The 45,178-nt window shown below is 43.4% G+C and carries 37 protein-coding genes and 4 pseudogenes; 16 read left to right on the forward strand and 25 right to left on the reverse strand.

Annotated features, from left to right (window positions below):
* Positions 1–346 precede the first annotated feature (346 nt).
* Positions 347–646: a helix-turn-helix domain-containing protein gene (locus Xentx_RS14935; protein WP_074021111.1), complete on the forward strand. Its 300-nt coding sequence runs from the start codon at positions 347–349 to the stop codon at positions 644–646.
* On the opposite strand, the gene Xentx_RS14940 is transcribed toward Xentx_RS14935, so the two are convergent.
* The 11 genes from Xentx_RS14940 to Xentx_RS14990 form a co-directional block, all read right to left on the reverse strand.
* Positions 641–904, reverse strand: coding sequence for a type II toxin-antitoxin system RelB/DinJ family antitoxin (locus Xentx_RS14940; protein ID WP_074021113.1), 264 nt, complete (start codon positions 902–904; stop codon positions 641–643). The two genes, Xentx_RS14935 and Xentx_RS14940, sit on opposite strands and share 6 nt — an antisense overlap.
* A gap of 18 nt (positions 905–922) precedes the next feature.
* Positions 923–1,549 (reverse strand): TetR/AcrR family transcriptional regulator, encoded by a 627-nt coding sequence (locus tag Xentx_RS14945; RefSeq protein ID WP_074021115.1) that lies wholly within the window; start codon positions 1,547–1,549, stop codon positions 923–925.
* Positions 1,550–1,681: 132 nt separating this feature from the next.
* Positions 1,682–2,152, reverse strand: coding sequence for a MarR family winged helix-turn-helix transcriptional regulator (locus tag Xentx_RS14950; RefSeq protein WP_074021170.1), 471 nt, complete (start codon positions 2,150–2,152; stop codon positions 1,682–1,684).
* Positions 2,153–2,178: 26 nt separating this feature from the next.
* A complete protein-coding gene (locus Xentx_RS14955; protein WP_074021117.1) occupies positions 2,179–2,934 on the reverse strand; it encodes a maleate cis-trans isomerase family protein in 756 nt (251 codons plus the stop codon).
* Positions 2,931–3,920: a carbon-nitrogen hydrolase family protein gene (locus tag Xentx_RS14960; protein ID WP_074021118.1), complete on the reverse strand. Its 990-nt coding sequence runs from the start codon at positions 3,918–3,920 to the stop codon at positions 2,931–2,933. Before Xentx_RS14960 ends, Xentx_RS14955 begins: the two co-directional genes overlap by 4 nt.
* 18 nt (positions 3,921–3,938) lie before the next feature.
* The gene (locus tag Xentx_RS14965; RefSeq protein WP_074021120.1) at positions 3,939–4,850 is read right to left on the reverse strand and encodes a fumarylacetoacetate hydrolase family protein; all 912 of its coding nucleotides are present in this window, start codon (positions 4,848–4,850) and stop codon (positions 3,939–3,941) included.
* 3 nt (positions 4,851–4,853) lie between these two features.
* Complete coding sequence (locus tag Xentx_RS14970) at positions 4,854–5,993, reverse strand: cupin domain-containing protein (RefSeq protein WP_074021122.1); 1,140 nt, start codon at positions 5,991–5,993, stop codon at positions 4,854–4,856.
* 9 nt (positions 5,994–6,002) lie between these two features.
* Entirely contained in the window at positions 6,003–8,363 is a 2,361-nt protein-coding gene (locus tag Xentx_RS14975; RefSeq protein WP_074021124.1) for a bifunctional salicylyl-CoA 5-hydroxylase/oxidoreductase, read from the reverse strand.
* A 46-nt stretch (positions 8,364–8,409) separates the two neighbouring features.
* The gene (locus tag Xentx_RS14980; protein ID WP_074021126.1) at positions 8,410–8,829 is read right to left on the reverse strand and encodes an acyl-CoA thioesterase; all 420 of its coding nucleotides are present in this window, start codon (positions 8,827–8,829) and stop codon (positions 8,410–8,412) included.
* An 18-nt stretch (positions 8,830–8,847) separates the two neighbouring features.
* Entirely contained in the window at positions 8,848–10,386 is a 1,539-nt protein-coding gene (locus Xentx_RS14985; RefSeq protein ID WP_074021128.1) for an indolepyruvate oxidoreductase subunit beta family protein, read from the reverse strand.
* A 16-nt stretch (positions 10,387–10,402) separates the two neighbouring features.
* Positions 10,403–12,562: a thiamine pyrophosphate-dependent enzyme gene (locus Xentx_RS14990; protein ID WP_074021130.1), complete on the reverse strand. Its 2,160-nt coding sequence runs from the start codon at positions 12,560–12,562 to the stop codon at positions 10,403–10,405.
* A 279-nt stretch (positions 12,563–12,841) separates the two neighbouring features.
* Here Xentx_RS14990 and Xentx_RS14995 point away from each other — a divergent pair, with 279 nt between their 5' ends.
* The 3 genes from Xentx_RS14995 to Xentx_RS15005 all read left to right on the forward strand — a co-directional run bounded on the left by Xentx_RS14995 (position 12,842) and on the right by Xentx_RS15005 (position 14,679).
* Positions 12,842–13,954 (forward strand): AraC family transcriptional regulator, encoded by a 1,113-nt coding sequence (locus Xentx_RS14995; RefSeq protein ID WP_139292506.1) that lies wholly within the window; start codon positions 12,842–12,844, stop codon positions 13,952–13,954.
* Between the two features lie 78 nt (positions 13,955–14,032).
* On the forward strand, positions 14,033–14,278 hold the full coding sequence (locus Xentx_RS15000) for a type II toxin-antitoxin system Phd/YefM family antitoxin (protein WP_074021133.1): 246 nt from the start codon (positions 14,033–14,035) through the stop codon (positions 14,276–14,278).
* Positions 14,278–14,679, forward strand: a complete 402-nt coding sequence (locus Xentx_RS15005; protein WP_074021134.1) for a type II toxin-antitoxin system VapC family toxin — start codon at positions 14,278–14,280, stop codon at positions 14,677–14,679. The genes Xentx_RS15000 and Xentx_RS15005 overlap by 1 nt, the downstream gene beginning before the upstream one ends.
* A gap of 106 nt (positions 14,680–14,785) precedes the next feature.
* Here Xentx_RS15005 and Xentx_RS15010 read toward each other — a convergent pair whose 3' ends face one another.
* From Xentx_RS15010 to Xentx_RS15045, 8 genes and pseudogenes are all read right to left on the reverse strand, one after another.
* On the reverse strand, positions 14,786–16,519 hold the full coding sequence (locus Xentx_RS15010) for an ABC-F family ATP-binding cassette domain-containing protein (protein ID WP_074021136.1): 1,734 nt from the start codon (positions 16,517–16,519) through the stop codon (positions 14,786–14,788).
* A 259-nt stretch (positions 16,520–16,778) separates the two neighbouring features.
* Complete coding sequence (locus Xentx_RS15015; protein ID WP_083601009.1) at positions 16,779–17,684, reverse strand: SphA family protein; 906 nt, start codon at positions 17,682–17,684, stop codon at positions 16,779–16,781.
* Positions 17,685–17,743: 59 nt separating this feature from the next.
* Complete coding sequence (locus tag Xentx_RS15020) at positions 17,744–19,345, reverse strand: phytoene desaturase family protein (RefSeq protein ID WP_074021138.1); 1,602 nt, start codon at positions 19,343–19,345, stop codon at positions 17,744–17,746.
* A complete protein-coding gene (locus Xentx_RS15025; protein WP_074021139.1) occupies positions 19,342–20,142 on the reverse strand; it encodes a cyclase family protein in 801 nt (266 codons plus the stop codon). The genes Xentx_RS15020 and Xentx_RS15025 overlap by 4 nt, the downstream gene beginning before the upstream one ends.
* Positions 20,143–20,175: 33 nt before the next feature.
* On the reverse strand, positions 20,176–20,730 hold the full coding sequence (locus tag Xentx_RS15030) for a flavin reductase family protein (RefSeq protein ID WP_074021141.1): 555 nt from the start codon (positions 20,728–20,730) through the stop codon (positions 20,176–20,178).
* A 13-nt stretch (positions 20,731–20,743) separates the two neighbouring features.
* Complete coding sequence (locus tag Xentx_RS15035; RefSeq protein WP_074021142.1) at positions 20,744–21,988, reverse strand: styrene monooxygenase/indole monooxygenase family protein; 1,245 nt, start codon at positions 21,986–21,988, stop codon at positions 20,744–20,746.
* A 38-nt stretch (positions 21,989–22,026) separates the two neighbouring features.
* Positions 22,027–22,815, reverse strand: a complete 789-nt coding sequence (locus Xentx_RS15040; RefSeq protein ID WP_074021144.1) for an SDR family oxidoreductase — start codon at positions 22,813–22,815, stop codon at positions 22,027–22,029.
* 188 nt (positions 22,816–23,003) lie between these two features.
* Positions 23,004–23,808: pseudogene (locus tag Xentx_RS15045) on the reverse strand (Rpn family recombination-promoting nuclease/putative transposase); the annotation flags it as partial.
* Positions 23,809–24,318: 510 nt separating this feature from the next.
* Here Xentx_RS15045 and Xentx_RS15050 point away from each other — a divergent pair.
* The 5 genes from Xentx_RS15050 (at position 24,319) to Xentx_RS15070 (ending at position 29,135) form a co-directional block, all read left to right on the forward strand.
* Entirely contained in the window at positions 24,319–25,068 is a 750-nt protein-coding gene (locus Xentx_RS15050) for a Thoeris anti-defense Tad2 family protein (protein ID WP_074021146.1), read from the forward strand.
* Between the two features lie 464 nt (positions 25,069–25,532).
* A complete protein-coding gene (locus Xentx_RS15055; protein WP_074021147.1) occupies positions 25,533–25,865 on the forward strand; it encodes a Thoeris anti-defense Tad2 family protein in 333 nt (110 codons plus the stop codon).
* 19 nt (positions 25,866–25,884) lie between these two features.
* The gene (locus tag Xentx_RS15060; RefSeq protein WP_074021149.1) at positions 25,885–26,148 is read left to right on the forward strand and encodes a DUF7823 domain-containing protein; all 264 of its coding nucleotides are present in this window, start codon (positions 25,885–25,887) and stop codon (positions 26,146–26,148) included.
* A gap of 463 nt (positions 26,149–26,611) precedes the next feature.
* Entirely contained in the window at positions 26,612–27,499 is an 888-nt protein-coding gene (locus Xentx_RS15065; RefSeq protein ID WP_074021150.1) for a Thoeris anti-defense Tad2 family protein, read from the forward strand.
* A gap of 355 nt (positions 27,500–27,854) precedes the next feature.
* Positions 27,855–29,135 carry a bifunctional O-acetylhomoserine aminocarboxypropyltransferase/cysteine synthase gene (locus tag Xentx_RS15070; RefSeq protein WP_074021152.1) on the forward strand — a complete coding sequence of 427 codons (1,281 nt, stop codon included), beginning with the start codon at positions 27,855–27,857 and terminating at the stop codon, positions 29,133–29,135.
* 85 nt (positions 29,136–29,220) lie between these two features.
* On the opposite strand, the gene Xentx_RS15075 is transcribed toward Xentx_RS15070, so the two are convergent.
* Both Xentx_RS15075 and Xentx_RS15080 read right to left on the reverse strand, forming a co-directional pair.
* Positions 29,221–29,523 (reverse strand): XRE family transcriptional regulator, encoded by a 303-nt coding sequence (locus tag Xentx_RS15075; protein ID WP_074021154.1) that lies wholly within the window; start codon positions 29,521–29,523, stop codon positions 29,221–29,223.
* Positions 29,524–29,529: 6 nt separating this feature from the next.
* Positions 29,530–29,880, reverse strand: a complete 351-nt coding sequence (locus Xentx_RS15080; RefSeq protein ID WP_074021155.1) for a type II toxin-antitoxin system RelE/ParE family toxin — start codon at positions 29,878–29,880, stop codon at positions 29,530–29,532.
* Between the two features lie 81 nt (positions 29,881–29,961).
* Between Xentx_RS15080 and Xentx_RS15085 the strand changes: the two are divergent.
* Positions 29,962–30,093 (forward strand): annotated as a pseudogene (locus Xentx_RS15085) (PLP-dependent transferase); the annotation flags it as partial.
* A 105-nt stretch (positions 30,094–30,198) separates the two neighbouring features.
* Here the strand turns inward: Xentx_RS15085 and Xentx_RS15090 are convergent.
* The 3 genes and pseudogenes from Xentx_RS15090 to Xentx_RS19625 all read right to left on the reverse strand — a co-directional run.
* Positions 30,199–33,243, reverse strand: coding sequence for an inverse autotransporter beta domain-containing protein (locus Xentx_RS15090; protein WP_167366764.1), 3,045 nt, complete (start codon positions 33,241–33,243; stop codon positions 30,199–30,201).
* Positions 33,244–33,598: 355 nt separating this feature from the next.
* A pseudogene (locus Xentx_RS15095) lies at positions 33,599–33,697 on the reverse strand (helix-turn-helix transcriptional regulator); the annotation flags it as partial.
* Positions 33,697–33,828, reverse strand: a pseudogene (locus Xentx_RS19625) (type II toxin-antitoxin system RelE/ParE family toxin); the annotation flags it as partial. The pseudogenes Xentx_RS19625 and Xentx_RS15095, both read right to left, overlap by 1 nt.
* 309 nt (positions 33,829–34,137) lie before the next feature.
* Between Xentx_RS19625 and Xentx_RS15105 the strand changes: the two are divergent.
* Positions 34,138–35,289 carry a porin gene (locus tag Xentx_RS15105; protein WP_074021161.1) on the forward strand — a complete coding sequence of 384 codons (1,152 nt, stop codon included), beginning with the start codon at positions 34,138–34,140 and terminating at the stop codon, positions 35,287–35,289.
* A 49-nt stretch (positions 35,290–35,338) separates the two neighbouring features.
* On the opposite strand, the gene rdgC is transcribed toward Xentx_RS15105, so the two are convergent.
* Positions 35,339–36,250, reverse strand: coding sequence for a recombination-associated protein RdgC (gene rdgC, locus Xentx_RS15110; protein WP_074021162.1), 912 nt, complete (start codon positions 36,248–36,250; stop codon positions 35,339–35,341).
* 170 nt (positions 36,251–36,420) lie between these two features.
* On the opposite strand from rdgC, the gene mak reads away from it, so the two are divergent.
* The 5 genes from mak (at position 36,421) to Xentx_RS15135 (ending at position 44,950) form a co-directional block, all read left to right on the forward strand.
* On the forward strand, positions 36,421–37,329 hold the full coding sequence (gene mak, locus Xentx_RS15115) for a fructokinase (RefSeq protein WP_074021164.1): 909 nt from the start codon (positions 36,421–36,423) through the stop codon (positions 37,327–37,329).
* A gap of 749 nt (positions 37,330–38,078) precedes the next feature.
* Complete coding sequence (locus Xentx_RS15120; protein ID WP_074021166.1) at positions 38,079–39,287, forward strand: porin; 1,209 nt, start codon at positions 38,079–38,081, stop codon at positions 39,285–39,287.
* A 64-nt stretch (positions 39,288–39,351) separates the two neighbouring features.
* The gene (locus Xentx_RS15125; RefSeq protein ID WP_208607594.1) at positions 39,352–41,316 is read left to right on the forward strand and encodes a bifunctional 2',3'-cyclic-nucleotide 2'-phosphodiesterase/3'-nucleotidase; all 1,965 of its coding nucleotides are present in this window, start codon (positions 39,352–39,354) and stop codon (positions 41,314–41,316) included.
* A gap of 91 nt (positions 41,317–41,407) precedes the next feature.
* Positions 41,408–43,045: a bifunctional metallophosphatase/5'-nucleotidase gene (locus tag Xentx_RS15130; RefSeq protein ID WP_074021168.1), complete on the forward strand. Its 1,638-nt coding sequence runs from the start codon at positions 41,408–41,410 to the stop codon at positions 43,043–43,045.
* Positions 43,046–43,315: 270 nt separating this feature from the next.
* Complete coding sequence (locus tag Xentx_RS15135) at positions 43,316–44,950, forward strand: ABC transporter substrate-binding protein (protein WP_244149878.1); 1,635 nt, start codon at positions 43,316–43,318, stop codon at positions 44,948–44,950.
* The last annotated feature ends 228 nt before the right edge of the window (positions 44,951–45,178 follow it).

Consider the following 45,178-nt stretch of genomic DNA (forward strand, 5'->3'; position numbering starts at 1 on the left):
GGGGCGGAGCAAAAGCGATCAGGAGGCAAAAAAGATGTTCAGTTGATGAGTTGTTTACAGAGCATATTGAATATGTCAGGTTATGTTGATTCTGCTATAGCCTTAGATTCAGCGGATAGATATTGATTATCTTGTTAGATTTTTAGGCAGAGCGCGAGCATACTTTTTTAGCGTCTCTTGTATGAAGGCAAATGACATGATCTAATGAGAGTTATTTTCCTTCTTATTGCTTACTTTTATGTGCCGGCAATAAAATAGGGGTAAATGAAAAACGGTTCTACAAGGAAATGATCCAACAAGCCGATTTTGAGTACCGCCTTCACTTGGAAAGACTGGAGAAATAATTATGGCTACTTACAGAGAATTGTTAGCGCAAGAAAGCCCGGAAATGCAGGCGCGTGTTGAAGAACGAATTGAACAAGCGAGCATCAAATTGGCTCTTAGTCAGCTACGTGATGAACTGGATATGTCACAGACAGAACTTGCGGCTGTTATGGGTGTTCAACAGCCTGCTATTGCCCGAATAGAAAATTCCGACCATGATCCGCGCCTCTCAACGCTCAAGCGCTATGTGGCAGCTTTGGGAGGGGAACTAAGTATTGATGTGACACTTCCAACCGGTAAGCGTGTGGCATTTCATCTATGATTTGTAATTTATAGTTGCGCTTGGACTAGCACGTGTATTCAGGCGCGTCCCGTCCGCATTGAGATCACGGAACAGTGTTTCGAGGTCAGCGGCTTTCGTCACGTTACCAATGCGCGCTTCACGCATGGCTGCAATCGTCGTTTCGTTTGGAACCAATAGCTCGAACGGCAACGCCTTTTCCTGTGTTACCCGAGTAAGCATTAGACGGACGGCATCGAATATTATTGATAAATAAAAGGCTGAGAAATTATTTCTCAGCCTTGATTATAATAAATATTATCCACACTCAAGCACAGTCATCGCTGCGGTAATACGGGGTGTAATATCTGTTTCTGGCAATGGTGGAAGAATGTCCAATGCCATTTGCCTGAGCGGCTCTGCAATTACCATTGAAATAACAAGTTCACTGATAATAGGAAAATCCATTTTTTTCAGTAATCCTTGCTGATATTGGCGTTCAAGCCAATTCGCTAATATATTTCTGACTCTTTCAATTCCACTTTGCTGATATTTATCTAATAATATTTCACGATAAGGAAAATCAGATTGTAATAATTTAAATAATCCTACCGCTTCCATAGATAAGGATTTCTCTGCTATTTCAGTTAGAAATATTTTCAATAATTCTATCAATTGCTGAAAATTATTGGCGTCTTTTTTAAAGGTGGGAATAAAATTTTCTTCCCAACCCATAACAATTTGTTCAAGTAAATCTTCTCGATTTTTGACAAACCGATAGAGCGTTTTTTTGGCAATACCGGCTTTTTTGGCAACCACATCCATGGTTGTTTTGTTATAGCCTTGATTAATAAGCAGTAGAAAGGTGACGTCGTGAATTTTTTGGCGTATTGCTTGCTCTGGAATTGTCGGGCGGCCTCGTGGACGTGGATGATTTTCTGCCATTTTAGCACCTTATAAGTTGTGAATATTTGTACCGCACTGGCGTGATCCCATTAATAAACAGAACAGACTGATACACAACTCGCAGGTGCTTGTCAACTCTATCAAAGCATGATTATCCGTTCATGAAATAAATTACTTACCAAACTCCCCCAATACTCCACGTATTGGTGTATGCCGTTTAATTAGCTCCTGCAAAACCTCTTTCAGTAGCTGGCTTTTTCTATCACCCAGCGGCTCCAATACACTTTTTTCGTGAGATTCAGCCTCGGTCAGCAATCCTTCTACCACTTTTTGTCCTGTTTCAGTCAAACTTACCAATGTAACACGGCGATCACTGCTACCATTGGAAAAACGAACTATATACCCCTGTAGTTCCAGGCGCTGCAAAACACGGGTAATGGTCGGCTGTTTACTGACCGTTTTCTGTGCCAGAAGGCTGATGCCAATCGGGCCACTTCCTGCCAACGCTGATAACACCCGCCACTCCAGCACTGACAGCCCTCGCGCTTCAACGATATCATGGAATTCAGAAGAGACTAGCATCCATGCCTGCCCAAGCAAGGCAGGCAAGTAATTGTCAACAAACACTTTTGAATTTGGCATAAGTTGAACAACCTTTTGTATCTCAATCAATATTTTCCTGATAACAGTGAGCCAAATCGCGGAACGTATGTATCCAGCCCAAGCTGTTTCAATATCATGTAGGTTGTCGCCACCGATGAAGAAATAACAGGCAATCCCACCCGATCTTCGATCAGTGGTACTGACGCCAAAGAAGGCATTTGTACACAAGCGGAAGCAACGATAACATCCACATTGCTATTCAACCGTTTGGTAATCTCCACTGGTGTGAGAGGATCTTGTCGCCCGACAGCAAGGTTGTCGGGGATCTCCAACGAAATGCTGTCGATAACTTCAATACCCTCATTTTCGATGTAATCAATCACTAACTGAGTTAATGGCTTCATATAGGGTGTCAGTATGGAGATGCGTTTCGCCCCCAAAGCATGTAACCCATCCACCAATGCCCCTGCGCTGGTCACCACTGGCGCCGGATGTCTATTTTCCACCGTCCGCAGATGGAGGCGCTTTTCAGAGATTCGGTGATATCCCTGTCCCATGCTCATGATCGCCACTAAACAGGCATATCCCAGCACATCGACTGCTGCATCCGACAGCTCCTGCGCACAGCGATCACTGTCTGCATCCATGGCCGCCAGTTCTGTTTTTGTAACCGTTTTCATTCTCATGCGACTGGAATGAAAGGTGAAACGTTCAGGGCTTACTGCTTCACGGGCACGCAGGATTGCGGGGATTTCTGTTTCCATGGTCGTATTTGAAGAGGGAACAATCAGCCCCACTCTAAAATGCTGTGTGTTATTCATGGGAGATCCTCCTGATCAGATGGCAGATCGGTAAACCGGATCGCATTCATCGGACGACGGTTCACTTTTAGATCGAAGATATCAAACCGATTGTAATGCCCTGTGATATCGTGCATTTGACGAGGCTGAATACAGCGATTCAAGTCAATCTGCGCATAGACGATCCCTTCTTTATCAATCAGGGGATCACCAATCACTCGCCCATCAGGCCCAATAATGCCGGTAAATGCACTATTAGAACGTGCCAGCAACTCTTCAGCTTCAGGATGACTGGCCGACATCGCTTTTACAATTTCCGGCGAAATCGTGGAACAGGAGACGATGGTAAACACTTTGCCCTCAAAACAGTGGGCTGATGCTCGTAAACGGATAGCCTCAGCCATATCATAATCCGGTGGTGCAACCGGCAGGGAGATATAACTGGCAACATGTATCAATTCGCCTTGAGATAACAAGGAAAAACGCGCCAACGTATTGGTATTTTCGCCGCAGGCCAGCACGCCCAATGGCCCGATACGGGTATCATGTACTTTTAACGAAGCCGCATCACCATTCGCCCATGTTAGTTTCTCTGCCCATGTCGGCACCAGCTTGCGATGACGCCCCAAAATGTTTCCTTCATCAGAAATAGTCACCAAGGTGTTATAGAGTGTTGCTATACCATTAGGACTGCGTTCATTAACCCCAACTACAACGTTGATGTGATGACGTGCCGCAGTCAGTGCGATTTTGTTGATCTCCGGCCCTGGTACTTTAATGGCAGATTTGCACAGTTTTTCAAACCATGGGCTGCCTTGTATCGGGTTCATCACCCAGTTCCAATAGGGGTAACCAGAAACAAACACTTCGGGAAAAGCCACCAAACTGGCTCCCTTGTCTGCCGCTTCTTGGATCAGCCGACAAACGAGATCAACTGTCGCCTCTGTATCCAGAAAGATAGGAGCAGCCTGTACCGCAGCCGCCTTGAACTTAGGAAGTTTCAGCATATCAGGCTCCTGTTTTATTTACACCGCAATAACGGAGTGACGCAAATGACCGACCTTTTCAAGGTACGCTTCAATCACATCCCCTGGCCACAGCCATTCTTGTGGATCACGCCCCGCCCCAACACCTTCCGGTGTGCCTGTGGCAATGATATCTCCTGGCTCCAGCGTGATGCCTTTGCTAATGTCTGCAATCAGGGTATTTACCTTGAACAACATATGGCGTGTATTGGAATCCTGTTTGGTCACACCATTGACTTTTAGGTTCAGCGCCAACTCTTGCGGGTTGGAAATTTCATCAGCGGTGACAATGCAAGGGCCAAAAGGCGCATAGGTATCCTGCCCCTTGGAGTAGATCCACTGTCCAGCCCGACGACAATCACGGGCGCTCATGTCAATCATCAGGCTATAGCCAAAAACATATTGCAATGCCTCAGCTTCCGATACACCTTTGGCGCGAGTGCCGATAATCACCGCCAGTTCCACTTCCCAATCCAATTGCTGGGTGATCTCACTGTTATGCTCAATCGCATCGCCAGGGCCAATCACTGTCGTTGGCGGCTTAGAGAAAATAACTGGCTCTTTTGGCAGATCTTTTGCCGTATCCAGAGCGCGGTTGGATTCGGCCACATGTTCAACATAGTTCAGGCCAATACCAAAGATGTTTTTCCGTGGCCGAGGAATGGGGGCGAGAATTTTCACATTCTGCAATGGCAGTGAAATCCCCGTAGGCCAAAACCCCTTGAATGAATCTAACAGCGCTGTCGTGCTGCTCACTGCCAAGGGTCCCAAGTCAATAAATTCCAGCATGTTATCCGGTAATCTATTCCCGGTATGGGCGGCCAATTTTGCCAAGTCGACTACGTGATTATTGACTATCGCGCCTAATCTCGCGGCAGCCGTAACTTCTGAACGGTAAGTGATTAAACGCATCTCTTATCCTCTCACTGGTTGGTGCCCATCGTTATCAGACAGGGCTTCTTCGTAATACAATTGCAATGCCTGCATAACTGGCAAATCGTTAAAACAGAACAAGCAAGCATCATCCGTTTGTGAGGCATTCACATGCTCATGAAATGCCCACGAAGGAACGCAGAAAATATCTCGTGCCTGCCAGTCAAATCGTTGACCATCAATCACGGAATAACCTTTTCCTTTCGCTACTTGATAAATGAAACTGCCAGTATGACGATGTGCTTTGCCAACGAAACCAGGGCGTAACAACTGCATACTGGCACCGAGAGTTGGCATCACATGACCGCCTGTTAGCGGATTGGAGTAGTGCATCAAAATGTCATCAAAAGGCGATCCTGCTGAAACATGAGCGTAACGCTGCAAGGCTTCATAAGTTGGCTCCCATTGGTATCTGAACAGCGGGGAATACGGTTTATCCCAGCCAACATTCTGTGGACGCAAAGCAGGGGCACCCCAAAGTGCAATGGAAGAATCCACAGGTTCAGTCACTGCCTGACGCAAATCAGGATGCACCTTATAAAAACCCGCTTCCAATATGTTAACCAGCGGTATATCCAGACCATCCTGCCAGATACATTGCGAGCCATCAGGATCAACACCGTGCTCATGCCAGGTGCCATTGGGGGTTAAGACGAAATCATTCGCTCCCAACGACATTTTCTGGCCATCAACAATGGTGTAAGCACCACGCCCTTCCATGATGAAACGCAAAGCTGAAGAGGAGTGGGCATGTGCCGATGCCGCTTCACCTGGCCGCATCGTTTGGAGACCGGAATAGAGCAAGCCAACAGCGGTAGAAGCTCCTGGCTCTCCCGAATTGTTCAGATAGACCACACGTCGGCCTGCTTTTTCCGGTGTAACCAAATCGGCAGATTTTAGAACGTATTCACGCAGATCACGGTAACGCCAAAGTACTGGTACTGAAGCTGATTTAGGTTGCCAGGGTTCTATTTTATTGGCGATTGTCCAGAGTGCCCCTGTCTTGTACTTAACCAACTCCCTGTAATACGCCAGCAGTTCAGGGCTATCGGCAACATTGGCACGGCCGAGAATATCTTCCCTGTATTGATCATGAGTTTGGATATTTTCTTGTTGAGACATGGATATCTCCTAGAGTTGTTTTCTAATGAATTGCTCTTTGCCGTAAAGATAAGGTTTTGGCCAATCGATACCTGTCCAGCCATATCTGGCGCATTCATGTAGTAGCCAGGCCGCATTAGATAAGAATGGGCGGGATAAGGCACAGAGATCAGCACGACCAGAAGCAATGATGCCGTTAATTTGATCAGCATCTGTAATCGCACCAACTGCAATAACCGGCACGTTTCCTTCATTACGAATGCGATCAGCCATCGGCGTTTGGTACATGCGTCCATAAACCGGCTGCTGCTCAGCAGAGACTTCCCCTGTGGAACAATCCACCATATCCACTCCGGCTGCACGGAAACGACGGGCAATCTCTACGGCTTCATCAACCGTCGTTCCCCCCTCTACCCAATCCGTGGCAGAAATACGCACAGATATTGGCAAATCAGCCGGCCAAACATCACGCACCGCCTTGAAAACGGCCAACGGGAAGCGAAGTCGGTTTTCCAGCGAACCGCCATATTCGTCATCACGCTGGTTAGTTAACGGAGAGATAAAACTAGAGAGCAGATAACCGTGAGCGGCCTGAATCTCCAGCCAGTCAAAACCTGCTTTGATGGCACGATGGGTTGCTGCAATAAACTGCTCGATAATTTCTGCTATTTGCGTCTTAGTCAGCGCCGCCGGCACTTGTGAAATTCCCACTAAATAAGGCAAGGCCGATGCTGAAACTAAGGGCCAGTTACCCGCTGGTAAAGGGTGATCAGGTTGTTGCCACCCCAGTTGGGTTGAGCCCCGTCTTCCCGCATGTCCCAATTGAATCCCTATCAGAGTGTCGGAGTGCTGGTGGACAAAATCGGTGATCGCCTTCCATGCCTGCACCTGCTGCTCATTCCATAATCCTGTACAAGCAGGAGTGACACGTGCTTGCGGAGAAATTGCTGTCATTTCAGCGATCACCAAACCCGCACCACCCAATGCCCTGCTACCAAGATGAACCAGATGGAATGGACCCGGAACTCCCTCCACGGCGCTATACAACAGCGTAGGAGAGACAACAACCCGATTTTTCAAGCTGACGCCCCGTACCTGATAAGGTGTCAGCAATGGTGGAGTCAGTGATGAGAATGGGTGAGATTGTTGGATAAACCAGCGCTCATAATTTTCCAGCCATGCCCGATCCCTCAAGCGCAAATTTTCATGAGAAATGCGCTGTGAACGTGTCAGCAATGAATAAGCAAATTGTTCGGGCGAAAAACTTTCATAGCGTGTAACATTTTCGAACCACTCCGTTGAATTACGCGCTGCATTCTGGATTTTCAGCACTTCTACGCTACGCGATTGTTGGTAATCGGATAAACCCGCTTGCCAATTCCCCTGATGGGCTTTCAAGTTGTTTGCCAGTTCAATCGCATCTTCTAATGCCAATTTTGTGCCGGAGCCAATGGAAAAATGGGCGGTATGGGCAGCATCTCCCATTAACACAATGGGGATATTTTTGCCGTTCCCTCCCTCTGGTTCGATCCAGTGCACCCAATTGGCGCAAATTATTCTGGGAAAACGTATCCAAATGGCGGCGCCCCGCAAATGGGTTGCATTGGAGATTAATTTATGTCCATCTAGCCAGGGGGCGAATATTTTTTCACAATATGCAATGCTCTCTTCCTGTGACATTTTGTCGATACCCGCAGACAGCCAGGTTTCTTCCGTCGTTTCGACAATAAAAGTCGACAGTCCTTCCTGAAATTGATAGGCGTGAACCTGAAACCAGCCATACTCGGTTTCAACAAACAGAAACGTAAATGCATCAAAAACTTTATGCGTCCCTAACCAGACAAAACGGCAATGGCGCTGATCGATATCAGGCTGGAAAAATTCAGCATAACGAGTGCGGATCTGGCTATTGATCCCATCAGAAGCAATCAGCAAATCGGCATGATATTTGCTGGCAATCTCCTGCTCATCCTCAACCTGAGTTTCAAACAGCAGCTCAACTCCGACTTCGTGGCAGCGATCTTGCAGGATATTCAAGAGTTTTTTACGGCCAATGCCAATAAATCCATGACCACCACTACGATTTACGGTTCCCTTAAAGTGGATATCGATATCATCCCAACGGCTAAACTCCTCCCTGATAATTTCAGCCGACACAGGATCAGCCAGATGCAGGTTTTCCAACGTTGCATCCGAAAACACCACTCCCCAACCAAAGGTGTCATACGGACGATTACGCTCGATCACCACGACACGATTATCAGGGTTTTGTAACTTCATCAGCAGACCGAAATACAATCCAGCCGGCCCACCACCAATACATACGATATTCTTACCACTGACGGACACTGTATTGTTACTGATTACTGCATTCTTACCTCTTACATTCATAATTTATTCTCCTGCCGCACGATATCTACTGCGATGTCCTATTTAGCTAAGGCATCTGTTCAGTTAACGCATAGTAAAATTCGTCGGGTATCGGAATAGCTTGATGGGTATCCAGTGAAGTGGTGACATAAGTCTGAGTGACTCTCATCCTCAATTCACCTTCTTTGCTGACGCAGCGTTGAAGCAGCGTCAATGATTTTTTGCCTATTTTCTCAACACCTAATTCCAGCCAGACCTGATCACCCATTCTGCTAATTGCCTTAAATTCCGCCTCCAAATGAACCGTTGGTAACCCAAAACGGTGTTTTGCGATGTAATTGGCATATCCCATTGACGTTAATTCATCGAACCAATCTTCCAATAAGTTGTTGAACATCACGAAATACTGGGGATAAAAGACGATCCCCGCCGGATCACATTCAGAAAAGCGGATCTTATGGGGCTGTATAAAACTAAGCAGGCTCATTGCAGGCTCCTAGGTTTTTTAATATAAAGAGAGACGCTGTTGGCACTCGCGTAATCGGTCACCCTGCTCATCCGCTAATGCAGCTTCACGTAGTTGCCGCAGACTGACGGGAGATAAGTCATGCAAATGGTGATCAACAATTTCCATCAGAGTTTGAAAATGACTTGATCCGCGGGAGTAAGTATCACCATATCCCTTGATTAAGCGCTGACATTGGGCAATTTCCGCGGCCAGTTCGAGATCGCGCTTTGCTGCTACTTCAATTCGCCGTAGCCATTCTTCAATACGTCCGGTTTCATGCTGAAAGCGCCGCGTATAGCGGCGCATACGACGCCAACTAGCCAGTATATAAAGCAACAGATATCCTCGAATGGAACTGGTGGTAATCACACGCCCACGGCTGAGTAATTTCGCCAACATACGATTAACGAAATGAGGACGAGACAACCAACGCCCAATACTTGCCGGCAAGGTGTCACAGATTTCTTCCATTCTGGGATGCAGAAAGTCATTTATTTCGACCAGTTGACCGTTACTCACCCGCATTTCTTGACGGACACGTTGGAATCGACCGGCGCGAATTTTGAGATCTGCCACCCGCATGGTGTCTTCGTAAGCCATCCACAGTGCCAAAGGACGAGCTGTTTCACGTAATAGTTGCTCACTCAGTAATCGCTCATCAGGTTTCACCGCTTGCTCAATGAGACTTTGTAATCGGTCAAGATACAAACGAGCGTAGGCTAGATCCTGATAATCAATCAGGCGTCTGATACCTTCAATGGCAATGTTATGGATACAGGCAGGGAATTTTTGCTGGATATGTAACAGCAGGGCATTGACTTTATTGTTCAATATAGGGGGTTCTGGCGCCGTTTTTTCGGCCGTCTTTGATTCTGCCGCCGATTGCGCTCGACTCAATCCCAAACTAAAGGCTTGCAGACTGGGCTTTATTCCCACGTTTTTCTTGATGATCGCCGCTTCAAACTGATTACGGTTAAATGGCAAAATCTCCGTACCACAGAGCGCCCCAAACAATACTGCACTGATCACACTGCCACTCTTCTCTGCTATCTTCGCCATATCAAAATGGATAAAACGCAAAGCAGCTTGTCGGGATTGCCGGATCAATACCCCGCTATCCACACGCCCATCTCCCATCGCCGAACGCTCCTCCATCGAAAATACCCGATGGCTTGATGCGATCAGCGTAGTGCGATCCGGTGTCACCAAACCACGTTGGACAGCACGTCCGGCTTCCATCAATTCCGAAGCCAGCACAATATCCACATCGCCGGCAGTCGGCATCAGTGCCAACACAGGTGTCGGTACTTCAGGATCATCAGCACCAGGGAACAACTCGACATAATAAATAGTTGCCCCAGTTCGCTGGGCTACGCCAGGTACGGAAGTCGTTTGAGCGAAATAGCCATTCACTTCCCCCAAAGTCACGATCCAATCAGCCAGTACACCGCCGCCTTCACCTCCCATCGCCAGGATAGCAATTTTGATCGGCTGTTTAGGTAAGTTCGTTAGCGAGGAATGGGTGGATGCTGACATAGGTATGACCCCCTTCTTAAAAATCATATTGATTACGACGTTTAACATCACGACGTTGCAAATAGCCGATAAGCCCTTTGCGAATACGATGAATCAGCCGATCCCAACGATTAGGATTGGTAATGATCCGTGCCTTAAAAAAAGAAGGGCACAGCACTGCCGCGTGAGATAATTCCCCGCACAACCCACAGCCCACACAACTATTTAATACTGTTGTCACCGGATCGGTACGCAATGGATCAGGATTCGGTTTAATCGATAGAGAAGGGCAACCGGACAAACGGATACAGGAGTGATCGCCCGTGCATGTATCAGGATCAACCCCAAATTGTTCTCGGACGATCCGTTTTCCTTCCGCAATCGCTCCCTTGATCTTTACCTTCTCGCGCCGTTGTTTATTCAACATGCACTCACTCTGTGCGACCAGGACTTTTGGCCCGTGTTCACCTGTTGTCAGTGCCTCGCGTAAGGTATTCATCATGGCTTTAAGATCGTAGGTACGTTTGATCGTGCGTACCCATTTCACCCCAACACCCTTGACGGCTTTTTCGATGTCATGACCGGTACTGCGATGGGGATTTAACGCCGTTGAAGAGGGAATATCCTGCCCTCCGGTCGCGGAGGTATAACTGTTGTCCACAATGATGGTCAGATTGTCACTGCGGTTAAAAACACTATTAGCTATGCCACTCGTTAAGCCGTTATGCCAAAATCCACCATCCCCCATAACTGCAATTGCCCGTTTATTCGCAACCGGTGTATTCAGTGCCGCCGCACTTGCTGCTCCCAATCCATACCCCATCGTGGTATTGCCCAAATTAAATGGCGGCAAAATAGCAAACAAATGACAACCGATATCTGCACTGATGTGATGTTGCCCCAATTCCCGTTCAATCAATTTCATCGCTGTAAAGATTGGGCGCTCTGGGCAACCGGTGCAAAATCCGGGTGGACGGATATGAACCGCATCTTCCAGAGGATCTTTTATCGGTAAGGTCACGGCGGGGATACGTACCTGACAGGCAGACACTGCACTTTCCGCTGCAATTTTGCCGTAACGTTCCAGGAAAGCACGGAGTCCCGACAACACAGTAGCCGTGTTGTACTCTCCCGCCATTGGCAGTAAATCCTTGCCATGTAATCGAGCCGCTATCTCACGCTGGCGCAAAATATTGGCGACATTCTGCTCCACAAAATTGGGCTGACCTTCTTCCAGCACTAAAATCGCCCGCTTGCCATGACAAAAACGTTCAAACTCTTCATCGATCAACGGGTAGGCGACATTCATGACATACAGCGGGATTTGGCTATTGCCAAAAACATCCGCCAATCCAAGCAAATTCAAGGCACGGATCACGGTATTATAGCATCCACCTTGCAGGGCAAGGCCGACATCATCAGCCTGCTCGGCGAAAAACTCATTCAGCTTATGCTGTTGAATAAAGCGCACTGCCGCAGGCCAGCGATCTTGTATTTTCTCTTTCTCATGCAGAAAACTGGCGGGCGGCAAAACGATACGGCTGAGATCACGCGTCGGATTTTCCAGCGCATCTTGAATCATAAACATTGACGAACGATTTTTCTCACACACAAACCGACCATGTACATGACAGGCACGAATGCGCATCTGTAACATCACTGGCGTATGACTGGCTTCCGATAGCTCAAATCCCATCTTCACCGCCTGTACAATCGAAGGCAGATTGGGGCGTGGATCGAGTAACCAGATTTGGGACTTCATCGCGAAAGCATGGCTACGTTCCTGCATAATGGAAGAACCCTCACCATAATCTTCACCGACAATAATCAGTGATCCCCCTATCACGCCTCCCGATGCCAGATTTGCCAATGCATCCGAAGCAACATTAGTGCCAGCCGTCGATTTAAACGTGATGGCTCCGCGCAGTGGATAATTAACGGAAGCTGCAAGTGTCGCAGCAGCAGTGGCTTCACTGGCACTGTTTTCAAAGCGAATGCCATATTCAGATAAAATATCTTGTGCATCTAATAGCACATCCATCAGATGGGAAATCGGCGCCCCCTGATAGCCAGCCACATATGCCACACCAGATTCCAGCAGCGCTTTTGTCACGGCAATTATGCCTTCACCACTGAAAACTTCGCCCTGACCCAGACGTAATTTTTTCACTTCCTCGACAAATGATCGTTCAGCCATGCTTACCTCACACGCTTTAACGCTTTTTAGTTATCTTTTATGTAATTCGGGTTTTCATTAACGGTCAATGCATGATTTGTCATGTAATTGTGATTTATGCAGTGTTTGGATAAAGCGCGCAGCAGACGGACAAATTTTTTTCATATCTATGGGAGTCATGCATTTAACCGTATGCACAATAACCGTCATAAATATATTCATAATCATATATATTTCATTTAAACAATATATGGATACTGTTAGCAGACAATCGAATAAGGTTAATACGGTTATTTTTTTATGAACAATTCGTGGTCTCGCTACTATTTTGGATCTAAAGATATTGGCTCTAAAAATACTGAATCAAAGCACGCTGACTCTAGAAGAGCAGAATCAAGATATTCAGCTTCAAGCTGTTCAGATCCAAAATATGCAGTAACAAAAATTGGGGCGCATCTCAATTCACCAGAACATTTGCTTTTCTCATCTAACGATCTTGATGAAGTTAAGTCTATGGTCGGACGGGTAATGCAGCCTCATCAGCTAACTATACTGGGCAGCAATCAAAAACTGGATGCCAGAATGCACTATATTCCACTTGGGGATATTTCCATGAGCCGATTGCGTTACGGTGCCAGTGTTGAAATCACCCCAGGTGAGTTGGACTCGTTCTTTCTCATCCAGATGCCGCTGTCTGGCTGTGCTGGTATTGAAAGTGGTGACCAGTGTCTTGATTCCACTCCCAATCTGGCTTCCATTCTCAGCCCAAATCAAGACACTTCTATGCGCTGGAATGCCGATAACGACCAGTTTATGGTCAGGATCTCCCGCTCCTTGCTGGAGAGAACGCTTGTTGGTCAATTGGGGCACCCTATGGATCAACCGCTGGTATTTGAGCTGGGATTTGAATGGCAACGCTGTCAGGCCTGGCGCTGTTTGATGCCTTATCTTCTGGAATGCACTACCCAAGTGCCCGACATCTTGCAACATAAATTGATTACCAACCAAATAGAACAATTGATTTCCGTTACTCTGCTGTCCACCCATCAACATAATTACAGTGAAACACCCACTAACCGCCGATGCTCTATTCGCCCGCGACATGTACGGCGAGTTCAGGAATATTTACAGGCTCATGCCCACGAACCCATAACAGTGGAGCAGCTCGCCCAAGTGGCAGGCGTTAGCCTGCGCAGCCTCTATTCTGGCTTCAAGGAGTTCCTGAATATCAGCCCGATGCAGTATTTACGTGACCTGCGCATGGCACATGTCCGCACGGAACTCCTGGCGGGAGAAGCCGCCAGCGTCACAGGCGTCGCCCTGCGTTGGGGGTTCGCCCATATGGGACGTTTTAGCGCAGAATATAAAGCCCGCTATGGTGAGACGCCGAGTGAAAGCCTGAAACGTGAGTGAAGTGATATTAGTCTAACCAAATTGACCAGACTAACAAAAACAGATATGATTAATATTTATACACCAAGAGGTGATGTTATGGAAAAAATTAACATCTACGATGCGAAAACTAACCTGTCTAAAATTGTCCAGGAAGTTGCTCGCACTGGAGAACCCGTGGTGATAGCCAAAAATGGTCATGCACTGGTTAAAGTCATCGCATACAGAGAAGAGAAGGCTAAGCGTAAGTTAGGTTTCCTCAAAGGTAAAGGTCGTGTTCCCAACAATTTTGACGACATGAACAGCGCCGAAATTGTTGATATGTTCGAAGGGAAATACTCTTAATGGAATTACTGTTAGATACCAACATCTTGCTGTTTATGGCATATGAACCGGAAAAATTGAAAACTGATGTTGTTGAGCTTCTAGAAAATACTGACAATACCCTTTGTTTTAGTGCAGCGTCAATATGGGAGGTGGTTATTAAAAGCAATCTAAACAAACCTGATTTTACCGTAGATCCCAAACAATTCAGGGATGGACTATTTGGAGCTGGATTGATTGAAATCCCCATTAAAAGCGAGCATACGCTCGTTGTATGTGATTTACCGGAAAATCTACATAAGGATCCGTTTGACCGGTTAATTGTTGCTCAGGCGAAACGTAACCATCTCCCCTTAGTCACGAGTGATAGCAAGCTGATAGATTTCGTCAGTGATTATATTACTGTAATCCCTAACAGATAGCCAAAATGAGTATAAGTCATCTGGCTATCTAATGTTTGGCCCCTATCACTATGATTCTTACCGCTATGTTCTCTCCTCGTAAGGCTATGGATTGATGCACTGAATATTATCCTAACATTGCATAAAGTCTCTCAATTTCCTTTTCCCATACCGCCTGATTTTTGGGTTTCTGATGTTTTGGTTTTCTCGCTAAATCCTGCGCCAGATTTTGCTCCAATATTACAATGCGTTGCAGGATCTCTTCCTCATTCACCAATACTTCCTCTCCATCAGGATCAGGAATGCTTTCCTGATCCTTAACCACTTCTTTTTGATAAGGGATCACTTTTTCATTAAGAAGCTGATAATACCCATCACTGGATGTGACCTCTTCCAGTTTACCGTTGTTAATCAGCCAAAAACGGTTAGCGACGTTATCAATAAACGCCCTATCATGCGAAGTGATTAATATCGTCATCTCGTTATTAATTAACTCATTCTCCAATTCCATTTTGCCAAAAATATCCAGGTGGTTTGTTGGCTCATCGAGGATGAGGAAATTGTGTTTATTTAATTTCAAGATCAAAAACATTAATCGAGAACGTTCACCACCACTTAATCGCCCCACCAATTGATTAAAATCTGCATACTTAAAACCTGTCGCAATCAGTTGCTGTTTACAGGTGATATTATCGATATTCGGCGTGTTATTTCTGACTGCATCGAAGATCGATTCGTTCAGCGGGATTTTTTCCAATTCCTGATCGAGATAACCCAGATTACACTGCGGGGAGAAGGTATTTGTGGCCTTGTTATAGTCCTCAACCAGCGTATGAATCAAGGTGGATTTCCCCACACCATTATCACCTAATAAGGCGATTCTATCTCCGGGGCGGATATATAAGCCATTAATTGAAAATAAAGGATTAAACTGTCCATCCTGGTGATATCCAATCCATCTTTCCCCAATTTGCAACATATTTTTCGATTTTATCGAGTCGGTATCCAACGATAATCGATAGGTTTCCCCTTCGGTTATTTTGGTTTTACTCTTTTCGAGTTTTTCCGCCCGTTTTTCCATCGATTTGGCTTTTCTGGCAAATTTTTCGTTATCGTGAATTTTTCCCCATAATGCCAAACGCTTAGCACTCTCCTGTATGCGCTGAATGTTCTTTTCTTCCGCTTTCAAACGCAAAGCATCCGCTTCATCTTTTTCTTGCAAAGCAGTAAATGCCTGGCTAAATGGCAGGGAAAAAGCCGTCAATTGTTGGTCACGCAAGAAAATCGTCTGGTTGGTGACGTTATCCAAAAAATTTCGGTCGTGGGAAACAAGAATAAAAGCACTCTTTAGACTTTTATTAAAGTAATCCTTAAAAAATTCCAGGGTATTAGCATCCAAATGGTTACTGGGTTCGTCAAATAAAATAATATCGGGTTCTACAATCGCACTCATGGCAAACATCAATTTTGTTTTTTGTCCACCACTGAGATCAGCAACTTTTGTAGTAAAATCAGTACCATGAAAACCAAAATCATAAAGCATGGATACTGCTTTATAATCACCATATTCATCTATTTTTTTTACTTTCTGAGAGATAGATTCAAACAAGGTCATCTCAAGCAATGCGTCGTCAATAAACTGAGATACCATCTCCAATCTCAAACCATTAGCATATTCGATGACCCCATCATCCGGCTTTTCAATGCCTGCCAGTAGTTTAAGTAAATGGGTTTTTCCCGTGCCGTTATAACCAACCAAAGCAATTTTGTCGTTTTCTTTAATAGTTATGGAGAGACGACTAAATAATGGCTTTGAATTAATACTAAAGTTAACTTTATTACAATGAATCAGCGTTGACATTTTTATGTCCCCATCGTAAGACCTTTATTAATCTCAGAATGTTGATTATTTCAAGTCAAAACTTATATATTCAAAGAAAAGTCAGGTCAAGTTTTCATCATAATAAATGAAGGGATAACTGCGAAGTTTTTTGTATTTTAATGTAATTATTTATTCGAGTAACTAATTTATAAAAATAAACGCTACTCATATTATTGAGCAGCGTTTATTTTTATTTGTAACCACGTTATTTGCTATCCCTTTATAAATAGATGCCCCCTTAAAATGGAATGGCCGCTTTTAAGAAAATTTGAGAACCCGATGGGCGATTACTGACGACAAAATCTTTTTGCCACTTCAAAGTAACCAGCCAGCCTTTATCATTGGCATAGCGAATGGAAGGACCAAAACCAACCGCCTTTGCTTTACCCTTTGCGGAATTTGGCCCACTATCATGAGTGGCCTGCTGAAAAGCATAGCCGCCAACGCCCACGACCAAACCGTTGCCAAATCCCCAACCCAGTGCATAATCTGCATGAAGTGCCTGGCCGGAAGTTGTTTTGGTATCCTTGTTACGGAAGTTGACATCATACATCACTTTTAAATCTGCATTGATGCCGATAACAGGGAAATAGCTGATCGCCCAAACAGGCTGGGCTGTCCAATAGTTTTTTCCCAGGTTGGCAAGATCATTGCGGTTATAGTGGCCTGTCGGCGCGTTAATATTCAAGCCAATAACATAAGCCAAATCTGGCGCGGGATGGTAACCCAAGGCGGGGCCAAAAGTGATATCCCCTATCCCTTTGCTGTTGTCATGTTTGCCAGCAGCGTTAGCGGTGACATCCAATAGCGGCAAGATGGCATGATAAGCTAGTTGGCCGCCAAAGACCTGCTTTTCAGTCACCCAAACCAACCGAGGGGCAAGGACGTTCACATTGACTTTAAAGCCAGGAACAGGGATCAAATCGCCGTGATTTCCCCTCAGCTTGTTATAGTGAATATTGCCACCATAAAACAGGGCATGAACACCTGCTGGCGGTAAAGCACCGGACAAATAATTATCCAGACCATCAGGATAAGCGCCAACACCACCTTCTGTTGCCATAGCGGAATGACTTACCATAGCCCAAAAACCTGACAGTGATAAAACCGCTGCATAAAAGAGCCGTCTGAATTTTGACGTCATATAATCCTCCTCTCTGTAAGAGATGAATTGATAAAAAATGAAATGATTGGCTACCTTAATCAGCGTCGCGCAAGTCGGCGGGCGACAAGATAGCCGGAAGTCCCACTTAATCCGGGACCCGGATGGGTTGAAGCCCCAATGTGAAACACGTTATTGACAGGTGTTTGATGCGCCTTTGCACCTTGCGCAGGAGCAAACGGACGTAGCCAGAAAAATTGATCAGGTGAACACATACCTGAATAGGGATCGCCCCCTGATAAATTACAGTTCAATGCCTGTAAATCCGCCGGAGAATAGGCTTTACGGCCAACAATTGAGGATGAAAAACCCGGCATCACCGTTTCCAGACGAGCCTGTACCCGATCCGCAACTGCTTCGCGGATAACCTCATTCCATTTACCATCTGCGGGAACAGGAATTTCTCCCGCCGCATCGCCTTTTAGCTGCGTCGGCAACTCCTGCATTTGAATCCACAAAATCCAACCGTCCTTTGGGGCACGGGAAGGATCAAGAACGGTTGGCTGCCCTATCGCAAGTGTCGGATGGCTAGGCAGATAACCATTGTTGGCCTGTGTCACGGACAAACAGATTTGTTCCATACTCTCCGTTAAATGGACAAGTGGGACATGGCACAATTCAGGCTCACACCACGGTGGTGGCGCGTTCAAGGCAAAATGAACCTGCATTCCCCCGCGCCCATAACGATAGTTCCGCGCCCGTTGCAGGAGCGTATCGGGAACCTTATCCAGCAAGTGACCATAAAGCTGTTGGGGCGTTACATTGCAGACCACTGCCTCGCTGGCGTGATAAATCTGCCCCGCAACCATCACACCAGAAGCACGGCGCTGTTTCCCCTGTCCTTGGGTGATGATACGGTCAACGTTAGCATGAGTGATAAGCTGACCGCCGTGTTGCTCAATGATCCCTGTTAGCGCTTCTACAATGCGCAGACTGCCACCTTTTACCACTGGCATCCCGCCGGCAACCACAGCAGCAAAAGTGAGCTTACCTATCAGAGCAGAGCTGGCATCATCTGGTCCCAATCCCGTATGCAATACCCACGGCGCCAGCAGAGCGCGGCTAAAATCAGACTGTAACTCACGTTCAGCCCAGCGCCGGAAAGTTTCCAGCGAACTGCCGACAAACTCACTCAATCCATCAATACCGCGTTTGCGCCATTCAGAAAACAACAATTTGAGTATCCCGAAACCATAGGGATTTTGTCCTAATAAGCCCAAGATCAGGGCGGCATCATCATGGAGGATTTGCTGTGCCATGCGAGTCAATGTCTCTCCGTCACCCATTGCAATTTCATCAAGCCGCACGGCTGAGGCCAGAATATCTCGCTTTAAGGCAATTCCCTTGCCATTGGGTTGGATCAACCCCGTTGAATAATCGCTTTGCAGAAATTCCAAACCTGCCTTTTCCAACGCAGGTTTGAGTTCTTGATAAGCTGGACTGCCCAAAAACAGCGGATACCAGCAAGAGAGCACATCATGGGTATAACCGGAAAAAAGTTCTTCCGTGCGAATACAGCCGCCAAGTACCGCATTGCGTTCCAGTACCAGGACTGATTTACCCCATGTTGCCAACAAGGCAGCACATACCAACGAGTTTATGCCACTGCCGACAATAATCACTTGTGGCCTGGAACCTGTCATGGTATCGCCCCAGAGAAAGATTCAACCAATGCCAGAACACGCAGCGGGCTTCCCGAACCACCACCAATCTTGAGGGGAGCCGCAATAATGACCACACCCGTGGGTGGCAATAAATCGAGATTTTTCAGGCACTGCAAGCCATATTTATTCGCCCCGTGCATCAACGTATGACAGGGATATGCCACTGGCCAGGAATAAGATTGACCCGCATCCGTATTAATGGTTTCTACCCCGAATCCTCGAATATCCCGCTCATAAATCAGCCATTCCACCGCTTCCTGACTGGGTCCTGGCGTGTGAGCACCATCATCATGCATATTGAGAAAACGTACCGGATCATCCGCCCGTTTTGACCAGTCTGTACGAAACAACAACCAGGCTCCGGCAGGAATATGTCCATGCTGTTCCTCCCAGGATTGTAAAAACTCAACCGTCAATATCCAGTCTGGATCTTGTGCCACCTGCTGGCTGGCATCCACCACCACAGCAGGTGCCACAAAATTATCCAAAGGAATGGTATCAACGCTGTTATCTGGGTGATCTTTACCGCTTACCCAATGTATCGGCGCATCAAAATGCGTTCCGGTATGCTCACCACAACTAAAATTGTTCCAGTACCAACCTGGACCATGCTCGTCATAGTGAGAAATGCGCTCCATGTTGAATGCCCAAACTTGTCCAAATTGTTCAGGCAACTGCAAGGCCGGAAAATCCGGAGTCAATGTCTGCGTAAGGTCTATGATTTTCACACTGCCCTGATTTAACGCAGTGACAAACGCACTTAACGGACTATTCATTAATCATGTTCTCCTGAATGTTTGCCAGCAGAATTATTTTTTATTTCCGTGAACATCATGCAGACCGGTAAACATGCCGCCATGAAAAACCAATGGCTTACCTTCGATACTGGCAATTCGTTTGACCTGACCAATCATCAGCAAGTGATCGCCAAGATGCGTTTGCTGGTGATTAGCACAAACCAGTGTCGCGATCGCTCCCCCAATCGAAGGGATACCTTCAGGCGTTTCCTGCACCAGAATATCCTGAAATTTATTTTCTACCCGCGAACTCGCAAAACGCAAAGCCAGTTCCTGATGATCATGACTCAGGATGCTGATGGTGAAATATTCACAGTCACGGAACACAGACAGATTAGGTGAATGATTAACCAAACTCCAGAGCACCAAAGGCGGTTCCAGTGAAAGTGAAGCAAATGAGTTGATGGTCAACCCTACATTACGCCCCTCAGCAGTGCGCGTCGCAACAATGGCAACACCTGTCGGATATTTGCCTAAAAGCGTGCGCAAATCTCTCGTTTCAAATTCGGTCGCGCCCCATCCACTATCAAACAGCGGCATTTGGTTATTCAGGGTATTTATGCTCATGTGATCCCCCCGTTTATGCCCGAATTTCTTCAATTAGCTGTGAATGGATGTATTCTTCACAGGCATGGGCATCTTCCCACCACGGGAACAGTACCGGAGGGTGGTTGAAAGCATTGGCAATTGTGCTGGCGAGTGTCGGCAGACGCTGGGCAGCTGCTAACAATTCCAGAACATGTGGCTTTGGTGGGACAAGAAGGCTGTTTGTCCATTCCACAACGTAATGACCATATTTCCAGAATTGTTCAAATGTATCGTTCATCCATTCAGCCGTAAACGGTTGATCACCACGGGCAAGAATGGCTTCGTAATAGACTTTGCAGGCTTTTGTTGCATTATTTGAACCTTGCCCAGTCAGCGGATCATTCGTCACTACCGCATCCCCCAGGCCAAAAACCTGGCGACCAGAAGGCAAAGTCAGCACTGGCTTACGCACCACTGGCGCAAAACAGCCCGCCAGAATGCCATTTTCATCAGTAAGCTCCACATGCTCACAACGTTCAGATTCCCACGGCAAGAAAGTGTTGAGGATCTGTTTGCTATAGGCCAGATGTGCCTGCGGTGTTCTGGCCTCTTGCCAGCCATCCATTGCTCCCCCTGGAATACCTTCAAAAACCATAATGTCGCAGGGACCATTTAGTGTCAGGGCAGGAAAAACGAAATATTCCCCTACACCAGGGATCAGGTTAAAAGAAACACGGGAATATTCAGGCGTTGGCAACATACCATTCACATAGGTCAATGCCAGGGCACGCCGAGGGGTATCATATGGAGAACGTGAAGCATCGCGTTCCAGCAATTTTACAATCTCCCCTTTTCCTCCCGCCAGAATGACCAGTTCATGGTTGGCAGACAGGCGTTCCAGTTCAGCAACCCCCACATCGTTAATTTCCAGATTACCGCCCCGAGAAACAAATAATTCCAGCCAAAATGGCATCTTAATGCGTTGATCAACAGCTTGCGCATATTTATCAAGCCGTGCACTCCATTCAATTGCCTTGTCATTGGGAATTTCGGGATGTGGCACGGTGAAACCGATACCTTCAACGGGCGGACATTGCGTTTCCCACTGATTCAATCCCAAATCACGTTCAAATTGTAAAGAAGCATCAAACATGCACTGGCTTGACAGAACCCGACCATTGCGAACATCATCAGGCGTGCGGTTGGTGACTACAGTGACTTGATAGCCCTTGTCAAGCAGACCAAGGGCCAGAGGCAGTCCAGCTTGGCCACCTCCGACGATAGCGATACGACGCATAGTATTTTCCTCTTTTGTTTTGGATGGCGGAACTGAACCTATTCCGCCAACCGTGGAATAGCGGGTTTCGCCTGTTCTGGTCCCATTGCTGAATAACCACCATCAACGGCATAATCTGCACCAGTTACAAAACTCGCCAAATCTGATAAGAGAAATGCCACGACTTGAGCAATTTCTTCGGGATCACCGACACGACCAAGCAGATGGTAATCTGCGGCAACATTATCGGCTTTCTGTCGCTTCCCCTGGGTCAGCTCATCCATAACCCGTGACCAAGTCCACCCTGGTGAAACAGAATTAACGCGGATGTGGTCAGCGGCATAATCCATTGCCATACTGCGGGTGATTTGCAGCAACGCAGCTTTCGAGGCGGGATATAACCAGCGGCCTGTCTGGGCAATTGAGGAAGAAATGCTGGTGAAGTTAACAATGGCGCCACCTCCCGCTGCAATGAGATAAGGCCGGACAAATTGAGCGGCTCGAACAGCACTGATCACATTAATATTCAAGGCGGTCAGCCATGTTTCACGGCCAGTATCGGCACCATTATCCAGATAAGTGGCTGCAAGGTTGATGAGGTAATCCAGACGGTTATAGTGAGTAACAACTTCATGTATTGCCTGAGCAAGTTGTTTGTCGTCAGTAATATCGACATGCCAGAAACGGATGGATTCCGGTTGCAGGCTGGCTATTTTTTTCCCGCCTGCCTGATCAATATCAAAAATCGCGACCTTAACCCCATATTCACTCAATACCTTGGCAACGGTTGCCCCAATTTTGGTAGCCCCACCAGTGACAATAGCGACTTTATTATTTAAGCCCTGCATAAGGGTTCCCCTTTTGTCATATGCCCACCAGAGTGATTAATCAAGAAATCATGAGGGGTATCATTACGTGAAATAGGGAAATGCAAGTAGCCGCTATATGCAGAAAATAGCCATTCAGTGCAGATTTGATATCTTACCCGCCGCCAAAATGCGGGTAAGAAAATACGAAAAAGGGATAAAGTGAGGGATTATTGCAGGGAGAGTAATTCTTCACGGCTCAGGCCAGTACTTTCCATAATCAATTCAATACTGACACCATTTTTTAACAGATTACGCGCTATTTCTAATCGCGCCTCATGTTGACCTTCTTCTCTACCTTGTTGAACACCTTGTTGAACACCTTGTTGAACACCTTGTAAAATACCTTGTTGAACACCTTCTTTCCGGCCTTTTTCCTGTAATCGTTGGGCAATACTCACAATCACCTCCTGATGACGATCTGTCTGTTCAATCAGTTGTTGGATAACCTGTTCAAAATGCGGTGAATCCATCGTGTTAAACAGGTAATTAAGGATAGTAACTACATCGTTATCACTATTATAATTGTGTTTAAGAGCCTGTGCCAATAACGCGGTCACGGCCTTAAACTCCTCCCGCAAATTTTTATGCTTCATTGCCAGTTCCATCACAGCGATTTTGCGATGATTCACCAGTTCGTTATCATCAATCACCGTCACATCGACTAGCGGAAACGGATTAAAGTACAGCTCTTCTGCCAATTCTGACAACGAAAAGCATTGCGTCCAAGTCTGCTGGAAAGGATAAGGGCTACTCACCGTGGTAGAACAAAACGGGCACAACCAGCGGCAGTTCCTTGTTTCCCTGTTGCAGATGCTGATTCATGGCCATAAACGAATAGTGCATCATTCGCCACGCCATCATTTTATCTGGGGTGGACTGGTGTTCAACCAGGACATAGATATAGCCATCACCTTGTTGCGTTTTTACCGAATAGAGGACATCCGACATTCTCGAACGCCTATTATCATCAATTAAGATATATATTCCAATCTCAAACACATTTGGATATTTGGAGTCGAATATCGCTATTTTTGTTACACCATCTAGAAAAGTCACTAACTTCAGGAAGTTGATCCGAATAGTAATGCAATTGTGCTTTGTGCGGGTAATAAGGCAGGGCAAAACCAAAAATTATTCTATGAAGAAATTATTAATACTGCTGATGAAAAATTTAAAATTCATCTAGAAAATTTGGAGAGATAAGATGGCCACTTTAACAGAACTGATGGCAAAACGAAGCTCTGTCCCACTTATTCTGTTGCAGGGCATTTTTTAGCAGTAAACTTCAAATTTACACCCCAACTAATCTCCGCTATAGCGGATAGGCAGATTTTATAACAAAATACCCTATTTTATTTCATATTAATTATTTTAATATCTCATATTATTGAAATAAAAATCCAACCTAAGTAATATTAACTGGCGGTTTAGCAGTAGGATGAAATTACCTTGAATTTTAACGAATAATTAAGTGAGGGATTTATGTCTGAACTCAGTAAACCAGAAAATATGAATGCCAGCCTTAAATGCCCATTCAATCCTGACCAATACAGGGATTACGGTGCAGATATCATTGTACCAGCCGGTTCTTTCGCATGGGCACTGAGCAAAGTGTATTTGGGAAAACAGGTACATCGTAGTGGTTGGAATGCCCCTATAGAACACATGCGTCTTGCTTACAAATCAGAGGTAGGCAGTGCAGATGATGGAGCTGCCTATATTGAGAAGAGTGACAAAGATGGTTATTGGTCTCGCTGGACACCAATACAAGAAGATTTGATGGCTTGTGATTGGAAATTGCTGCAATTACCAGAATCAAATTGGATGTCTTTTGATCTTGAAGTAGGAATGGGTCTATTTGATGACGCTATCTATAATGGATATATCAGCAACGATATGCGTCCTCGGGGGACAAAAATAAGAAATAGGAGTAGTGGTACTTTATCTAATTTCCAGAATAATATAACGACGATTAGGGAAGTTGCAGGTTTTATCTGGGATTCTGATGAAGTTATTGTAGGCGTATCTTGCTATGAAGATGGATGTCAGAAGGCGGCAGAATTACTTAAAAATAGTCTTTCTATAACGCTCAATGGTAAGACTTATAATTATGCCTTCAATAATGTATCAGTGCACGAATCTATTATAATTGCTACATATAGTGGTAATATTTCTGAATTCAATCAAATAGCGGAAATAGGTAAGACTCAAAATTTCCATCTTAGCTGGTAATATAAATAAATTTCCCAAATCTCTATTCTAAATTTAAGGCTATGCGCCATTCAGCATGGCCTTTATGTCTTGCCGCTATAATAACTCCCAATACCTCAACATTCCTTATTGCCACGATATTTTTATAATAGAAACAATAAACCACATCGATATTAAACCTATTAAAGCCATTACTTTTGTCACTATTTCGTGGATGCGCCTTTATAGCCAACATAAAGGCCTGAGCAAGAAGTTATATTTTAGTAGGGTATTTTTTAGCAGCAAACTTCAAATTTACCATCCAACGGATATCCATCACAGCAGATAGTTGGATTATATAATAAAAACCATTATTTTATTCCATATTAATTGCTTTTATATCTCACATTATTGAAATAAAAGCTTAACCTAAGTAATATGATCTGGCGGTTTAGCAGTAGGATGAAATTACCTTGAATTTTAACGAATAATTAAGTGAGGGATTTATGTCTGAAATCAGTAAACCAGAAAATATGAATGCCAGCCTTAAATGCCCATTCAATCCTGACCAATATAGGGATTACGGTGCAGATATCATTGTACCAGCAGGTTCTTTCGCATGGGCACTGAGCAAAGTGTATTTAGGAAAACAGCTATATCGTAATGGTTGGAATGCCCCTAAAGAACATATGCGCCTTGCTTATGAATCTGTGGCGAATAATAGTGAAGGCAATGGTGATGGGCCTGCTTATATAGAGAAGAGTGATCAAGATGGTTATTGGTTTCCCTGGAAACCAACTCAAGAAGATTTGATGGCTTGTGATTGGAAATTGTTGTAATTACCAGAATAAGATAAAGATGATTAGGGAAGTTTCAGGTTTTATCTGGGATTCTGATGAAGTTATTGTAGGTGTATTCTGCTATGAAGATGGATATCAGAAGGCGGCAGAATTACTAAAAAATAGTCTTTCTATAACGCTCAATGGTAAAACTTATAATTATGCCTTCAATAATGTATCAGGGCACGAAACTATTATAATTGCTACATATAGTGCTAATATTTCTGAATTCAATCAAATAGCGGAAATAGGTAAGACTCAAAATTTCCATCTTAGCTGGTAATATAAATAAATTTCCCAAATCTCTATTCTAAATTTAAGGCTATGCGCCATCCTGCATGGTCTTTATATCTTGCCGCTATAATAACTCCCAATACCTCAATATTCCTTATTGCCATGATATCTTTATAATAGAAACAATAAACCACATCGATATTAAATCTATTGATACCATGACTTTTGTCACTATTTCGTGGATGCACCTTTATAATCAATATAAAGGCTGAACAAGAAGCTATATTTCAGTGAGGAATTTTTTAGCAGCAAACTTCAAATTTACCACCTAAAAGATATTCATCACAGCAGATAATCAGATTTTATAATACAAATCCCTATTTTATTCCATATATATTGCTTTTATATCTAACATTATTGAAATAAAAACTTAACCTAAGTAATATTAGATAGCGGTTTAACAGTAGGATGAAATTACCTTGAACTTTAACGAATAAGTAAGTGAGGGATTTATGTCTAAACTCAACAAACCAGAAAATATGAATGCCAGCCTTAAATGGCTATCCAGTCTTGACCGATATCAGTATCAGTTTGACGGTTTTAATGGTGATGTAACTGTAACTGCGCCAATCGGTTCTTTCGCATGGGCACTGAGCCATGTATATGTAAGAAAACAACTGTTATATCGTACTGGTTGGCATGTTCCTAAAGAACATATACGCCTTTCCCATCAGTCGGTAGCGAATAGTGAAGGCGATGGCTCTGCTTATATTGAAAAGAGTGATAAAGATGGTTATTGGCTTCCCTGGAAACCCACACAAGAAGATTTAATGGCTTATGATTGGAAAATAATGATACCAGAACTATATTGGATATCCTTTGATCTTAAAATAGGATCTTATAGTAATCATGGTGGCGAGGCTTTTTATGGTGGTTATACAACCGAAGAAATAGGGGAAATAGGGAAAATGAACGTTTATTGGGACTTGAATAATAATGTTGGCACTCTATCTAACATCCAGAATAAGACAATATTTAAGGAAATTACAGGATTTGTTAATAGTCGTGGATTTGAATTTGGATTAGGATTAGATGGCTCAGAATCGATAGAGCCGTACTCTTATATTTTAATACTTATTGTATCCTGTAATGAAGATAACTGTCAGAAAACGGTAGAATTACTTAGCAAAGATCTTTATGTAACAGTCGATGATAGAATCTATGAGCTTTACGTTGACAAACGACTTTTCTATCCTAAAGTGAACGGAAATACAATCATGGTACTTTATGAATCTGAGACTAGGCAAGTAAATGCTAGTGATGTTTGGGAATTAAACAAAATGATGGATGGTAACATAGGTAGAACCAAGCATTTCCGCCTTAGCTGGCTAGATAAATAATACCCTAAAATTAAGGCTGCGCCCCTGTAGCCTTTTATATCCACCACCGCAATTACCCCCTATTGCGGCAGCAGATATATTAAAAACGCTAACTTACACCGATATTAAATCCATCAATGCGGTATGCTGAGCCAATCATCAATAATCACCTTTTATATTTATTAAATGTTTTAACTATTTAAGGTATAGATAATTCTTGTAAGGCAATCGGATAAAATGCAAAAAATGAGAGTAATATTGAATTATTGATTCAGAATCATTTTTTGATATCAACAAAGTCAAAACAAACGCGTTACTATTTTTAATTGTCAGTCTCAAACATCAGTACCACTTCACTTAACTAAAGGAAATGGCAATGAAATTAGAAACTTTATCCATCCACGCAGGTTATTCACCCGATCCAACAACCAAAGCCGTTGCTGTCCCAATTTACCAGACAACTTCCTACGCTTTTGATGATTCCCAACATGGTGCTGATCTGTTTGATTTAAAAGTGGAAGGTAATATTTACTCCCGCATCATGAATCCAACCAATGATGTATTGGAAAAACGTGTCGCCGCTTTGGAAGGTGGTATCGGTGCACTTGCGGTCGCTTCGGGCATGGCGGCAATCACTTACGCTATACAAACCATCGCCACGGTCGGGGATAATATTGTCTCTGTCGCAAAATTATATGGCGGAACTTATAACCTGATGGCACACAGTTTCCCAACTATGGGGATTGAAACCCGTTTTGTTGATCATGACAATCTCGCTGTCATTGACACCCTGATCGATAAAAGAACCAAAGCCGTCTATTGCGAATCCATCACTAACCCAAGTGGGAATATCATTGATATCCAGGCGCTGGCAGATATTGCCCATCGGCACGGCATTCCTTTTATTGTCGATAACACAGTCGCAACGCCCTATTTATGCCGCCCATTTGAACATGGTGCCGATATTATCATCCATTCCCTGACCAAATATATTGGCGGACATGGCACCTCAATTGGTGGGATGATCGTCGATTCAGGCAAATTCCCCTGGATGGCGCATCAGGATCGTTTTGCCATTTTAGGCACACCAGATCCTTCGTATCACGGCATAACCTATACCGAACATTTTGGTGCCGCTGCCTTTATCGCTCGCTGTCGTGTTGGGCCACTGCGTAGCACAGGCGCAGCCTTGTCGCCATTCAATGCCTTTTTGATGTTACAGGGGCTGGAAACATTGGCGTTACGGATGGAGCGCCATACTGAAAACGCCCTGAAAATCGCACAATATCTGGAAAAACATCCTCAGGTATCCTGGGTGAACTATGCGGGATTGCCTGCACATCCTGAACATGATTTGGCTATCCGTTATATGGGGGGCAAGCCAGCGTCTATTCTGTCTTTCGGCATTAAAGGTGGAGAAGAAGCAGGTGTACGCTTTATCGATGCCCTGCAATTGATTGTTCGTTTGGTTAATATTGGTGATGCTAAATCTCTGGCTTGTCATCCAGCCTCAACAACCCATCGTCAGCTAAATGATGAAGAAATGGTAAAAGCGGGCGTTTCACGTGATTTAATTCGCTTATCCATCGGTATCGAACATAGCGATGATATCATTGCCGACCTCGCGCAAGCACTGGAGGCAGCAAAGACGCCGTAAAATCGTTGTTAAGAGCGGTAATATCAAAATATTGCAAATGTAATAAAAATAAACACAGGCTCTAATTTTGAGCCTGTGTTTTAGATTAAACGACAAAGCCGTAGTGTGTACCGTCGGGTAACTCTACGTCGATACGTAACTTGCCACCGGATGCTTCCACGTAACGTTTGAGAGAAGATAGCTTCAAATCGCGGCCAGGTTTCTCCATATCGGAGACAGTCGGTTGCTTAATGCCGAGGGCCACAGCGATGTCGCCTTGAGTCAGATTCATGCGTTCGCGAAGTTCTGCCAGATGGATGTTAAGCAACATCTCAGTCGCTGCTTTTTGTGCGTTGGCAACAACTTCGGGCTTTTCACTCGCCAGTATTTGGTCAAGAGTTCTTGCCATAATTGTCTACTCCTTCTTCAATTTCTCCAGATGCGCCGTGAATTCGCGGTCAGCAATCGGGATCATAATTTCGTAAAACCTTTTCTCATTTCCGTTCTTGTTACCGGCACAAAGAAGAATTCCTTTGCGTTTAGGATCGAACGCAAAGAATGCTCGGATTGGTTCTCCTTTACTTTGAACCCGCAGCTCTTTCATGTTGCTGTAGAATGAACCCTTAACGGTGTCTGCGTATGGCCTGGGTAACATCGGACCTCGTTTTCGAAGCACCATCATTGAAGCCAGAACGTTGGCACGGTCGGTGTCATCTAGAGTATAGAACCACTCATCAAAGGTGTCCGTTGTCTCGATGATCCACATGATTATTCCTTACACAATATAGATGAAATGCTATATAGGTGAAAACCTATAGTCAAGATCTTTATCTCGTTTCTGTATGATATGCTAAATGATGAAGAAATGGTAAAAGCGGGCGTTTCACGTGATTTAATTCGCTTATCCATCGGTATTGAACATAGCGATGATATTATTGCCGACCTCGCGCAAGCGCTGGAGGCAGCAAAGATGCCGTAAAATCGTTGTTAAGAGCGATAATATCAAAATATTGCAAATGTAATAAAAATAAACACAGGCTCTAATTTTGAGCCTGTGTTTTTATTACTTATTCCTATTGGTTTGTTAGTGTGTTATCAAGCAAGTTAGCAATTTATTAACGCTTGATTTGTCAACTATTTCATGTTTCTTAACATCAAACCCAACAAAGTAGTTATTCTGGTCCCTGACTGGATTTATGTTGTTAGCCACCAGTATAACGGGATTATTTAGATCAGTTCCAAGTTCGGACTCCGCTGTCTGACCTATAAGAGACCAATCCATTATATTGGAAAACTCTTCAAGTAGAGTTGTGCCATATTGCTCATTATGGACACCTGCTGAAGATGAAGATAATGGCCACAAATCCGTCACCGTCACTGATGCATAGCTATATGCTTTATTATTCTCTATAGCAAATGTCTCACATGCATGATCTGCTTGTGAAGTCACTTTCGCCTTCCCTAGATCAAATGTGCTAAAAAAACGCAGAGGCTTTACTGTATAAGTGTAGGTAGCTATTGCCCCTGTACGTTTGTTAGTAACAGTCGCCTTGAGCTTTGTAGGTGTCAGTGACATTTTCATACTATCAAAAGGAAAATTGAACGCATTATCAGAACCTGGCATATGGGTGGCTGCTTGCCCTGAAACTACGGTATATTTGCCTTCTTCAATGTTAGGATCAACAAGAGGAGTATTTAGATCACGTCGTAACTCTGCGTTTAATGTCCAGAAGAGGTTATGAGGTCCATTTTCATCACTCTTGTAGAAACGTTCGATACTTGTATTATTCTTATTGAAAACACGTAACCCAACAGGCTGATCTACCGGTATAAATTTCACGGTCGCGTTAGCAATCGATTCTTGTTTTCCCTCTTTATTTACAAGCTCCAGCTTGACATTGACATTGTCAACACCGACAGAACTGGTCAACGTTGTCGTCAAGTATCCTTGATCATCTGTGGTGAGCTGTTTATTGCCGAACACCAGCTTACCTTCCTCTACCAGTTTATTGTGGTCAAATTTGTCATTAACCAAGCTCCAAATCACCTTATTGTGATCAAAGGTCAGATTTGGTATAGCTAAATCAGTATGAGCATCCTTAATTTTTGCCTTATAGAGATAAGCCTCTTTTCCGTCACCATTGAGAACCTTATTCGGTGTCACTTCAATATCGCCAATCTTAATGTCACCGACGAAAGCCACGGGTTTTTCAGCGTATGTCGTCGTTTTTCCACCATCAATTGACGCACCGACTTTAATATCTTTTACAGGCTTGGTACTGGTTAAGGTAGCAAACAATTTCCCTTCGGTATTTGTAGTGTTTTGTACTGACGACCACTTCATACCAGCCGGTAATGTCTCAGGATACCACTTAACATCCACCTTCTGATTTTTCAGGGCAACACCGTTCTTATCTTTTACAACGGCCGTAAAGGTATAGCCATTATCTCCAGCGAGAAGTGGCCCAGATACGAATGGAGTCACGGATTGAACCTTAAAGTCAGAAATCAGGCCACTAAAGCCAATATCACCCACATGGGTTTTTGGCATTCCAGGCATTTCCAGGAAGACTTTCACATCTTTCAGCGGCTGGGAGGTCATTACCGTTGCCTGCAATTGCCCCTGAGAATTGGTTCTGCTGGGGTTTTCCCAATTCAGGCTGACATCCTTACTTTGTGGCTCAATCGACCAGGTGACATTATCAATCACACCATCGCGGATAATATCTTTATCGGTGGTGCCATGAGCGATAGTGGCCAGTAAATTATAACCCCCCTGAGCACCCGCATTAGAGGTTGTTAATTGTTCAGCCTTAAATTGTCTGATAACAAAAGGCTGTACTGTCACATTCAAAATAGCGGGCTTACTTACCTTACCGTTATTTCCTTCCGCAAAGATATTTACCGTATGCGTATTCTGTCCATCAGGAATATATTTAGGCAATACAAGCGTAACTAGCTCATTACCGCCACCAATAGTGGAAATACTTCCGCCATTTTGGGTAAATGCATTATCTGCCTGAAATATGAGTTTCTTAACGTTTGATTTTATGTTAGCCGTTATAGGTAATGGTGTTGGCCATGTTTGCTGGCTATAACCAAAGATGGTGTTTTGTGACATCGTCAATTCCAGTTCATCTGGCTTCTTCCGATGATCAAGCACAATATGGTTATTTCTTTCCACTAAGTCATAACGGCTACCTGCCAGTGTACGCATGGAAGCAACACTACCAGGCGAGAACTGCGCACCCCAAGGTACACCAAAGCGATAATTCAGGTTGGCCTGAAACAGAGTTTCACTATGTCCGCTGCCCCCATATTTGTAATCTACTCCCATTGTCACCAATGGGATCGGTGTATAATTCAGTCCAACTCTGCCCAGGCTGGGGTTTTTCTGTTTGCTATCACGATTGAACAAAGCAACGTTATCACCAAAGTATTGTTCAAAGCCTAACTTACCCCCCAGGTTCGGGTAAGCGGGTAAATAAAATTCACCTTGAAGATCAAAACCGTTGGCAGGACGCTCTTCCCAATCATGATTTTTCAATGACTGACGCCATTCAGTCAGACGCCAGTATGAATTGGCAGAAAGTTTGACATAATCTGTCCAGGCTTCTGCCCCTACACCGAGGCGCTGGTTTTTACCAGTGACATCATGGTCAAAGAAAGTATTCAGCCCGTACATCCAATGAGGCGTAAAATAGCGTCCCCCCAAACCGACATTCACGGTATGACGGCTGTCTTTATGGCGATAACCAAATTGGGAGAAAACCAACCAATCGGCTTTATTGTCATAAAGCGGAAGCAACATATCCAGAGAGCCATTATCCAATTTGCCTTTTCTATCAAGGGCAAAATTAATTCTGGCTGTCCCAAACTGTGATAACCATTTTTGTGTCTCGCTGGATATCGTTCCATTGAGTTTTCCTAACGCGTAGGATTTAGCTTGTTCGGTAAGTTGGGAAGGTGAAGACGACAGAACCCGACTTACCGTCTGAATATTTTTCGCAATTAAACCTGCTGTTTCATCACCCCTATTATCTAACTGATTTTCAGTTGCCACTGCCTGCGTTTGCTGTTCAGTGTTTTTTTCACCTATAGCAGATGCATTCGTTGCTATAAATGGCAAAAACAAAGAACCTATATATATAAAAAACCGAATGAACTTATTACTAATATATGAGCCCATATATAAGTACCTCATGGAATATTTGATGTCCCAACACTGGATAAGAATAAAAAATTAATCTTTTTGTGCACTTAAGATACATTAGGTGACTTATTGCTAATCTGCTTAATGAAAATTTTTTATTAGCTGATAAGAAAAAGTTATCACTTTCTGTTTCAAATATCAGGTTATTACATGAGGGGGGAATTAGAATAATAAGTTAGGCTTGGTATTCAATGGAATATTGGATTTTAATCTTGGGATTTTTATATTTTATTTTTTAAAAAGAATTATTTAGTAATAAATATCAAGATACAACATCTAACTCCCTGGCAAGATCACGAATATCTAATCCCAACTCTTCTAAAGCATCGGCAATAACTTCACCTGGATGGGGTGGGTTAAACATCTTCATTAGTGATAATCCTCTATAGTTAACAAATATGCGTCACCATCAATAAACTCGGATGTCACACGCAAATTCCCTGACACAGTAACCGACCATTGACCCTCCCTATCTCCAGTTAACGGGTGTAGTCTGTATCCGGATATACATTATTTATAACGTACTGTTTTTAATAATTTATTTTCATAATTAATATTGTTGAATTATAGAAAATATTCCTATAATGTGATATTTATCACAAAATGGCATTTTTTGCTAATTTTTGTTAGCAAAAGGTTTTGCTAGATCTTAATATCACCATTATTTGCTACAAATTTAACATTAAATTAACTAAAGTAAGTAAAATATTCCACTCACCTGATTATTGACTATTCCTGAGCAAGTCGTTCTTGGGATAAGGATCTTTTGGCGGTGGCTCAATAATAACAAGCCCAATGAGGATTATGATGATGATAAAACACAACGCACTCGCAATGGCAATTCCGGTACTGCTTATTACAGGAGCTGCAAATGCTGCTGAAATTTATAATAAAGATGGTAATAAAATAGATTTATATGGAAAGGCCGATGTTCAAAGAACATTCTCCAAAGACAAACAGTCTGGTTCTGGTGATGGTTCTGTTGGTCGTATCGGTATTAAAGGTTCAACCCAAATTACTGATACCCTAACTGGCTTCGGGCGCTGGGAATACAACATGGGTGCCAATGGAACAGAAGTGGAGAGTGGAGCAAACACCAAAACTCGTTTGGCTTTCGCTGGGCTGAAATTTGGCGAATATGGTTCGCTGGATTATGGGCGCAATTATGGTGTAGTTTATGATGCCAACGCATGGACAGATGTATTGCCAATATTTGGTGGTGATGCCATGGCCGCAACCGATAACTTCCTAATGGGGCGGTCAACAGGGTTATTAACATACCGTAACACTGACTTTTTTGGTTTGGTGAATGGCCTGAATTTTGCCTTGCAGTATCAAGCTAAAAATGATGACGGCACTAAAAATAGCCGTAGCGATGTTGCAAGACAAAATGGTGATGGTTTTGGCCTTTCCAGCACCTATGATTTTGGTAATGGCTTCAATATTGGGGCGTCATACGGTAACTCTAACCGTACTTCGGCACAGAAAGTGGGTTCTGATGCAGCTAAGGTTCTGGCAAAAGGGAATAAAGCCGAAACATGGATCGTTTCTGCTAAGTATGACAAAGATAATGTCTATCTAGCGGCTATGTATGGTGAAGCCCGTAACTTAACCAGATTTGGCAGTTCCGTGGATAATTACACAATGTTTGCCAATAAAACCCAAAACATTGAGCTGACGGCTCAGTATCAGTTTGATTTTGGTTTGCGTCCCTCTGTCGGGTTTGTTTATTCCAAAGGTAAAGATCTGGGTAATGACCTGGTTGGCAAGAGCATACTGACAGACAAGGGATCTGAAGATTTAGTGAAATATATTTCAGTCGGTGCCTTCTATAATTTCAACAAGAATATGGGCACGTATGCTGAATATCAGTTCAACTTATTGAAAGACAATGATTTCACCAAGAAAGCGAAGATCAGCACTGACGACGTCTTTGGTGTTGGTTTGGTTTATCGCTTCTAATTATATTATATCGAACTGCCTCAATGGATTTGAGGCAGTTCACTTGTGATTACCTTTCGGCTTCGCCGCCGAGTGCATCAATCGTATTTTTGATTAGCGTACTGAGTTCCCCTGTTATTAAGGTAAAATCAGCATCGAATCGTTGGGCAACATCTTCACGATCAATATCATCATTTTGTTCACGTAAAGTTTCGCTAAATTTAATGCGCTTGAAAGTGCCATCGTCTGACAGCATAAATTGAATACGTTCTTCCCAATCTAAGGCCAGCTTAGTGACATATTTGCCGAATTCAATATGTGTCGCAATTTCGTCTGAAACCAAATCCTGTTTCTTACAGCGGATCACTCCACCTTCTTCCAGAATGGCTTTAAGCTCGGCTTCATCCATCAGAGCATAACCTGTAGGAAGATCACCTGAACGTACCCATTCGGTTAGCGTCAATTCAATGGGGTTGGTGAAAGTAAGAGGAACAACAGGCAATGATCCCAATGTTTTTCTCAGCAGTGCCAGATTATCTTCAGCCCGTTTTGCGCTGGCGGTATCAACGATGATCAAATGGTTGACGGTATCGATCCAAATATAGGTTTGGCTGAAACGGCTGAATGCTCTTGGCAACAGTGTATGAATGACTTCATCTTTCAGTGAATCTTTCTCTGTTTTTTTCAGTTTGCGATGTTGTTCACCTTCCAGACGGGCTATTTTGGTCTGTAATTCCTGTTTAATCACCGGAGAAGGTAACATTTTTTCTTCTTTGCGTGCGCAGATCAGAATTTGATTGCCGGAAGCATGGGTTAATGCTTCACCGTGGGAACCCATTGGAGAAACCCAGCCAGTTTTCATCATATCCTGGCTGCCACATGGAGTGAATGCCAATGGGCTTAATTGTTTTTCCAGTTCATCCGCCGAAAGGGAGATCTCTCGGTTTAAACGGTAAATCATTAAATTTTTAAACCATAACATGCAGTTACCCCATATTGTTGCGCATCGTGACAAAATGTCATCTTAAAAAAATAAAGCTGCATGATAACGAATCATGTGACGAAGCCCTAGAACTTCATTCGTTTCATATCATCACTGTCTTATTCTCATATAATGAAAAGCGTCGTCCCGTTAAATAGGAAAAGTAAGTTATGCGTATAGGAATTGATCTTGGTGGCACCAAGATTGAAGTGATTGCATTAGGCGATCAGGGAGAAGAGTTATTTCGTAAACGGGTGGATACTCCCCGTAATGATTATCAGAAAACATTGGCAGCCATTGTTGGATTGATTATTGATGCGGAACAAGCAACCGGACAGCAAGGAACTGTAGGGATTGGCATTCCTGGCGCAATTTCGCCTTTTACCGGAAAAGTAAAAAATGCCAACTCAGTTTGGTTGAATGGCAAGATATTGGATAAGGATATAGCCGCTTTGTTAGGGCGTGAAGTGCGTATCGCTAACGATGCCAATTGTCTGGCGGTATCAGAAGCTACTGATGGTGCGGGTGAAGGTATGCCAATGGTATTTGCTGTTATCATTGGAACAGGTTGCGGCTCAGGCATCGCATTTGAGGGGCGGGTTCATGCTGGTGGCAATGGATTGGCAGGGGAATGGGGGCATAATCCATTACCGTGGATGGATGAAGAAGATCGCGTATATCAGGATGAAGTGCGCTGTTTTTGTGGCAAACCAGGATGTACTGAGACATTTGTGTCAGGCACCGGATTTATGACAGATTACTTCCGCTTGAGCGGAGTGCAGAAAAAAGGTAATGGAATCATAGAGGCGTTGACCCAGGGAGATAAGTTCGCGGAATTGGCGATGCGCCGTTATGAAAGGCGTTTGGCGCGAGCATTGGCACAGGTGATTAATTTATTGGATCCGGATGTCATTGTGCTCGGTGGTGGTATGAGTAATGTTGATCGCCTTTACCAAACGTTGCCTGATTTAGTCAAAGAGTGGGTTTTTGGTGGAGAGTGTGCAACACCAATCAGAAAAGCCGTGCATGGGGATTCTAGTGGTGTACGTGGTGCGGCCTGGTTATGGCCCCAACAATAATGATTTATTAAAGACTGACTTAAGTTAAACTTTTAATCTAATAAGTTAATTCGCTATCCATGTTACAGGTAATAATGGGAATAATAAATCAAACTATTCATTATATTTATGAAGAATACTTTCATAGTAATGAGAATATATTTGTTGGTTAATGAATAAAATATCGCATATAACTTTAAATTTATTAATTATTAGGTGATAAAAAAGACAAATTATTTAAGTAAATAAAGGTTAGGAATAAAAGAGAGATAGCCAATAAATTTGTTTTTAACAAAATAATAAATAAAGGCATTTTTACTATCCTCGTAAATGGATTTTAAAATGGTTCGATAACTGACAATATTTTGTGATTAATATCACAAAATATTGTCATAATTTATCTATCTCTTTGTGTTAATGTGGATTTCTTCACGAAAAATATTGTTTTTTTAGGTTACTATTAGCATGAGAAATGAATCATTTTCCAAATATAAAATTTACTTAAAATAGAGTGAAATATTGTTGCATCTCATTTTGATTAATTACTCCATATTGATGTTTATAAAACTCTCAACGGGAAGATGTAATAGAGATTAGATAATTTTAAATCACATATAAATTTTATCATTATTTGAGCGATTTTCTTCGGTGAAAAAATCGTGACGGGTATTTATTGCTCTAAATATATTGCAGATTGTTCTGCGATAGTGTGAGTTTTTGCCTGAAAGAAAATCAAATTATTAGAATTAATATTTTATGGATGTCTTATTATGAGAAGCATGAAGCCGTTGGCTGCTTTAATTGGGTTATTGGTCATGTCTGGCAGTGCCAGTGCAGTTACAGTATATAACGACAAGGGAAGCAAGGTGGATTTAACTGGTCAGGTTCGTATGAAAACGACAGTAACCAGCGATAATCGTGATATTCAAATTAAAGATGATAGCAGTCGTTTCGGGTTTAATGCCAGCCACGAACTACCTAACGATATTAAAGTCTTCGGCAAAATGGAATGGGGTTCTGATACTCAAAGAACTAATAGCGACAATGCCAAAACGGGTTTTGAGATGTATAACCGTGTGGGTTATATCGGGGCTTCTCATCGTGATATTGGTGAAATGCGTATTGGCCGTACTTATATTCCTATCGACTGGGTGAAAAAATCCAGCTATGGCTATGGCAACACAGGGGTATTTTATTTCAACGACGTACTGAGCCAAGCAACCGGTTATGATGGCAAAGGCGTTGGTAAAAACAACTTCCTTACCCGCTTGCCCCAAACTATTTTCATTCAAACCAATAGTTATCAAGGTTTCAGCCTCGCTGCAACCTACAGTGGTAAATCCGGCTCAGATAACGAACGCAATCATGGTGATATTCGCCACGCTTATTCAGTGGTAGGTTTTTATAAATCAGACTTTGGATTGGAAATTAATGCTGGCTATTCTCAGGCAACGGGAGAGAGGAAAAAACCGATAACCATAGAGACGACACAAGCAGACGGAAGTAAAGGCAAAGGTACTGGAGATGCTGGGCTGGCTTCTCCACAAGATAGCCTGATGGCTATTGGTATGGAATATTATTTCCCTGGCCGTGAATTCTCCATTGGTTTGGACTACGGTCAGGCGCGCTCCAAAAATTCAGGGTTAGTGTATCAGGAAGGTAGTAGCACGGGCTTGCAGGCAAAATCGGTCAAAGGTGACTGGAAAGCAAACCTATATGGTCTGGCTGGGAAATGGCACTGGGACAAATTGGGCAGCGGCATGTATGCGGGATACTATCTGCGTGATGGTGATGCCAATACATTCAACTATAAAAAACAGACTTACACAGTTGGTTTAGATAAGCGTTTTGAAGTTTCTAAATATAATAACCTGATCTTGTTTGTTGAAACGGCATATGATGATGTCCGTAGCGACAATCCGGCTTACAAAGATAAAAAACAAACTATTCTGGGAACAGGAGCACGTTTGTCTTTTTAAGTCAATTTCATAGGGGGAGTTCAGTTGAACTCTCCCGTATCATTCTATAAAGGGGCATAGCATGATGAAGAATATGTTGAAAAAGAAGAACGTGTTGAAAATGTCAACCTTGGCAATGCTGGTGGCATTCAATGTGAACGCGGCAACCGTTGATTTACGGGTGATGGAAACCTCAGATATTCACGGTAATCTGATGGATTTTGATTATTTTAAAGATAAATCCACGGAGCAATTTGGTTTGGTTCGTACTGTGAACTTAATTAAGGCGGCCAAAGCGGAAACAACCAACGCGATCTTGGTAGATAACGGTGATTTGATTCAAGGCAGCCCACTTGCGGATTACATGGTGGCAAAAGGATTGAAACAAGGGGAGGTTCATCCGGCCTACAAGTTAATGAATACGATGGATTATACCGTCGGTAACTTTGGTAACCATGAATTCAACTTTGGATTGGATTATCTGAAACAAGCCATCGCCGGTGCTAAGTTCCCTTATATCAATGCCAATATCATCGATGCCAAAACCGGCAAAAACTACTTTACACCTTATATTATCGTTGATACTCCAGTTAAAGATCGTGAAGGCAAAGAGCACACGATTAAGATCGGTTATATCGGTTTTGTGCCACCACAAATCAGTATTTGGGACAAAGCCAATCTCAATGGCAAAGTAGTTGTTAATGACGTCACTGAAACCGCGAAAAAATTCGTCCCTCAAATGAAAAAAGAGGGTGCAGATCTGATTATCGCCATTCCGCACTCCGGTTTTTCCCAAGATCCTTATAAAGCGATGGCAGAAAACTCGGTTTACTATCTGAATGAAATTCCTGGTATTAATGCCATTATGTTTGGTCATGCTCACGGCGTGTTCCCAAGCAAGGAATATACCGCTATCAAGGGCGTGAATGTCGCTAATGGAACGATTAATGGCATTCCTGCCGTCATGCCAGGACAGTGGGGGGATCATCTGGGTGTTGTTGATATGGTGATCAATAACGACAGTGGTGGATGGAAAGTTGAATCTGCTAAAGCACAAGCCCGCCCTATCTATGACAAAATCCATAAAAAAGCATTGGTTGAACGCGATAATAAACTGGCTTCCATCATCGAAAAAGATCACCTGGGAACTCGCGAATTTGTGAGTAAATTCATTGGCAAAGCCTCTGATAACATGTACAGCTATCTGGCTCTGATCCAGAGCGATCCAACCGTTCAGATTGTCAATGATGCGCAGGTAGATTACACCAAACGCTTTATTCAGGGCGATCCAAATCTGGATGGACTTCCTGTTTTAGCGGCAGCGGCACCTTTCAAAGCGGGAGGGCGTAAAAATGCGCCGGCTGATTTTGTGGAAGTGGAAAAAGGTGATCTGACTTTCCGCAATGCGGCTGATTTGTACCTCTATCCCAATACATTGGTGGTAGTGAAAGCAACGGGGGCGGATGTGGTCGAATGGCTGGAATGTTCGGCGGGCATGTTTAACCAGATCGATCCAAATTCCACCAAACCGCAAGAATTGCTAAATTGGGATGGCTTCCGTACTTATAATTTCGACACCATCACGGGAGTTAACTATAAGATAGACCTGACCCAACCCGCTAAATACGACACCGATTGCCAGCTTATCAATAAAGGGGCGAACCGCATCAAAGATGTTACCTATCAGGGGAAGCCGATTGATCCAAAAGCCACTTTCCTGATCGCCACCAATAACTATCGGGGTTACGGCGGCAAATTCGCCGGAACCGGAGAAGATCATATTGCGTTTGCTTCACCGGATGAGAACCGCACCATTTTAGCTTCTTACATTTCCAGAATGACGAAAGAAAAGGGCGTAGTATCAACTCAGGCAGAAAACAATTGGTCATTCTTGCCAATCAAAACAGATAAAAAATTAGATATACGTTTCGAAACTTCACCATCAGAAAAAGCGGCGAAATTCATTAAAGAACATGCCCAATACCCGATGAAGTACTTGAAAAATGATGATACCGATTTTGCAATCTATCAAATTGATCTGACAGAGTAAAAATAAAACTTATTGAACTTCATTGTATTAATGCCTGCTCTCTTGCATAGCAAAGGGGGCAGGCAAATCCTGAACGTTAAGAGACAATAAAATGAATTATAAATATAAATTACTTCCGATTGCGATTGTTGCTGTATTGTTAGCAGGGTGTGCAACCAAGCCAGACTATCATCCAGAAAATATTGTAGATGTGCGAGTTCTGGGGTTGAATGATTTTCATGGCGCACTGAAAGCACCTGGCTCTAATCAACCAGGGGGCATTGAACATATGGCTACTTTGATTAAGGAATTGAAGCAGGAAAACCCGAACAATATCGTTGTTGCAGCGGGGGATATGATCGGTGCTAGCCCATTGCTTTCCTCAATGTTCCATGATGAACCCACTATCGAAGCGCTGTCCCTGGCTGGATTGGAGGCGACTTCTGTCGGCAACCATGAATTCGACAAAGGTAAGGATGAATTATTGCGTAAGCAAAATGGTGGTTGTCATCCAGTGACAGGCTGTCAGGGGCCGAAACCTTTTAAAGGTGCAGATTTCAAATACCTGTCTGCTAACGTTACTGTTAATGATACGGGTAAGACACTTTTCCCCGAATATGTCATCAAAGAATTTGATGGGGTACCGGTTGCCTTTATTGGGCTGACGCTGGAAGGAACGCCTGCCATTGTGACACCTAAGGGCACAGAAGGACTGACTTTTTCCAACGAAGTGAAAACCATCAACGCATTGGTGCCGGAATTGCAGAAAAAAGGGGTAAGAGCGATAGGGATTTTGATCCACGAAGGTGCTGCACAGAAACGTGATGGAGGACGTATTGACGTCAATGCCTGTAATGACGTAACAGGCAAAATATTAGAGATCGTCAACCATCTTGATAAAGAAGTGGATTTTGTCATTAGTGGTCATACGCACCAAGCTTATAATTGCGTGATTAATGGTAAATCCGTCACTTCTGCCCAGGCCAATGGCGCATTGCTTACTCAGTTAGATCTGAAACTGGATAAAACCACGAAAGATGTGGTGGATTTCAAGGCTAAAAATATCTGGGTCGATAACCATAAATACACCAAAGATGCGAAAATCACCGAGTTACTGTCATCCTACGAAAAAATAGCCACACCATTGGCAAACCGCATAATTGGTAAATTGGCAAGTAACCTGACCAAAGAAACCAACACAGGTGGGGAATCAGCATTAGGTAAAGTGATCGCCGATGCCCATTTATACACAACAACAGACAAAGAAAATGGTGGCGCACAGATTGCGTTTGTAAACAATGGCGGTATTCGTGCGCCTATCGCTATGGGAGATGTGACCTATAATGCAATTTATACCGTCCAGCCATTCTCCAATATTTTAGTAACCAAAACATTAACGGGTGAGCAGATCAAACGGTTGCTGGAACAGCAATGGGAGCGTACACGGCCACAGGTTTTGGCAGTATCATATAGCTTTCAATATTCATGGGATAGTACCAAACCTGTGGGTGATCGTGTGATTATCAGCTCAATGAAAATCAATGACCAGCCTGTTGATATGCAAGAGAAATACCGTGTGGCAGCCAATGAATATCTGGCAACAGGTGGAAGTAGCTTCTCTGTATTTAAAGAGGGAACTGATCCCGTGTATAGCTTGTCGGATGTAGATGCCGTGGTGAAATATTTTATCGAAAAATCCCCAATTCAATACCCGAAATACGATCGGATTATAGATATTGGTACAAAATAGTGTGACAGGGATAAAAGATAACGCAGATCGGCGTAGATAAAAGCAATAGATAAAAGATACTGTAACAGTTGTTTTATCCAGATTAGAAGTGCAACGCTAATTATTACGCGTTGCACTTCTGCATTAGAATAAATATCAAGTTTAAAAGTCGTCCTCATTACTCGAATAAATTACTCAATATACTCATCTTCATATCGGTAATGGTTATAAGGTAACAGTGATATATGTATTGATTATTTAATAATGAAAACAATTATGGAGACCACTAATATGCATAAGATGCTGGTAAGGATAATAAAAAATAAAATAGTTAAAATATTTATCTGTTCTGTCAGTTTGATTCTGGGAAATATCACTTTCTCGTATGCTGCGATTGTTCCTCCCAATGTTCAATTAGCGGATAAGCAGGAAATTACCCGCAACAATTTTTCCGAACCTACTTCTTTAGATCCGCATAAGTCTGAGGGAAGTAGTGAATTTGATATCTTGCGGGATTTTTTTGAGCGTTTAGTTGATACCGATAAAAAAGAAAATATTATTCCCGCCTTAGCGGAAAACTGGGAAACCAAAGATAATAAAACATGGATCTTCCATTTGAGGAAAGGGGTTAAATGGTCTGACGGTTCACCGATTACCGCCCATGATGTGGCCTTTTCTTTCCGGCGGCTGGTGACACCTGAAACGATTTCTCCTTATGGTAGCTACTTGATTCAGGCTACTGTCGTGAACGCCCGTGATGTACTATCTGGTAAGAAAAAACCGGAAGAACTCGGTGTAAAGGCGCTGGATGATGCAACTGTAGAAATTGTACTGGAAAGGCCAAAAGCAGGTTTTCTGCAAATGCTGGCGCATCCCGCGATGTCTCCTGTTAGTGAACAGGTTATTAAAAAATATGGCAGTAAATGGACTCAGCCTCAACATTTTGTCAGCAATGGGCCTTTTAAACTCTCTGAATGGGTAGTGAATGAAAAAGTTGTTGGTGTCAGAAATCCCCATTATTGGGATGATAAAAATACCGTAATTAATAAAGTCACCTACTTACCATTATCAGATTATAAAGCGGATCTAAACCGCTATATGACAGGAGAAATGGATATATCCAATGGAGGGCCACCGGAGTTCTTACCGACAGTTAAGAAGAAGTTTGGCGAGCAATTGCATGTCAGACCCATAATGAGTGTTTATTATTATCTCTTTAATACACAAGTGGCACCATTTAATGATGTTCGGGTCAGACAAGCTCTGGCTTTAGCACTGGATAGAAACATTATCACTGACAAGGTATTAGGCAATGGTCAAAAGCCCGCTTATGATGTCGTGTCTCCGGGGGCTGGGGGGATTTATTTAAAACAGCCTGAATATGCCTCCTGGACACAGGAACAGCGCGTTGCCAAGGCCAAAACATTACTGAATGAGGCTGGTTTTAATGAAAATAATCCACTCAAATTTACTTTGCTATATAACACTTCCGATGCTCATAAAAAAATCGCCATTGCTGCCAGCTCGGCGTGGAAAAAGCATCTAGGTGTGGAAATCATTTTACAAAATCAGGAAACAAAAACACAAAATGATAGTATGGCTCAAGGCAACTTTGAGGTGACGAGATACGCATGGAATGCCGATTATAGTAACCCGACCAGTTTCTTAGATATTTTTACATCAGGTAATACCAATAATCATACCCAATATCAGAATAAGGAGTTTGATCAATGGGTTTTAAAGGCGGATGAAACTAATGATCCAGCCGATTACCAACAAGCTATTGATATTCTCAATAAAGAAGTACCCGCCATTCCCGTTTACTATTATGTCCGTGTAAAATTAGTTAAGCCTTATGTTGGCGGGTTTAACGTTGACTCGATGGGAAATATCCCGACAAAAGATCTTTATATTATTAAGAGCTAATTTTTTGATAATAAGAGCCGGTTGCAGTCGGCTCTTATTACTTAAGTTGATCAGATAAACTATCTGCATTGGTGTTATAATCGGTAATCAGATGACTTATTGCCTGTTCTTATGAAATCGAATATCACCCTGTCTGAACCAGAACGTATTACATTACAACAACTTGCTTTGAACCACATACATCGGGACATCCGTACGCGAGGAACGGGGTTACTCATGCTTGCCAGA

It is taken from the genome of Xenorhabdus thuongxuanensis (assembly GCF_001908095.1).
Classification (GTDB): domain Bacteria; phylum Pseudomonadota; class Gammaproteobacteria; order Enterobacterales; family Enterobacteriaceae; genus Xenorhabdus; species Xenorhabdus thuongxuanensis.

What these genes read in the sequence shown, in the direction of transcription:
- Xentx_RS14935 (WP_074021111.1), top strand. Translation starts at nt 347, where the DNA reads ATGGCTACTTACAGAGAATTGTTAGCGCAAGAAAGCCCGGAAATGCAG.
- Xentx_RS14945 (WP_074021115.1), bottom strand. Translation starts at nt 1,549, where the DNA reads ATGGCAGAAAATCATCCACGTCCACGAGGCCGCCCGACAATTCCAGAG.
- Xentx_RS14950 (WP_074021170.1), bottom strand. Translation starts at nt 2,152, where the DNA reads ATGCCAAATTCAAAAGTGTTTGTTGACAATTACTTGCCTGCCTTGCTT.
- Xentx_RS14955 (WP_074021117.1), bottom strand. Translation starts at nt 2,934, where the DNA reads ATGAATAACACACAGCATTTTAGAGTGGGGCTGATTGTTCCCTCTTCA.
- Xentx_RS14960 (WP_074021118.1), bottom strand. Translation starts at nt 3,920, where the DNA reads ATGCTGAAACTTCCTAAGTTCAAGGCGGCTGCGGTACAGGCTGCTCCT.
- Xentx_RS14965 (WP_074021120.1), bottom strand. Translation starts at nt 4,850, where the DNA reads ATGCGTTTAATCACTTACCGTTCAGAAGTTACGGCTGCCGCGAGATTA.
- Xentx_RS14970 (WP_074021122.1), bottom strand. Translation starts at nt 5,993, where the DNA reads ATGTCTCAACAAGAAAATATCCAAACTCATGATCAATACAGGGAAGAT.
- Xentx_RS14975 (WP_074021124.1), bottom strand. Translation starts at nt 8,363, where the DNA reads ATGAATGTAAGAGGTAAGAATGCAGTAATCAGTAACAATACAGTGTCC.
- Xentx_RS14980 (WP_074021126.1), bottom strand. Translation starts at nt 8,829, where the DNA reads ATGAGCCTGCTTAGTTTTATACAGCCCCATAAGATCCGCTTTTCTGAA.
- Xentx_RS14985 (WP_074021128.1), bottom strand. Translation starts at nt 10,386, where the DNA reads ATGTCAGCATCCACCCATTCCTCGCTAACGAACTTACCTAAACAGCCG.
- Xentx_RS14990 (WP_074021130.1), bottom strand. Translation starts at nt 12,562, where the DNA reads ATGGCTGAACGATCATTTGTCGAGGAAGTGAAAAAATTACGTCTGGGT.
- Xentx_RS14995 (WP_139292506.1), top strand. Translation starts at nt 12,842, where the DNA reads ATGAACAATTCGTGGTCTCGCTACTATTTTGGATCTAAAGATATTGGC.
- Xentx_RS15000 (WP_074021133.1), top strand. Translation starts at nt 14,033, where the DNA reads ATGGAAAAAATTAACATCTACGATGCGAAAACTAACCTGTCTAAAATT.
- Xentx_RS15005 (WP_074021134.1), top strand. Translation starts at nt 14,278, where the DNA reads ATGGAATTACTGTTAGATACCAACATCTTGCTGTTTATGGCATATGAA.
- Xentx_RS15010 (WP_074021136.1), bottom strand. Translation starts at nt 16,519, where the DNA reads ATGTCAACGCTGATTCATTGTAATAAAGTTAACTTTAGTATTAATTCA.
- Xentx_RS15015 (WP_083601009.1), bottom strand. Translation starts at nt 17,684, where the DNA reads ATGACGTCAAAATTCAGACGGCTCTTTTATGCAGCGGTTTTATCACTG.
- Xentx_RS15020 (WP_074021138.1), bottom strand. Translation starts at nt 19,345, where the DNA reads ATGACAGGTTCCAGGCCACAAGTGATTATTGTCGGCAGTGGCATAAAC.
- Xentx_RS15025 (WP_074021139.1), bottom strand. Translation starts at nt 20,142, where the DNA reads ATGAATAGTCCGTTAAGTGCGTTTGTCACTGCGTTAAATCAGGGCAGT.
- Xentx_RS15030 (WP_074021141.1), bottom strand. Translation starts at nt 20,730, where the DNA reads ATGAGCATAAATACCCTGAATAACCAAATGCCGCTGTTTGATAGTGGA.
- Xentx_RS15035 (WP_074021142.1), bottom strand. Translation starts at nt 21,988, where the DNA reads ATGCGTCGTATCGCTATCGTCGGAGGTGGCCAAGCTGGACTGCCTCTG.
- Xentx_RS15040 (WP_074021144.1), bottom strand. Translation starts at nt 22,815, where the DNA reads ATGCAGGGCTTAAATAATAAAGTCGCTATTGTCACTGGTGGGGCTACC.
- Xentx_RS15050 (WP_074021146.1), top strand. Translation starts at nt 24,319, where the DNA reads ATGTCTGAACTCAGTAAACCAGAAAATATGAATGCCAGCCTTAAATGC.
- Xentx_RS15055 (WP_074021147.1), top strand. Translation starts at nt 25,533, where the DNA reads ATGTCTGAAATCAGTAAACCAGAAAATATGAATGCCAGCCTTAAATGC.
- Xentx_RS15060 (WP_074021149.1), top strand. Translation starts at nt 25,885, where the DNA reads ATGATTAGGGAAGTTTCAGGTTTTATCTGGGATTCTGATGAAGTTATT.
- Xentx_RS15065 (WP_074021150.1), top strand. Translation starts at nt 26,612, where the DNA reads ATGTCTAAACTCAACAAACCAGAAAATATGAATGCCAGCCTTAAATGG.
- Xentx_RS15070 (WP_074021152.1), top strand. Translation starts at nt 27,855, where the DNA reads ATGAAATTAGAAACTTTATCCATCCACGCAGGTTATTCACCCGATCCA.
- Xentx_RS15075 (WP_074021154.1), bottom strand. Translation starts at nt 29,523, where the DNA reads ATGGCAAGAACTCTTGACCAAATACTGGCGAGTGAAAAGCCCGAAGTT.
- Xentx_RS15080 (WP_074021155.1), bottom strand. Translation starts at nt 29,880, where the DNA reads ATGTGGATCATCGAGACAACGGACACCTTTGATGAGTGGTTCTATACT.
- Xentx_RS15105 (WP_074021161.1), top strand. Translation starts at nt 34,138, where the DNA reads ATGATAAAACACAACGCACTCGCAATGGCAATTCCGGTACTGCTTATT.
- rdgC (WP_074021162.1), bottom strand. Translation starts at nt 36,250, where the DNA reads ATGTTATGGTTTAAAAATTTAATGATTTACCGTTTAAACCGAGAGATC.
- mak (WP_074021164.1), top strand. Translation starts at nt 36,421, where the DNA reads ATGCGTATAGGAATTGATCTTGGTGGCACCAAGATTGAAGTGATTGCA.
- Xentx_RS15120 (WP_074021166.1), top strand. Translation starts at nt 38,079, where the DNA reads ATGAGAAGCATGAAGCCGTTGGCTGCTTTAATTGGGTTATTGGTCATG.
- Xentx_RS15125 (WP_208607594.1), top strand. Translation starts at nt 39,352, where the DNA reads ATGAAGAATATGTTGAAAAAGAAGAACGTGTTGAAAATGTCAACCTTG.
- Xentx_RS15130 (WP_074021168.1), top strand. Translation starts at nt 41,408, where the DNA reads ATGAATTATAAATATAAATTACTTCCGATTGCGATTGTTGCTGTATTG.
- Xentx_RS15135 (WP_244149878.1), top strand. Translation starts at nt 43,316, where the DNA reads ATGCATAAGATGCTGGTAAGGATAATAAAAAATAAAATAGTTAAAATA.